43 protein-coding genes (2 of these 43 cut by a window edge) are annotated in these 57,671 nt (G+C 30.3%); 31 read left to right on the top strand and 12 right to left on the bottom strand.

All coding sequences use genetic code 11. From position 1 onward, the window contains the following. Positions 1-2,093, top strand: partial view of a beta-glucosidase BglX gene (bglX, locus tag IEW75_RS11185; protein WP_134246516.1) — the 3' portion only. Its footprint begins 187 nt before the window's first position; only the last 2,093 of its 2,280 coding nucleotides appear in the window; its start codon lies off the left edge, out of view; the stop codon is at positions 2,091-2,093. A gap of 134 nt (positions 2,094-2,227) precedes the next feature. Here the strand turns inward: bglX and IEW75_RS11180 are convergent, their stop codons facing one another. The 6 genes from IEW75_RS11180 to IEW75_RS11155 are packed head-to-tail and all read right to left on the bottom strand — an operon-like array spanning position 2,228 to position 10,515. Then, positions 2,228-3,562 carry a glycoside hydrolase 5 family protein gene (locus tag IEW75_RS11180; RefSeq protein WP_134246515.1) on the bottom strand — a complete coding sequence of 445 codons (1,335 nt, stop codon included), beginning with the start codon at positions 3,560-3,562 and terminating at the stop codon, positions 2,228-2,230. An 8-nt stretch (positions 3,563-3,570) separates the two neighbouring features. Beyond that, the gene (locus tag IEW75_RS11175; RefSeq protein ID WP_134246514.1) at positions 3,571-5,133 is read right to left on the bottom strand and encodes a glycosyl hydrolase; all 1,563 of its coding nucleotides are present in this window, start codon (positions 5,131-5,133) and stop codon (positions 3,571-3,573) included. A gap of 3 nt (positions 5,134-5,136) precedes the next feature. Further along, positions 5,137-6,318 carry an AGE family epimerase/isomerase gene (locus tag IEW75_RS11170; protein ID WP_134246513.1) on the bottom strand — a complete coding sequence of 394 codons (1,182 nt, stop codon included), beginning with the start codon at positions 6,316-6,318 and terminating at the stop codon, positions 5,137-5,139. Beyond that, positions 6,318-7,499: a glycoside hydrolase family 130 protein gene (locus tag IEW75_RS11165; RefSeq protein ID WP_134246512.1), complete on the bottom strand. Its 1,182-nt coding sequence runs from the start codon at positions 7,497-7,499 to the stop codon at positions 6,318-6,320. Before IEW75_RS11165 ends, IEW75_RS11170 begins: the two co-directional genes overlap by 1 nt. A gap of 12 nt (positions 7,500-7,511) precedes the next feature. Then, entirely contained in the window at positions 7,512-9,350 is a 1,839-nt protein-coding gene (locus IEW75_RS11160; protein ID WP_134246511.1) for a sodium:solute symporter family protein, read from the bottom strand. Positions 9,351-9,363: 13 nt separating this feature from the next. After that, on the bottom strand, positions 9,364-10,515 hold the full coding sequence (locus IEW75_RS11155) for a glycoside hydrolase family 26 protein (RefSeq protein ID WP_134246510.1): 1,152 nt from the start codon (positions 10,513-10,515) through the stop codon (positions 9,364-9,366). A gap of 427 nt (positions 10,516-10,942) precedes the next feature. Here IEW75_RS11155 and IEW75_RS11150 point away from each other — a divergent pair, with 427 nt between their 5' ends. From IEW75_RS11150 to IEW75_RS15805, 9 genes are all read left to right on the top strand, one after another. Continuing rightward, positions 10,943-14,107 (top strand): SusC/RagA family TonB-linked outer membrane protein, encoded by a 3,165-nt coding sequence (locus IEW75_RS11150; RefSeq protein ID WP_134246509.1) that lies wholly within the window; start codon positions 10,943-10,945, stop codon positions 14,105-14,107. Positions 14,108-14,157: 50 nt separating this feature from the next. Further along, entirely contained in the window at positions 14,158-15,753 is a 1,596-nt protein-coding gene (locus IEW75_RS11145) for a RagB/SusD family nutrient uptake outer membrane protein (protein WP_158283747.1), read from the top strand. A 10-nt stretch (positions 15,754-15,763) separates the two neighbouring features. Beyond that, positions 15,764-16,855 carry a hypothetical protein gene (locus tag IEW75_RS11140; RefSeq protein ID WP_134246507.1) on the top strand — a complete coding sequence of 364 codons (1,092 nt, stop codon included), beginning with the start codon at positions 15,764-15,766 and terminating at the stop codon, positions 16,853-16,855. A 20-nt stretch (positions 16,856-16,875) separates the two neighbouring features. Next, positions 16,876-19,317 (top strand): glycan-binding surface protein, encoded by a 2,442-nt coding sequence (locus tag IEW75_RS11135; RefSeq protein ID WP_188704047.1) that lies wholly within the window; start codon positions 16,876-16,878, stop codon positions 19,315-19,317. A 72-nt stretch (positions 19,318-19,389) separates the two neighbouring features. Next, entirely contained in the window at positions 19,390-20,595 is a 1,206-nt protein-coding gene (locus IEW75_RS11130; protein WP_134246505.1) for a glycoside hydrolase family 27 protein, read from the top strand. A gap of 9 nt (positions 20,596-20,604) precedes the next feature. Continuing rightward, positions 20,605-21,576, top strand: a complete 972-nt coding sequence (locus IEW75_RS11125; protein WP_134246504.1) for a type I phosphomannose isomerase catalytic subunit — start codon at positions 20,605-20,607, stop codon at positions 21,574-21,576. Between the two features lie 16 nt (positions 21,577-21,592). Continuing rightward, positions 21,593-22,633 (top strand): glycoside hydrolase family 5 protein, encoded by a 1,041-nt coding sequence (locus tag IEW75_RS11120; RefSeq protein WP_134246503.1) that lies wholly within the window; start codon positions 21,593-21,595, stop codon positions 22,631-22,633. A gap of 147 nt (positions 22,634-22,780) precedes the next feature. Then, on the top strand, positions 22,781-23,029 hold the full coding sequence (locus IEW75_RS16010; RefSeq protein WP_347707165.1) for a pentapeptide repeat-containing protein: 249 nt from the start codon (positions 22,781-22,783) through the stop codon (positions 23,027-23,029). A 75-nt stretch (positions 23,030-23,104) separates the two neighbouring features. Continuing rightward, positions 23,105-23,335 carry a pentapeptide repeat-containing protein gene (locus IEW75_RS15805; protein WP_229714442.1) on the top strand — a complete coding sequence of 77 codons (231 nt, stop codon included), beginning with the start codon at positions 23,105-23,107 and terminating at the stop codon, positions 23,333-23,335. A gap of 109 nt (positions 23,336-23,444) precedes the next feature. Here IEW75_RS15805 and IEW75_RS11110 read toward each other — a convergent pair whose 3' ends face one another. Beyond that, positions 23,445-25,784 (bottom strand): patatin-like phospholipase family protein, encoded by a 2,340-nt coding sequence (locus tag IEW75_RS11110; RefSeq protein ID WP_134246502.1) that lies wholly within the window; start codon positions 25,782-25,784, stop codon positions 23,445-23,447. Positions 25,785-25,876: 92 nt separating this feature from the next. Here IEW75_RS11110 and IEW75_RS11105 point away from each other — a divergent pair, with 92 nt between their 5' ends. From IEW75_RS11105 to IEW75_RS11080, 6 genes are all read left to right on the top strand, one after another. Further along, a complete protein-coding gene (locus IEW75_RS11105; protein ID WP_134246501.1) occupies positions 25,877-26,767 on the top strand; it encodes a helix-turn-helix domain-containing protein in 891 nt (296 codons plus the stop codon). A 158-nt stretch (positions 26,768-26,925) separates the two neighbouring features. Next, positions 26,926-27,963 carry an efflux RND transporter periplasmic adaptor subunit gene (locus IEW75_RS11100; RefSeq protein WP_134246500.1) on the top strand — a complete coding sequence of 346 codons (1,038 nt, stop codon included), beginning with the start codon at positions 26,926-26,928 and terminating at the stop codon, positions 27,961-27,963. Between the two features lie 37 nt (positions 27,964-28,000). Then, positions 28,001-31,099: an efflux RND transporter permease subunit gene (locus tag IEW75_RS11095; protein ID WP_134246499.1), complete on the top strand. Its 3,099-nt coding sequence runs from the start codon at positions 28,001-28,003 to the stop codon at positions 31,097-31,099. 23 nt (positions 31,100-31,122) lie between these two features. Beyond that, positions 31,123-32,466: a TolC family protein gene (locus IEW75_RS11090; protein ID WP_134246498.1), complete on the top strand. Its 1,344-nt coding sequence runs from the start codon at positions 31,123-31,125 to the stop codon at positions 32,464-32,466. Positions 32,467-32,528: 62 nt separating this feature from the next. Next, positions 32,529-32,783, top strand: a complete 255-nt coding sequence (locus IEW75_RS11085; RefSeq protein ID WP_134246497.1) for a TetR/AcrR family transcriptional regulator — start codon at positions 32,529-32,531, stop codon at positions 32,781-32,783. A 16-nt stretch (positions 32,784-32,799) separates the two neighbouring features. Then, complete coding sequence (locus tag IEW75_RS11080) at positions 32,800-33,135, top strand: hypothetical protein (protein WP_134246496.1); 336 nt, start codon at positions 32,800-32,802, stop codon at positions 33,133-33,135. 1,055 nt (positions 33,136-34,190) lie between these two features. On the opposite strand, the gene IEW75_RS11075 is transcribed toward IEW75_RS11080, so the two are convergent. After that, the gene (locus IEW75_RS11075; protein WP_134246495.1) at positions 34,191-34,403 is read right to left on the bottom strand and encodes a helix-turn-helix domain-containing protein; all 213 of its coding nucleotides are present in this window, start codon (positions 34,401-34,403) and stop codon (positions 34,191-34,193) included. Between the two features lie 401 nt (positions 34,404-34,804). On the opposite strand from IEW75_RS11075, the gene IEW75_RS11070 reads away from it, so the two are divergent. The 5 genes from IEW75_RS11070 (at position 34,805) to IEW75_RS11050 (ending at position 40,176) form a co-directional block, all read left to right on the top strand. Continuing rightward, positions 34,805-35,209, top strand: a complete 405-nt coding sequence (locus IEW75_RS11070) for a DUF6943 family protein (protein ID WP_134246494.1) — start codon at positions 34,805-34,807, stop codon at positions 35,207-35,209. Between the two features lie 185 nt (positions 35,210-35,394). Beyond that, positions 35,395-36,033, top strand: coding sequence for a DUF6266 family protein (locus IEW75_RS11065; RefSeq protein WP_134246493.1), 639 nt, complete (start codon positions 35,395-35,397; stop codon positions 36,031-36,033). A 432-nt stretch (positions 36,034-36,465) separates the two neighbouring features. After that, the gene (locus IEW75_RS11060) at positions 36,466-37,617 is read left to right on the top strand and encodes a hypothetical protein (RefSeq protein WP_134246492.1); all 1,152 of its coding nucleotides are present in this window, start codon (positions 36,466-36,468) and stop codon (positions 37,615-37,617) included. A gap of 67 nt (positions 37,618-37,684) precedes the next feature. Beyond that, a complete protein-coding gene (locus tag IEW75_RS11055) occupies positions 37,685-39,310 on the top strand; it encodes a BCCT family transporter (protein ID WP_134246491.1) in 1,626 nt (541 codons plus the stop codon). Between the two features lie 8 nt (positions 39,311-39,318). Next, positions 39,319-40,176, top strand: a complete 858-nt coding sequence (locus IEW75_RS11050) for a universal stress protein (protein ID WP_134246490.1) — start codon at positions 39,319-39,321, stop codon at positions 40,174-40,176. 211 nt (positions 40,177-40,387) lie between these two features. On the opposite strand, the gene IEW75_RS11045 is transcribed toward IEW75_RS11050, so the two are convergent. After that, positions 40,388-41,584 carry a 6-phosphofructokinase gene (locus IEW75_RS11045; protein ID WP_134246489.1) on the bottom strand — a complete coding sequence of 399 codons (1,197 nt, stop codon included), beginning with the start codon at positions 41,582-41,584 and terminating at the stop codon, positions 40,388-40,390. A 313-nt stretch (positions 41,585-41,897) separates the two neighbouring features. Here IEW75_RS11045 and IEW75_RS11040 point away from each other — a divergent pair, with 313 nt between their 5' ends. The 9 genes from IEW75_RS11040 to IEW75_RS11000 all read left to right on the top strand — a co-directional run bounded on the left by IEW75_RS11040 (position 41,898) and on the right by IEW75_RS11000 (position 52,830). Further along, on the top strand, positions 41,898-42,671 hold the full coding sequence (locus IEW75_RS11040; protein ID WP_134246488.1) for an XRE family transcriptional regulator: 774 nt from the start codon (positions 41,898-41,900) through the stop codon (positions 42,669-42,671). Beyond that, the gene (locus tag IEW75_RS11035; RefSeq protein WP_134246487.1) at positions 42,672-44,072 is read left to right on the top strand and encodes an exonuclease domain-containing protein; all 1,401 of its coding nucleotides are present in this window, start codon (positions 42,672-42,674) and stop codon (positions 44,070-44,072) included. Between the two features lie 110 nt (positions 44,073-44,182). Further along, entirely contained in the window at positions 44,183-45,388 is a 1,206-nt protein-coding gene (lysA, locus tag IEW75_RS11030) for a diaminopimelate decarboxylase (protein ID WP_134246486.1), read from the top strand. Positions 45,389-45,822: 434 nt separating this feature from the next. Next, positions 45,823-48,267 (top strand): bifunctional aspartate kinase/homoserine dehydrogenase I, encoded by a 2,445-nt coding sequence (thrA, locus tag IEW75_RS11025; protein WP_134246485.1) that lies wholly within the window; start codon positions 45,823-45,825, stop codon positions 48,265-48,267. Positions 48,268-48,380: 113 nt separating this feature from the next. Next, positions 48,381-49,307, top strand: a complete 927-nt coding sequence (locus IEW75_RS11020; RefSeq protein ID WP_134246484.1) for a homoserine kinase — start codon at positions 48,381-48,383, stop codon at positions 49,305-49,307. Between the two features lie 145 nt (positions 49,308-49,452). Beyond that, positions 49,453-50,748, top strand: coding sequence for a threonine synthase (gene thrC, locus IEW75_RS11015; protein WP_134246483.1), 1,296 nt, complete (start codon positions 49,453-49,455; stop codon positions 50,746-50,748). A gap of 52 nt (positions 50,749-50,800) precedes the next feature. Continuing rightward, on the top strand, positions 50,801-51,295 hold the full coding sequence (locus tag IEW75_RS11010) for a DUF6265 family protein (protein WP_134246482.1): 495 nt from the start codon (positions 50,801-50,803) through the stop codon (positions 51,293-51,295). A 4-nt stretch (positions 51,296-51,299) separates the two neighbouring features. Continuing rightward, positions 51,300-51,671 carry a hypothetical protein gene (locus tag IEW75_RS11005; protein WP_373286321.1) on the top strand — a complete coding sequence of 124 codons (372 nt, stop codon included), beginning with the start codon at positions 51,300-51,302 and terminating at the stop codon, positions 51,669-51,671. Between the two features lie 34 nt (positions 51,672-51,705). After that, positions 51,706-52,830, top strand: a complete 1,125-nt coding sequence (locus IEW75_RS11000; protein ID WP_134246481.1) for a trans-sulfuration enzyme family protein — start codon at positions 51,706-51,708, stop codon at positions 52,828-52,830. 11 nt (positions 52,831-52,841) lie between these two features. Here IEW75_RS11000 and aroQ read toward each other — a convergent pair whose 3' ends face one another. Both aroQ and IEW75_RS10990 read right to left on the bottom strand, forming a co-directional pair. Beyond that, positions 52,842-53,255, bottom strand: coding sequence for a type II 3-dehydroquinate dehydratase (gene aroQ, locus IEW75_RS10995; RefSeq protein WP_134246480.1), 414 nt, complete (start codon positions 53,253-53,255; stop codon positions 52,842-52,844). An 82-nt stretch (positions 53,256-53,337) separates the two neighbouring features. Then, positions 53,338-53,901 (bottom strand): porin family protein, encoded by a 564-nt coding sequence (locus tag IEW75_RS10990; RefSeq protein ID WP_134246479.1) that lies wholly within the window; start codon positions 53,899-53,901, stop codon positions 53,338-53,340. 99 nt (positions 53,902-54,000) lie between these two features. Between IEW75_RS10990 and xerD the strand changes: the two genes are divergently transcribed. Further along, positions 54,001-54,897, top strand: coding sequence for a site-specific tyrosine recombinase XerD (gene xerD, locus IEW75_RS10985; RefSeq protein WP_134246478.1), 897 nt, complete (start codon positions 54,001-54,003; stop codon positions 54,895-54,897). Positions 54,898-54,956: 59 nt separating this feature from the next. Here xerD and IEW75_RS10980 read toward each other — a convergent pair whose 3' ends face one another. Then, positions 54,957-57,671, bottom strand: the 3' portion of a protein-coding gene (locus tag IEW75_RS10980) for a PPi-type phosphoenolpyruvate carboxykinase family protein (RefSeq protein WP_134246477.1). Its footprint extends 762 nt past the window's final position; the window shows 2,715 of its 3,477 coding nt (coding positions 763-3,477); its start codon lies beyond the right edge, outside the window; it ends in the stop codon at positions 54,957-54,959.

The raw sequence follows: 57,671 nt of genomic DNA, 5'->3' as shown, positions 1-57,671 counted from the left end.
GTCCTTCACCAAAAGGAGGTAGTGCTGAACTTAAATATGAGCACCTTAGAAAAGGGTGGGTTGGATCTATGCTAACTGTTAGAGGCGTTGAGCAGGTAAAAGCAGTTCAAAAAATTATTACAGAAGAATCTAGATTGGGGATTCCGTTAATTATTGGATTTGATGTTATTCACGGTTATAAAACATTAAGTCCTATTCCTTTAGCTGAAGCTGCAAGCTGGGATTTAGAAGCTATAAAAAAATCGGCAAGTATTGCCGCTAATGAGGCTTCAGCATCAGGAATAAATTGGACATTTGGCCCAATGGTTGACATTTCTCGTGATGCACGCTGGGGAAGAGTCATGGAAGGAGCAGGAGAAGATCCATTTTTGGGAAGTAGAGTTGCTGAGGCAAGAGTAAAAGGATTTCAAGGCGATGATTTAGCTGCTGATAATACTATCGCAGCTTGTGCAAAGCATTTTGCAGGATATGGTTTTTCTGAAGCAGGAAAGGAATATAATACTGTTAATATTGGAACATCAACATTACATAATGTTATTTTACCTCCGTTTAAGGCAGCAGTTGACGCAGGTGTTAGAACATTAATGAATTCTTTTAATGAGTTAAACGGTGTGCCTGTCACTGGTAGCTCATACTTGCAAAGAGATATTTTAAAAAATAAGTGGAAATTCAATGGATTTGTAATTTCAGATTGGGCTTCAATTTCTGAAATGATTACTTGGGGGTATGTAAAAGATAAAAGGGAAGCTGCAATAAAAGCAGTTACTGCTGGCTCAGATATGGATATGGAAAGCCATACATATATTCAAGAATTAGCTCAATTAGTTAAAGATGGTGTTGTTTCTGAATCACTTTTGGACGATGCAGTAAAAAGAATTTTACGTGTAAAATTTGAATTAGGTTTATTTGAAAATCCTTATAAGTATTGTGATGAAAATCGTGAAAAAGAAACTATTGGAAATAAAGAAAATAATGATGGTGTCTTAGATATGGCAAAGAAATCTATTGTTCTTTTAAAAAATGAAAATAATTTACTTCCATTAAAAAAAGAAGGTCAAAAAATTGCATTAATTGGAGCCCTAGCTGCAGATAAAGATAGCCCTTTAGGTAGTTGGAGAATTGCATCTGAAAACAACACTGCTGTTTCAGTTCTGGAAGGAATGCAACAATATAAAGGAAATTCTTTAGTTTATAAAAAAGGTACTGATGTAATTATTGGAGAAGCTACTTTTTTAAACGAGGTAAAAATTAATACAACTGATAAAAGTGAATTTGCTGAAGCCATTGATGCGGCTAAAAGCGCAAATGTTGTAGTAATGGTTTTAGGAGAACATGGATTTCAATCTGGAGAAGGAAGAAGTAGAACAGATTTAAACTTACCTGGTTTACAGCAAGAGTTATTACAGGAAGTTTTTAAGGTAAATAAAAATATTGTTTTAGTGTTACAAAATGGTCGTCCACTAACTATTAATTGGGCAGATAAGCATATTCCCGCTATTGTTGAAGCTTGGCAATTAGGAACTCAAACAGGTAATGCAATTGCTCAAGTGTTGTATGGAGACTACAATCCTAGTGGGAAATTACCAATGACATTTCCAAGAAATGTAGGACAAATCCCTATTTATTACAATTATAAAAATACGGGAAGACCTGTAGATAAGGATAAAAATGTATTTTGGTCACATTACAGTGATGTTGAAAATACACCTCTCTATCCATTCGGTCACGGGTTGAGTTATACCACATTTAAATATTCCGATTTAAAAATAAGTAACCCTTCCTTTTTAATAGGTGATGAAGTTAAAATATCCGTAAAAGTTAGTAATACAGGGAATAAAGATGGTAAAGAAGTTGTACAATTATATATTAGAGATTTAGTTGCAAGTATTACAAGACCAGTAAAAGAATTAAAAGGTTTTGAGTTGGTTGAATTAAAAGTAGGAGAAACTAAAACAATAAATTTTACATTAAATAATGAAATTTTAGGGTTTTTTGATAATGAAGGTAATTTTATTGTTGAGCCTGGAGCCTTCATGGTATTTGTTGGGGGAAGTTCTATTACAGAACTTGAAGCAGATTTTGAACTAAAATAAATCTACACTTTACAATAAATTAATAAAAAAATAAGGGAGTTACTCCAAAAGTAAACTCCCTTATTCAAACTTAACTAAATGGTAATTTTATTATAAATCAGTCGAAAGCTACCTGTAAAAATTCAACCTTTAAACTATTCAAACAATTTAATATTAGCCTCTTTTATTATTTCTAATGTTGAAACATCAGAAGTAAATACAGAGTTTAAACCTTGTGGTTCTTGAGGTGGATCTGCCGTAAAATCATCACCATGTAGCCATTTTCCATTTTCCGCATTCGTTTTAGCATAACCTGCAAATCCCCAGAAATTTAAACCTGCTAATTCACCACTATTTATTTTACTCTCATTAATCTTTTCAAAAATAGCTTTATAAAAAGTATTTCTATTTTCAACTGAAGCATCTAGAGATAAACTTTCTTTTTTACGAGGAAACCCAAATTCTGACATTACAATTGGTTTTTGAAGTTTTTTAGAAACCACAATATGTTCATCCATATAAGCAAATGCTTTTTCTATAGATAATAGTGTTGATTCTTTTTCGTTATTAATATCATACCAACCCCAGTTTTTTGGCCACATATGCATTGTTAAATAATCAATATCTTTATTAGCATGCAATCTTTCATACATATTTATATCTTGTAAAAATCCATGTTTTCCTTCGGTTCCAGTTGAAATTAAATGTGTTGAGTCTAATGATTCTATAATTGAAACTGTTTCATTTAACCAAGTACCAAATGCTTCTTCATGCTCTGGAGTCATTAATACTCTTGGCTCATTTGCAACTTGCCAAGACATAATGGTATTATCGTCATTATACTTTTTTCCTGTGTATGTATTTGTTCTTCCAATAATAAATTTTAAATGCTCATAAAATGCTTCTTTACAAGGTTCACAAGAATGAAATTGCTTGGTGTAATTCATATATTGATCCCACGTATGTTCTTCTAAAAATGGGTTAGGAACTGTTCCGTAACCATTCCACTCAAGATATTGAGACATTCCACCAGACCAAATCCAGTTGTTATTTAAATATAATACAGCATACATATTTCTTTTGCGCATTTCTGCCATTAAGAAATCTAAACCATCCAATAAATCTTCGTTGTAAACACCTTGTTTCGGTTGTAAAGCTGGATGCACTCTAGAATCTTCTCCAGCTCCTTCAGCTCCAACTAAAATACGTAGGTTATCAATACCTACTTCTTTCATTAAATCTAATTCTTTTATTAATCGGTCTCTATCGCCAATATTTTTTGCCGCAATTAGAGGTCCATACCAATAATTTGTGCCTACAAAATAATAAGGATTTTCTCCTTTAAAAAATTGAGATCCTTTTACAGATATAAGTTCAATGTTGTCTTTTGAATTTTCACTCTCTTTTTGAGCTGTTTCTTTACTATTATCTTTACAAGAAATAAGTAAAAAAATACTTAAAAATAAAAGGATTGAGTTGTTAATTTTCATTGTATTTGTTAATTAGGTAAATTGTACATGTCAGGTAATTCATTTTGCAATAAAGCACCCTCTTTATTTGTAAATTCAATAAAATCAGCAGCATCTGATGTTCCTGGAGTTGGAGTATAGTAACCATCATTGTTGTTATTCCAATACATAACAAAGCTTATTTCAACATCATTATTTGTTAAAGTGCTATAGTAATATGTTGAAAATAAATTGGCAATTGGATTTGTTCCACTGGTAACTCGGTAACCCGTTTCAGTTAAAGCCGCAATTTTAACTTTATCAATAGCTAGATCAGAAATAATTTTAAGTCTGCTGTTAGCTCTATTTGCACCAGTTTGACCTTGATTATTAAAATCACCGTAATTATCCATACCCAAAATATCTACATATTCATCGCCAGGATAACGTTCTAAATAAACTATTTCTGAATCGTAATGATTGTCTGGTGAAAATGCAAATAGCATATTATTCACTTGTTTTTCATCACGCAAATATTCAACAGTAAATTGATATAATTGAATATATTCAGCGGCAGTACAGTAATTTTTACCCCACCAAAACCAACTTCCATCAAACTCGTGAAATGGTCTAAAAATAATTGGAACTAATTTACCATCTGAACCTACCATTCCTTTTGTTACTTCAGCTACTTTATCTAACTTGCCTTTGTAGTAATCATGATTAGCACCACCAGGTAAAATACTTTTTAAAGCATTCTCTCTTTGAAATTCAGTCATGTCATCTGCATAAAAATGGTCTCCTTCATAAGGTTCTCTTAAATGCCAGCAGAAAGTATTTACCATTCCTTTATTATAAGCTTCAATAGCGTCAGCTGTAATGATTTGTTCTTGTTGGTAAAACCAGTTTGAAGAATTTCCATTATTATTATCATCGGTAATAAACATAAAATCAGAACCTAATAAACCTGGATCACTACCTGTTGTTTTTTTAATATCGGAAGCTCCAGTATTGTCATTATAAAAAGAATTAAAAGCATCTTGTTGCCCAATTATAAAACTAGTTTTAGACACTGTTTTTAAGTTATAAAACAGGGCTACAGTTTCATCCGTTGCATTTGGATTTACCATATATGATCTGGTTTCTTCTGGTAAAAGAATGAATTCTTCTATAACCACAGGCTTATCTTCAATGGTAACAATAGCTTTATTAGAAGCGCTTATAGTTACATTATTATTGTTTGTACTTGATAGTGTAATAATAACAGTTTCATCGCCTTCCTCTTCGTTATCCTCTATAATAACAACTGGAATTGTATAGGTTGTTGTTTCTTTAGGAATTGAAATACTACTCGCAATAGTTTCATAATCTGTTCCATTTATTGCACTTCCAGATATTGAAAATGAAACATTTGTAACCGTGCTAAGAGACTTACTTAAAGTAATTTTAAACTCTCCATTTGTTGCAGGTTCTGATCCTGAAAAACTTGTTGTAATTTTAATAGTTGCAGTTTCAATTTGTGGATCAAGATCTGGAGTATCTGAACTTTCAGAACAACTATTCAAAAAAGTTATAGAAACAATAAATAGTAATAATATTAGATTTTTTTTCATTTTTTAATTGTTTAATACAATGCAGGCTCTGGAATTATGATAAGGAGCTTTCCACATTCCAATTTTGTATTCACTTGTATACGATTTTCCATTTTTATCAACTCTCCAAAACCACTCACCATTTTTATGGTCAATGATTTTTGTTTGAATAAAATTTAAAATTTTAGATAATATTAAAAGGTATTTTTCATCACCAGTTATATTATAAGCATATCGAAGTCCAACCAGCGCTTCGGCTTGTGGCCACCAATGTTTGTCACTGTCTAAAACATTTGTTGCGGGCTCAAATTCATTCATAACACCTCCATCAACATCTATACCATGTTTTATAAAAGTATCAGCAATTAACACAGCAATCCTCTCTGTTTCCGACAGTAATTCTTTATTTTCAATAACCTTTGCAGCCTCTATTAATAACCATGCTGTTTCAATATCGTGACCGAAAGAAATAACACTACTTTTCAAATTCCATTGTTCGTCGAAAAATAAATTTAAGTTATTATTTGAGTTTAAAAATTTGGTTAAAAATAAATTTATAAGTTCTGAAAGATCATTTTTTAATTTTTCGTTTTTATAAACTTTATAAAGATTTGTATAAGCTTCTAAAACATGTAAATGAGTATTCATTGTTTTAGCCTCATTCTCATCTTTATCACTTAATCTCATATCTTCAATTGGAGACCAATCTTTATTAAACGCTTCAATATATCCTTTATATGTAGTGTCTCTGGCATTTTTTTCAATTAAATTATAGAGTTCTATAGCCCAATTGATGGCTTCTTTATTTTTTGAAAACATATAGTATTCAGACAATGCATATATCATAAATGCTTGTGCATAAACTTGTTTTCGGGTATTTATAGGATTTCCTTTGAAGTCTAATTCCCAATAAACACCGCCAAATTCTTCATCGTTAAAGTGAGTTTTTAAATAATTATAAGATTGTTCACAAATCGAATTATAGGCATCGGTTTTTAAATGATTTGAAGCGGCTGAGAACGACCATAAAATACGAGAATTTAAAATTATTCCTTTTGATGCATTAGGTATAAGGTTATTATTATGATCACGTTCTCCTACAAAACCTCCATTTATTTCATCAATAGTATTTGTACTCCAATATGTTAGTATATTTTGAAGCTCCTTACCTAATTCAATGGATACTTTTTCTGCTAATGGATGCATCAATATAATCCTTTATTTTTTTCAATTAAATCTAAAATTGTTTGAACTGAACCTGCTGATGTAAATGTATCTTCAGGACTGTTTGTTACATAATCAACTAATTTTTCAACTGAAGAAACTGCAACGTGCATTCGAGTATCTGATGATGCATAGTAAATATAAACAGAACCATCTTCATTTTCAATCCAACCATTTGTAAATAAAACATTGGAAACATCACCTAATGTTTCTTTATAATTTGGTGCCATAAAATAACCTGCAGGATGATGAATAACTTTAGTAACATTATCTAAAGCAGTCATAAACATATATAAGGTATATCTTAAACCAGCTGCAGTATTACGAACCCCATGAGCTAAATGTAACCAACCTTTTGATGTTTTTATAGGTGCAGGACCTTGTCCGTTTTTTAATTCATAAACAGTATGATATACTTTATTTGTGAATATTTTTTCATCTGTCACAATTGGGTTTGTTATGTCTTTTACATAACCAAAACCAATTCCACCGCCACTTCCAATGTCAATAAATCCATCTTGTGGTCTTGTATATAAACCATATTGTCCGTTTATAAATTCCGGATGTAAAACAACATTACGTTGTTGACCAGTATTTGATACCAAATCAGGTAATCGTTCCCAGGTTAATAAATCTTTTGTACGTACAATTCCTGCATTAGCAATAGCAGAACTTGTATCTCCATCAGGAGCATTTGGGTCTTTTCTTTCTGTACAGAAAATACCATAGATCCAACCATCTTCATGTTTAGTTAAACGCATATCATATACGTTTGTATCTGGGTTTCCTTTAATTTGGGGAATTACACAAGGTTTATCCCAAAACTTAAAATTATCAATACCATTAGGGCTTTCAGCTATTGCAAAAAATGATTTTCTATCATTTCCTTCAACTCTTGCACATAATAAGAATTTACCGTCTATTTTAATTGCACCTGAATTAAAAGCAGCATTAATCCCAATTCTTTCTTGACCAAATGGATTTGTTTCAGAGTTTAAATCATACCTCCAATGTATTGGTGTATGATCTGCAGTTAATACAGGGTTTTTATATCTTTGATAAATTCCGTTTGTTTTTGAAACAGTTTTATTTTTTCTGCTAATTAATTTAGCGTGTCTTTTTATGATATTATCAAGAGTTTTAATCCTCATATTAAGTTCCATCTTTTGTATTTTTTAATCTAATTTTTCATTTAATTTATTCCACCAAAATTTTTTCAATAATAATAAACATACTACCAATACAGCTAGTGAAATATATGCAGGGGTACTTTGTCTAAAAATTATATACATTGGTATAATTACCAATGCAGTTTGTGCAACAATACCAATTGCTACATTAAACATATCTAATTTAAAGTCTTTATTCTTTTTAAAGTTTGGATTTTCTACAACCAAAAGATCATTAATTGGCCCCCAGAAACCCCAAGGTCTCACATTTTTATAAAAATCTTTCAATACAGCTTCTTCAGTTGGAGGTGCAGAATAAGTTCCAATGATACTTCCAATTATTGATACTGCTAATAATACAGGAAATAAGTACAATTCGTTTTCTACATGAATTAACATTGGAGCAAAATAAGCTGCTAATAGTCCGGCAACCATTCCCCAGAAAAATCCTTCACCATTAAATCTCCACCAGTGCCATTTTAAGATATTTGCAGCTACATAACTACCGTATAATACAGATACAATTATGTTTAATACTGAATTTACATCTTCAGCGAAAAAACCTAAAACAATACTAACTACAACAACTACAACACCAGTTAAATAGTTCATGTTTTTAATTTGATTTGTGGTAGCGTTAGGTTTTGCATATTTTAAATAAATATCGTTAACCAAATAAGCTTGAGCAGCATTTAATGTTCCTGCAAAAGTTGACATAAATGCGGCAATAAGTCCAGCCAATAGTAATCCTAATAAACCAACTGGAACAAATTCTTTTATTGCTGTTGGTAGAATTAATTCGAAATCAATATTGCCAGCAGAATTCATTAAATCTAATTTTTCATAATAAATTAATGCTAAAGCGGCAAAACCAGCAATCATTAAATATCTAATTGGCATTAATATTACAGATACAAACCCGCTCATTTTTGAAGCTTCAACTGCATTTTTAGTAGATAATATTTTTTGCATATCGTATGTTGGAGCAGGTCCAGCAATACTTACTAGAATTCCTTTAAATACCATCATTATAAAGAAGTAGGTAAATAAACTATACCCATCAGACCTTATTTTATCATTTACTTCTGGGATAATTTGTGCCCAATCCATATTTAATTCAAAACCAAAGAATGGACTTAACCAGCCATCAGGCACGTTTAAGGTATGTTCTCCAATTGCTTGGAATCCTAAATAACCAATTACTAAAGCAGCAACCGTCATAATTGCAAATTGAACAACATCTGCCCAAACAATACCAGACATACCACCTAATAATGAATAAAATACAGCAAAAAGAGTAAAAATTACACCATAAAAATGAGGAACATATTCTGGAGTAACTGTAAAAGGAACATAGTTACTAACAACCTCCCAAGGAATAAATATTTCAATAAATTTTCCTAAACCTATAAACCCATATGCTAAATAACCCAAACAAACTACAAGAGCAAAAACGACAACAATAATATGAGATAGTTTTGCGCCTTTACCAAATCCGAAACGTGTCCCAATCCATTCAGCACCAGTAGTTGCATTAGATCGCCTCAGCCACTTAGAAAGATAAACCATTAAAAATATTTGATTAAAAACTGGCCAAATCCAAGGTAACCAAGCACTTTTAATTCCGTAAACAAACATTAATGTAACGAGCCAAATGGTACCTGAAATATCAAACATTCCAGAAGCATTAGAAAGACCAAGCATGTACCAAGGAATAGATTTTCCTCCTAGCAAATAGTCGTCTTTACTTCGTTGTGCTCTTTTTCGAAGTATTAGTCCTATTATAACTATTGTAACCAAATACAATAATATAATAAGTATATCTATAGAACTGAGTAGATTCATAAATTTAGTTAAATTAATTTTTTATTTTTTTCACATCTTTTAAAAAGAGTGTTTTAGGAAGCTCTTTAAATGCTTTGAAATCCGATTCACTTGAATGGCCCTTGTAAGGCATATAATGATGAGTTTCTACATGATTTCTCCATATTAAAACCCACGATATTCCAGAGTTTTCAATACTTGGATATAAGACTTTAGTAAACCATTCTTTAGTTGGAATTTTTTCTAGTCCAGTTTCAGTAAATGCAAATAACTTTCCTTTCTCTGTGGCTATTTTTTTAACAAGTTTTAAATCGTGAACAACGGATTTCATATAATCATCAGAGTTATTAAAGTCATAAATATCTATTCCTAAAATATCAACAAACTCATCTCCAGGATAATACCTCATATAGTCGTCATTTGGATTTAATTTGTTTGGAGAATATGCATATAATAGATTGTGTACATTATGTTTATCTCTTAATTGCACAACTGTTTCTCGCCATAATTGAATGTAGTCCTCAGAGCTACAGTTACCTGCACCCCACCAAAACCATGAACCATTCATTTCGTGAAAAGGTCTAAAAATAATTGGAATTAATTCACCATTAACTTCTAAAGATTTAAAAAAAGTTGCAACTCTTGAAATCCATAATTCATATTTATCTCTATGCGTACCTTCCTTAATAATTTCTGATACAGCAGGTGTGCTATCCCAAGAATCTCCGCCAGATACCGGATTATCAACATGCCAACTTACTGTAATTATTCCATCATTTTTATAAGCATCAATAATAAGTTTTTTCATATCATTAAAAGGAACTGCATCTAAATTTTTATCATAAGAATGTTCAATTCTCCCAATATCAAAGCCATAAACTGCAGGAAAATCTCCTACTACTTCATTAACATCGCTCTTAATTATTCTTGAATTGTCTCCATATCTCCAACCTAAACCATAAGAAGTTGCATCTTGATGGCCAATTGCAAACCCATTTTTTGAAATTAAAGATAGTTTTTTGTGTAATTTAATGGTGCTAGTGGAAGCAGATTTATTAACAACGGTAGGTTTTTTAAATTTATGTTTACTTATCGGATCACATGAGTATATGTTAATCAAAACAATTAAAAGTCCTAAAGTTTTAAAAAAGTGGTTTTTAATTTTATATTTAAAAAAAAATATCATTTTTAATAATTTTTTAATTGTTGAATAAAAATATATCAATCTATATTGAATGTGAATTACAATTTTCAAATTTAGTTATATACTTAACTAATTGTTGATATTATTTTATCAAAACGCTAAAGTATAATTTCATTTTGTTAATTTTATTTGAAATACATATTTATATTCTTTGACTTTAATGCATATGATTTATAATGAATTATATTAATCTTGAACTTTATATTATTAGATGATAAAATAATAATGTTTTTAGCAAAAAATGACTAGATGAAATTATTTTATCGATATATGACAAAATAATATTAACATAAACTTAGCAATTGAATTAATTTTGAGTTGTTAATTAAATACACAAACTTGTTAATTATATATACAATAATTTAATGTATTTAAAAATTAAAATTAATTAGCAAAAACATCAAAAAATATGCAAAAATTTAATTTAAAAAACACTTATTTTGACTCGAAAAGATACTTCTTTTTAATGCTGTTTTGTTTTATTGGGCAGCTTATGATTGCTCAAAATCAAGTAAGAGGAGTAGTTTCAGATTCAGGTGGTACAGTACTACCAGGAGTTAATATCCTTGAAAAAGGGACAAGTAATGGAGTTATTACAGATTTTGATGGTAATTTCACAATATCAGTTCAAAGTAATGCCACTTTAGTTTTTAGCTATGTAGGTTTTGAAACTCAGGAAATTTCGGTTTCTGGAAGGTCAATTATTAATGTAGCCTTAAAAGAAAACCTTCAAAGTTTAGAAGAGGTTGTTGTTATTGGTTATGGTTCTCAATTAAAAGAGGATATTAGCGGGTCTGTTGCCACTGTTGACACAAAAGCTTTAGAGAATGTACCACAAGTTGGTATAGACCAATTAATACAAGGGCGTGCAGCTGGTGTATCTGTAACCTTAAATTCTGGACAGCCTGGTGCAGCTGTTTCTGTAAAAATTCGTGGGGTAAATTCAATTCAAGGTTCTAGTGAACCACTTTATGTAATTGATGGTATACCTGTTTCTGGAGATTCAAGAAATATAGGAACAAGTGGTAGAACAGCTTTAGACAGAAGTAGTGAAGGGCAAAATGGTGTAAGTCCACTTGCAGCAATAAACCCAAATGATATAGAGTCTGTTAATATTTTAAAAGATGCGTCTGCAACAGCAATTTATGGATCAAGAGGTTCTAATGGAGTTGTAATTATTACTACAAAAAAAGGTAAAAACCAAAAAGGAAAATTAACGTATAGTACATTTTTTGGAATACAGCAACCAACCAATATTATGGATGTATTGGATTTACCGGGTTATGCTAAATTACAAAATGAAATGGGTGAAATTTTTGGCTTAAATGAAAGTATAGAATTTTTAAGACCAGAACTTTTAGGAAAAGGTACCAATTGGCAAAAAGAAATTTTTGACATAGCTTATATGAAAAGTCATCAATTAGCTTTTTCAGGAGGAAGTGATGGTACAAATTATTACTTATCAGGTAGTTATATGGATCAAGAAGGTACTGTTATTGGTTCTGGATTTAATAGAGCTTCAATAAGATTAAATATTGAATCTAAAATTAATGATAAATTAAGAGTAGGAGCCAATATTACTGCAAGTAGAACAGATGAAGATATTATTATGAATGGTTATAGTAGAGGAATTATTTCTTTAGCGCTACAAAATAATCCAGCATTAGCAGTATACAATCCAGATGGTTCTTATGCAGGACCTGTTACACCAGATGAAATTTCTTTAGCTGTTCAAAATCCTATTGCTACAGTAAATAGTGTTTCAAATACATTAAAAAGAGATAGAATTTTTGCTAATGTTTTTGGTGAATTTAAAATAATAGATGGTTTAACATATAGAGCTGAATTTGGTGGTGATTTTGGAAATAACAGAAACGATAGATTTCAAAAAACATATTCTTATGGAGAAATTTCTGTTGATGCAAATGGTTTAATTAAAAGAAGAGAAAACAATGATTTTTGGGTAATTAAAAACTTGCTAACCTATAATAAGAATTTTAACGAAAAACATGACTTAACAGTTTTAGTTGGTCAAGAGGCACAGGAATCAAAATGGGGTGGTATAATTGCTAGCGCAGTTGGTTTTGTTGATAATGATGTGCCAACATTAGGCTTGTCTAATACAAGTGGAGATACCAACGATGAGTATAAAGGAAGCACATCTTTATTGTCTTATTTAAGTAGAGTAATTTATTCTTTTGATAATAAATATAATATTACAGCATCAATAAGAGCGGATGGTTCTTCTAAATTTGCCGATGGTCAAAAATGGGGATATTTCCCTTCAGTTTCAGCATCTTGGAAATTATCTAATGAAGAGTTTATGAAAGATTTTGATGCTTTGAGAAATATTAAAGTTTATGGTGGTTATGGTGAAGTTGGAAATCAAAATATACCAAACTTTGCATATGGATCAAGGTTAAATGCTGTTTCAACAGGAATTGGTACTGGTTTTGAAATTGCGAATTTTGCAAATCCAGAACTTACTTGGGAATCTTCAAAACAAATAAATTTTGGTGTTGATTTTTCAGTATTTGATTCAAGATTAAATACAACTATTGAAGTTTATAAAAAGATTTCAAGTGATTTCTTATACCAATTGGCATTAACTTCATTTGTTACTGGAGGTATTGGATCTCCAGGATCTATTGCAGCTCCTTGGGTAAATTTAGGTGAAATGGAAAATAAAGGGGTAGATGTTACTTTTAATTATAATACTGCATCGGGTAACGATTTCTCTTGGAATTCTACATTAACATTTTCTCATTATAAAAATACTGTAAACGAATTAGTTGGAGATTATACTATTAACGGTTCTACAAGTTTAGATGATGTTAATCAGATTTTAACAAGAACTAAAGTTGGTGATCCAATTGGAATGTTTTATGGATACAAGGTTGAAGGAATTTTTAGAACAATGAGCGATTTAGAATCGGCGCCTATTCAATTTGGACAAGCAATTGGTGATAATAGCGTAATTAGTAGAACTTGGCTAGGTGATATTAAATTTAAAGATGTAAATGGAGACAATGTTATTGATGAAAATGATAGAACAGTTATTGGAAATCCACATCCAGATTTTACATTTGGTTTTCAAAATACCTTCAGATATAAAAACTTTGATTTAGCAATGTTTCTTCAAGGTTCTTATGGAAATGATGTTTTTAATGCTATTGGACGTACACTTACTGCTACTAATTTAACATACAGAAATCAACTTTCTTCTGTATTAGATTACTGGTCTGTTGAAAATCCAAATGGAACTGCACCACGTTATACAAGTAACTCAACGCCAAACATAAATATTTCAGATAGATACATTGAAGATGGTTCTTATTTAAGAATTCAAAATGTAAGATTGGGGTATTCTTTACCTTCTGATGCTATTGGAAAAATTGGTATGTCTAAATTAAAAATATACGGAAGTATACAAAATTTATACACGTTTACAAACTACTCAGGATACGATCCAGAAGTAGGTTCATTAAATCAAAATGCTTTATTAATGGGCGTAGATAACGGTCGTTATCCTACACCAAGAACCTTTACAATAGGTATTGATGTTGAATTTTAATAATATAAGTATTGATGTTGGATTTTAATAATTTTAAAAAGAAATACACAATGAAAAATATAATGAAAAATATAATTAAAATAAAGTTTCTTGTACTTGCCTTGGTTTTTTTAACTTTTGGTTCTTGTACTGAAGACTTTTTAGATAGACCACCAGAAGATTCATACAATGTGGCAGATTTCTACAAAACAGTAGATCAGGTAAATACAGCAACAAATACACTGTATTCAAAACCTTGGTTTGATTATGTGTCTAATGTATCATGGTGTATTGGAGAATTAAGTTCAGGAAATGGAAGAACTTACGATGCAAGAAATCAAGATTTTATGACATTTGCCATCACTGGTAATCATAATACATTAGGACAAGCTTGGACATCTTTATACGCTGTAGTTGCACAATCAAATGCAATAATTAATACAGTACCAGATGCAGCAGGTGAAGATGTTCCTGAAGATTTGGTTAATAATGTAGTTGGAGAAGCAAAATTTATTAGAGCAACTGCTTATTTTTATTTGGTTAGAATATTTGGAGCAATTCCAATTATTTTAGACAATGTAGAATATGTTGATAAAGCTGAAATTCCAAGAAATACAGTTGAAGATGTTTATGCACTTATAAAAAAGGATTTAGAGTATGCTGTAGCTAATTGTTATACTAAGGTAAGAGGAAGTAATTATGATGCTAATGCTAAAGTTTCTAGTGGTTCAGCTAAAGCTATGTTAGCAAAAATATACTTATACGAAGAAAACTATCAAATGGCCTACAGTTTATCTAATGAAGTTATTTCTTCAGGTGAATTTAAATTATTAGGTGGAACAGAAGAAGATGGATATCCTGGTAGTTATTATGATTTATTTTTAACTAAAAATGACAATAATCCTGAAACTATTTTTTCATTACAATGGGGAACATCAGGTGAATATGCAGAAGGTAATGCTGTGCAATCATTGTATGGAGCTTCTGGAATAACTGGTTTTTCTGATGGTTGGGCTGCAATAGGTCCATCGTTAGATTTACAAGATGCTTATGAAGATAAAGTTAAAGATGAACGTTATTATGCAACTATTATGGATCCGGATTCATACTATCCAGATTTAAATGGAGGATATACAGCATCTAGTAATATTAATTTTCAGGATACAGGTGTAGGTATTAAAAAATATGTTGTAGGTAATCCAGCTAATTTAGGTGGTGGAGCACAACAAAGTTATCCTAATAATACATACGTTTTAAGATATGCTGAATTATTACTAATACATGCAGAAGCAATAATTAAAGGTGGAGGTGGATCTTTGGCTGAAGCTAAAAGATCAATTGATAAAGTGCGTAACAGAGCAGGTTTAGATGATCTTGCATCTGATCCAACTTTTGAAGATGTTTTTCAAGAAAGACGTATTGAATTAGCTTTTGAAATGGAGTTTTGGTTTGATGTTGTAAGACTTGGAACTACAGAAGCTATTAATTATTTAGCCGATAGAGAACGAGGAACTTGGAATACAGATACAGATCCTAGAACTGTAAATAGTTTACAGTACACACCAACAGCAGATAAATTATTGTTTCCTTATCCAACAAGTGAAACAATTAATAATCCAGCATTATTATTACCTCCTGTAAATTTCGACTTTACTAAATATAACTAAAATGAATGTCATGAAAAAATATATAAATTTAAAGAAATTCGGATTTCTTATACTATTTTCAGTAGGATTTTTTATTACATCCTGCGAAAATGAGTTTGCCGATGATAAAGTTTCACATAGTACAAAACCGCCAGTTATAACAAGTGTAAGTGAAGCAAGAGAGGATACACCAGTGCAACAAGGTGTGCTAGAAAATGTATATTATATTAGAGGAGAGGCATTATCTTCTGTAGTATCAATTAAATACAATGGTTACGAAGCTGGTTTTAATCCAGTATTTGTTTCAGATGATTTAATTATTTCTAAAATTCCTGAAGGAGCACCTTATATAAGTGATTCTAACACGCTTACAATTGAAACTCTTTATGGAGTTGTAAATTATGATTTTTCACTTTTATCACTTGAAGAATTTACTGAAGAAATAGTTGATGGCAAAAGTGCTGTTATACTTCACGGAGGTGATTTTACTGATGTAAATAGAGTTATTTTTCAAAGTGGAACTGAAGAAACAGGAGATTTAGTAGAAAAAGAAGCTACCATAATGTCAGTTTCTCAAACTGAAGTTGTTGTTGAGGTTCCTGCAGGAATAGTTCAAGCATTTATTTATGTTTTTACTTCAAGAGGGGCAATTGTACAATCCGCATCTTATGGATTTAATTATCCAATGTTTACAGATGAACTAAGTCCTGGTTGGGAAATTGGTGGATGGGATGGAGACAATGCGCTATCATCTGCAATTGCATTAGGTTCTACATCAATAGAAAGATCAGCAACTGCTAACTGGGGAGGTTTAACATTTACACCTGGAGATGATTCTGAAACTTTATTTTGGGGAGACTACAGAACGGTTTCTTTCCAAATTTATTCGGCTAATTCATCAACCAAAAGAGTTAAGTTGGCATTTAATGATTTTTCTAATGCTGAATTTTATTTAACATTAGTGCCAAATCAATGGACTAAGTTTGTATTGCCATTATCTGGTTTTTATCCAGCAGGTACAGCTCCGGAAACTATAACTAGAATTGACTTTCAAATGGCGGCAGAAGATGGTGATGCAGGGCCTTATTTATATTATTTAGATCAATTCGGATTTATACAATAGTTAAACTTAAAAAAATGATTATGGTTAAAATATCAAAAATTTTATATAAATATATGTTCGCATTTATTGCGTTAACATGTATTACCTCTTGTGATGAAGACGAAGTAAAATATCCTCTTTTAGGAGAAGAACCGAGAAATTTGACAGAAATTCTAACAGAAACTGCAGATTTATCATCTCTTTTAGCAGCATTAAATCAAGTTGGATTAGATGAAACTTTTGAAACAGAAACTACTTTTACAGTTTTTGCTCCTAACAATAATGCTTTTGACGCTATTAATGTTTCTTCTTTAGATTCAACAGCGCTTAGAAATGTATTATTAAATCATGTATTAGAAACTACTACTGCAGATTATACATCAACAATGTCCTCTGGATATTTAACAACAATGGCAACTGGTCCTGATGGTAACAACCTGAGTTTTTATACGAATACTGAAGGAAACTTAAAGTTTAATGGTGTTGCATCATTAGTAGCAGGAATGTACGATAAAGGAGCAACTAATGGTATTTTACACGAAGTTGATGCTGTTTTAGCACCACCAACTATTGTTGATCACACATTGGCAAATCCAGATTATTCTATGTTAGCTGAAGCAATAAATAAAGCTGATTTGGTTGAAGCATTGTCTGGAGCAGGTCCGTTTACTTTATTTGCACCAAATAACGACGCTTTTAATGCATTTATGTTAGAAGTAAATGGTGCTTTTGGATGGTCTACTTTAGATGATATTCCTGTTGATGTTTTAACAGAAGTTTTATTGTATCATGTTGTTTCAGGATCTAATATTGTTTCTGCCGTAATTGATGGTAGAACTCCAACTACAATGCAAGGTGAAACATTTTCAATATCTGGAACAACAATTGAAGATTCAAGTTATTCAAATACAAATATAGTTTTAACAGATGTTCAAGGTGTTAATGGAATTGTACACGGAATAGACAAAGTTTTATTACCTGAAGATGTATTCCAATCAATTTTAAGTGCTACACTTAATATGGCTGATAGATGTGCTGATAAAGGATATACTACATTTTTAGCAGCAATTGATAAAGCTGGAATGACAGATGATTTTAAAACAAATGAATTAACAGGGTTTATACCAACAAATGATGCGTTTACAATTTTCTTTGTAGGGATTGAAAATTATTCAAGTTTAGATGATTTTGTAACAGAAGAAGACATTGCATTATTAAAAAGTTTATTAGAATATCACCTATATGCAGGTAAGTTACTATCAAGTAATTTAACAAATGGAGGAACAATTTCAACTGTATTTGGAGATGACATAACTGTTGATTTAAGTGGAGATAATCCTAAATTAATACCTTCTTTTGCAGATGGACCAAAAGCAACTATTGAAGTTTCAAATATAGGCGCTTCTAATGGCGTTATTCATCAAATTAATAAAATATTAATACCAAGTGATCTTACTCAAGGTTTAGGTGTTGCTGGAGCTGGTGGTTTACAACCAGTTGCGGAAAATGCTTTTGTGTATTTTGATTTTAATGGAACAGGAACGTATGATTCTTGGTGGGGTGATATGGCAGATGTTAATGATGCTGCAGCTAGTTCCGATGGAACAATATTTAAAGACTTTAATGGTGCTCAAGGTGGTGATTGGACTGGAATGTTCTTTAGAAATGGAGGAAATAATTTTACTCCAGCAGCTATTGGAACAGACTTAGATGCTTATGAATTTAAATTTGATATTAATGTTAAAGCTCCGGCTACAGGTGTAATTAAATTTAGATTTCAAGGATCTATTGGGGATGTATTCTATGATTGGGATATTTCTCAAATAGAAGAATCTGGTTGGGTTACAGTGGTTTTACCTGCAAACTTATTAGGAGTATCTGACTTTAGTTTGGTAGATGGTGAATTTGGAGCAGCTTATAGTGGCGATTCAATGTTAAATTTCTCAATTGACAATGTGAGATTTGAAGAAGTTAAAGGCGGAATAGAGCCAGTTGCTGAAGATGCAATGGTATATTTTGATTTTAATGGTACTGGATATGATTCTTGGTGGGGAGATGTTGCTGGAAACCCAGTAACTGATGCTGCGAATAGTGCCGACGGAACACCATTTTTTAAAGCTACTGGAGTACAAGGTGGTGGATGGACTGGATTATTCTTTAGAAATGGAGGAGATAATTTTACACCAGCAACAATAGGTACAGATATTAATAATTATGTGCTTAAATTTGATATTAATGTTGTTGAAGCTTTTGCTGACGGAGTAATTAAGTTTAGGTTTCAAGGTTCAATAGGTGATGTGTTATTTAGTTGGGATCCTACAGAAATTGAAGGTGGTAAAGGTTGGCAAACAATTACTATACCTGCAGCTACAATAGGTGTCTCAGATTTTAGTCAGGTGGATGGTGAGTTTGGTGCGGCTTATAGTGATGGAACTTCTATGTTAAACTTTTCTATGGATAACATTAGATTTGAAAAATTATAATAATTAAATTAATTTTATAATGTAAAAGCCCTGATAAATTATTTTTCAGGGTTTTTATTTAACAGATATAATATGAAAAAATTAGTAGTAGTATTTGTTGTTTTCTTTTCAATAAATACATTTTCACAAAAATTTGAAGGTTTAGCAGAAACTCCTCCATTAGGTTGGAATAGCTGGAACACATTTGCAACTGATATTAATGAAGAATTAGTAAAAGGAATTGCAGATAAATTTATTGAATTAGGTTTAAAGGATGCAGGTTATGAGTATATTGTTTTAGATGATGGATGGATGGCAAAAGAACGTGATGAAAACGGCAATTTAATTGCCGACCCAATAAAGTTTCCAAGTGGAATGAAAGCTTTAGCAGATTATATTCACGCTAAAGGCTTAAAATTTGGTCTATACAATTGTGCAGGATCTAAAACTTGTGCTGGTTATCCAGGTAGTCGTGGGTTTGAATATCAAGATGCTAGATCTTATGCTTCTTGGGATGTAGATTATTTAAAATATGATTGGTGTAATACTGAAAAATTAAAAGCAGAAGGAGCATATATTACTATGAGAGATGCTTTAAAAGCTGCAGGAAGACCAGTTGTGTTTAGTATTTGTGAATGGGGAGATAACGAACCTTGGAAATGGGCAAAAGATGTTGGCCATGCGTGGAGAGTAACAGGCGATATAATTAATTGTTGGGATTGTGAGGTTGGTCATGGATCTTGGTCATCTTGGGGAGTATGGAAAATTATTAATATGCGTAAAAATATACGTAAATATGCTGGTCCAGGACATTGGAACGATTTTGATATGATGGAAGTCGGAAATGGAATGACTGATGCTGAAGATAGAAGTCATTTTGCTATGTGGAGTATGCTATCTTCTCCTTTAATTATGGGAAATGATTTAAGATCTGCAACCAAAGAAACAATTAAAACACTTACAAATAAAGAAGTAATAGCCATAAATCAAGATAAATTAGGAATTCAAGGATTCCGTTTTTCAAATGAAGATAATTTTGAAATTTGGTTAAAACCGCTTGAAAGTAATGCTTGGGCAATGACCTTTGTTAATATGAGTGATGAAACTCAAAGTCTAGATTTTGACTGGGTAAAATACAATATTGGAGATGATGTAAATGGAAAACAAATGGATGTAAAAAACAACACATATAAAATTAGAGATTTATTTAATCAGAAAAATTTAGGAAATACTTCAAATAAATTAAATGCCGAAATTGGATCCCATGATGTTTTAATGATTAAATTAAGTAGACTATAAAAAATGCAAATGGAATTATATCCTTTAAAATTTAAACCATTATTTCATTATAGAATTTGGGGAGGCGATAAACTCAATACACTTCTGAACAAAAATTGTAGTAGAGAAAATATTGGTGAATCTTGGGAAATATCTGATGTTGAAGATAATCAAACCGTTGTTTCTGAAGGACCTTTAAAAGGTAAAACTCTAAAGCAATTAATACAAAAATATAAAAGTAATTTTGTTGGTGAAAAGGTGTACAGTACTTTTGGTAGAGAATTTCCGTTGCTTATAAAATTTATTGATGCTAAAAAAGATTTATCAATACAGGTACACCCTAATGATGAATTAGCAAAGGAAAGACATAATTCGTTTGGTAAAAATGAAATGTGGTATGTAATGGAAGCCAGTGAAAACGCAAAATTAATAGTTGGCTTTAATAAAAAAATCACAAAAGAAGAATACACTACAAGCCTGAAAAAAGCTACAATTACAGATATTTTAAATGTTGAAAATGTAGTAAAAGGCGATGCTTTTTATATCCCAACAGGGAGAGTTCATGCAATAGGAGCAAATGTGCTACTTGCAGAAATTCAACAAACATCAAATATCACTTACCGAATTTATGATTATGAACGTATAGATAATAAAACGGGAAAAAAGAGAGAATTACACGAAAAATTAGCTTTAGAAGCTATTGATTTTAAAAAATATGATAGCTATAAAACAGCATATTCTCTCGAAAAAAATACATCTAATAAATTAGTTCATTCACCATATTTTAAAACTAATATTATAGAAATAGTTGGTGAAATGAGTAAAGATTATTCAAATTTGAATTCTTTTGTCATTTATATATGTGTTGAAGGGAATTCAACAATTAATTACAACAATAAAATATATAATTTAAATAAAGGAGAAACCATTTTACTTCCTGCAACTATCAATAATATAAATATAATAGCTACATCTTCAAAAATACTTGAAGTATCATTATAAAATAAATGTAATAAAAATGAAAAAAACATATTTAATAGTATTCGCATTATTGTTTTCAGTTTTAGCTTGTAATATCAAAGAAGTAAAGAAACCTGCAATAAATCAAACTTCTAAAATCTCAAAAATAAGTGTAAAAGAAAATTCCTTTATAAAGGAAGACGGAACACCTATTGTTTTTAGAGGTGTAAGCACTAGCGACCCAGATAAATTAGAAAAAGAAGGTCACTGGAACCTAAATTATTTTCGTGAAATGAAACAATGGGGAGCTACATTAACAAGGTTTCCTGTTCACCCGAAAGCTTGGAGAGAACGAGGAAAGGAAGCATATTTAAAAATATTGGATGACGGTGTGAAATGGGCAACTGAAGTAGGCTTGTATATTATTATTGACTGGCATAGTATTGGTAATTTACATGAAAACAAATATTTTATGCCAATGTATGAAACCACCTTAGAGGAAACTCAAGATTTTTGGATAACAATGGCAAACCATTACACACACAACAACACTGTTGCTTTTTTTGAATTGTTTAATGAGCCTACACTTTATAATGGAACTTTAGGTACATGTAGTTGGAGTGATTGGAAGCTTATTAATGAAAATTTAATTGCTTTAATTCGAAAAAATGGTTGTGACGCTATCCCCTTGGTTGCTGGATTTAATTGGGCATATGATTTAACACCAATAAAAGAATTTCCAATAAATGCAGAAGGTATTGGTTATGTTAGTCATCCATATCCACAAAAAAGAGAAAAACCTTGGGAAGCGCAATGGACAGAGGATTGGGGATTTGTTGCAGATAAATACCCTTTAATTTTAACTGAAATGGGGTTTTGTGGACCAGACGATAAAGGTGCTCATATACCTGTAATTAGTGATGAATCTTATGGTGATGCTATAACAAAATATGCCGATGAAAAAGGAATATCATATATGGTTTGGGTTTTTGATCCAGATTGGTCACCAATGATGTTTACTGATTGGGATTTCACTCCATCAAGACAAGGAATATATTTTAAAAAAATATTACAAGAATACCATAGCCATAATAATTGAAAGTAAATTCTATAAAAAATGTAGCATTTCTTTTCTGATTGTAATACCATTTTTTATTTTTACGCATTAAAGAATTATTCTCAAATAGAATTACTGCTTTTATTTATGCTAAAATATTTGAGTATTATGCAAAAATAAACTTCATATATTAACAATAAACAAGGAACGGAAGTACTGTCACATTGCAATAAATCTTTTAATAAAATAATTTATGCCGAAAAGGTAACAAAAAATAGAGAAGTTGATAGATGTAATTTTATAAATTGTGATTTTTCAAACGGTTTATTCCTTTCTAATTTATTCACAAATTGCAAATTTATAGGCTGTAATCTTACAATGGCAAAATTTAATAATAGTCAATTGATTACATCACATATAAAGAATGTAAATTATTAGGAGTGAATTTTAGTTATTGTAATGACTTTCTCTTTTCATTAAAATTTGATGGTTGTAATTTAGATTGTTGTTCTTTTGTTAGAAAAAAAAATACATAAAACTCCATTTGTTAATTCATCTATTAAAGATACAGATTTTTCAGAATGTGATTTAACTAATTCTGTATTCAAAAATGTAGATTTAGCTAATTCTATTTTTAGTAACTCTAACCTTAAGGGTGTGAATTTTCTAACAGCAAAAAATTATAATATTGATCCTGAAAGAAATAACATAATGAAAGCTAAATTCTCCCTTATGGTGTGGTAGGATTATTAAACAAATATGATATTAAAATTGAATAAAGCCAATTACCGCAATGGCAAAAGTAATACTTCAATTTGCTTCATTTACCATATTCTTTAAAGTCAATCGTAAATTAATCAGACCTATTTAAATTAAAACCTACACCTATAAATAGTCTTAATTTATTTGTGCTATTAACCCACGATAAATCAATATTTACAGGTCCTAATATAGAATTATAAGACAATGTTGTGCCGGCTGATAAAAATAAACTAGTCTCAATTGCTTCTTCCCATTTTCCTTTTGCTGAAAAAGCGTTTGTTATATAGTTATCAAAATCATTAAAACCTATAGTAGCTATATGTGTATGTGGTGTAACATATAATTTATTTATCGGATTAAATTGCATTCCAATTGAGATTTTCATAAACTGACTTGCTAACAATTCTCCTTCATATAAACCTGGTAAAATGTAATTATCATTTCTTGGCTCCAATAAAACCCCTCCCAAAAAATATTTCCCTCCTACTCCATATTCTGCAAAAGAAATAGAATTGGAGCTTATATCATCTTGAAATATAAATCCACTAGTCGCCCCTAATACAACTGTTGTTTTGTTAGTTAATTCAAATCTTTTTTCATAATCTAAAATAAACTTACTAAAACTATTTGTCTTCCCATTTATATTAGATTGTTCTGAATTAAAAAATTTCAAATCAATCGAATTATTTAATGACCTGCTCAAATATCCCTTAAAATAAGTTCCATTGTTTGCAAAAAAAACTTTATCAAAACTATTATGCACATAATGCATATTTAATTCTAAGTTGTTAAAATCATACAATCGTAGATCGTAAACATTATTGTTATAATTCGGATTTACTTTTGGTTTAAAATGAGTGTTTTGATATTTAATACCAACGCCCATATAACTTTTTAAGGAATTTAAATTTCTATTTACTTGATTGTTAAAATCAATAAATCTATATTTTAAATTTTCAACACTTTCTCCACTTATAAAAATATCTTGCTCCAATTGATGACCATAAACTTCTGTTCGCCACCACCATGCTCTATCTAATCCAAAATTCTTTTGGTGCTGTAGTCTTAATCTTGGTTCTTCAGCAATATCTAGTGTTATAAGTGTCCTAGAAGCTCCTCCTAAAACATTTCTACCTCTAAAATTTGCAATAATTCCAAAACCGTGGTAACTATCATAATGTAGTGAACCATTAACTTGATGTTGTGATCTTTCAAATCCAGTAAGCTGCAATCCCTTTTTTTTATTATCAGTATAACCGTCAAAGGTTAAATGGCTAAAAATGGTTGTTCCCATAGCTCTATTAATCCCGTCAAAAATATCCTTTCTGCTATATTTTTTATATGGTTGAATGTTAGTTCTTGCTTTTACAAGCGCCAAATTACTTTTACTTATATTTTCATATAAAATAGTGTCCAAAACAATTTCATCTCCTACTTTGGGTAAAATAACTTTTTTTTGCTGATATACTTTTAGTTTTTCTGCTATTGCAACTAAAGATGTTAATTTTTCAAATGGGGCAATTTTCCCACTTTCATAAATAGGGATACTTTTATCAAAATCACCAGTACTATACAATATATGCGGTGTATGGTCAATTAAAACATCACATAATAACCTGTTTTCAGGATTTTTAAGATTACTATGGAGCATTCCTGTTTGAAATATTAAGGCACTTATGTTATCCAATTTATCTTTAGGTTTCATTCCTCCACCAACATCACTTCCAATAATAATATCAGCTCCTAAATTTTTTGCGACGTCGACAGGAAAATTATTAAGAACCCCACCATCAACTAAAAGAGTATTTTCATATACAACAGGTGAAAAAGCTCCAGGGATTGACATACTGGCTCTCATCGCAAATCCTAAATTGCCTTTATCAAGTATTACTTCTTTACCATTTACAATATCCGTTGCAATAGCACGAAATGGTATCGGTAAGTTATCGAAATCTGAAATAAAATATACGGGATAAATTAAGTCAGAAAAAAAGGCTCTAATGTTTTGGTCGTTAATTATAAATGAAGTTTGTTTTATTTTTCCTTTCACTATATCCATTCCAATTAAATATTTGTCAAATTCACTTTTTTCTTCAACACTAACATCTCTTAATGCAACCCCTCCACCAATAAGTTTATCCCAATGTGCATTTTTTGCAATACTTGCAATACTATCTCCTGAATATCCCATTGCATATAAACCACCAACAATACTACCCATACTGTTTCCAACTATTAAATCAGGTACAATACCTAAAGAATCTAACTTTTGAAGCAATGGTATATGTGCAATACCTTTTGCGCCTCCTCCACTTAAAACTAAAGCAACCTTTGGTTTTCTATTTGAATCAGTATTCTGAATTATATTCTGTGCTTCAAAACTTTGTGCACTTAAAAACAAACTAAAAAGTATCAATAATATTTTTTTCATACATGAAAAATACTTCAATTTAATTAATTCTCCTAATACTTTAAATACATAAAATATATACTATATTTGAAATTAAATTATTCAATTTTAAAGTGAAAACCGCACACATTAAAAAACATACCATAAGCGACATTATTGAAATTCTTGGAGAAAATCCACAATATGATGGACTATATATACATATCTCAAAAAATAAATTTAAAGAAAGCCCAATTTCTTACCCTTTTAGATCAGATAATTTTACGTTTATCTGTATTAGTAATGGCGAACTTAACATTCAACTAAACCTACTTAAATATTCAGTTAAAAAAAACGAAGCAATAGTAGTTGTACCTAATTCTGTTGTTCAAGTTTTAGAAATTAGTTCGGAGCTAGAAATTATGACAATTAGTTTTTCATTAGATTTTTTGTTGAAAAATGCTTTTAATAAAACAGATCTTGATGCCCTTAATTTTTTAATGACAAAAAACATTTCTAAATTAATATTAGACAGTCAGGAAATAGCTGTTGTAAAAAATATTTCCCACTTAATAAAAACAAAATTAAACGATAAACTTTTATTTAAAAATGAAATAATCTTGCACGGTTTTAATCTTTTAATGTACGAATTGGCATCCATCTATAAAAAACAAATAAACACTTCTGAACAATCTTTTTCCAGACAAGAAGAATTAACACTTCGTTTTTTTAGAATACTTGAAGATAACTTTAAAAGCGAACGATCTGTTAATTTTTATGCCGATATATTATGCGTTACACCTGGTCATTTATCAAAAGTATTAAAAGAAGTTGCTGGTAAAACAGCTTCGCAATTAATTGATGATGTTGTAATTATGGAAGCCTGTATTTTATTAAATAACCCTTCAATAACCATTGCACAAATAGCCAATGAACTCCAGTTTAGTGACCAATCATTTTTTGGAAAATACTTTAAAAATCAAATTGGAATTTCTCCTTCAAAGTATCGCAACCTAAAAAGTTAAATCTTTAAAAAATACCAATATTTTGTAATATTTATACTTATTTTTTAATTACTCCATTTAAAAATAATTGATTTAGACCAATTATAGCCTTTTTTATCCCTTTTACATACCTGTTTTTCTCATCAATTTTGCCAAAAGAAATTTAAATTAATAGGTATATGTATTTTAAACAGATTATTTTATTACTTACAGTAACAGTTTTAGTTAGCTGTAATAATTCAAAAGAAAATAACGCAATAAACGAAAATAAAGGTGCAAAGCATACCGTTGAGGTATTAAAAATTGAAAACACATCTTTTGATGAACAAATTAATTACAGTGGTTTTATTGAGCCCAAAGTAACTATACCATTAAGTTTTTTAGTTCCGGGAACTGTTGTTGCTGTTCATATTGAAGAAGGTGATAAAGTAAATAAAGGACAAATACTAGCTGAATTAAATAAAACTACCGCAAACAATACTTATCAAGGAACATTGGCAACATTAAATCAGGCAACAGACGCCTACAAACGTTTTAAAGAGGTGTATGATAAAGGAAGTTTACCTGAAATTCAAATGCAGGATATAATTTCAAAATTAGAACAAGCCAAAGCTGCCAATAAAGTTGCTTACCAAAACCTTTCAAATTGTACGTTAAAAGCTACAGAATCAGGATTTATTGGAAGCCGAAACATTGAAGTAGGTTCTAATACCATACCCGGAAATCCTATAATTGATTTAGTTACTTTAAATGAAGTGTATGTAAAAATTGCTGTTCCAGAAAATGAAATCAATAAAATTTCTAAAGGCCAAAAAGCAACGATTGTTATTGCCGCACTAGGCAGTAAAGAGTTTGAAGGTGAAATAAAAAAAGTGGGGGTAATTGCCAATAAATTATCTAAAACGTATGAGGTGAAAATCCTTATTCCTAATAATAATCTATTAATAAAATCGGGAATGGCGTGCGATGTTAACTTAAAAATGCAAGCATCTGAAAGCAGGCTAACAATACCGTATAGAGCTGTTATTAAAGATGAAAACGATAAAAATTATGTATTTAAAGTAAACGTTGAATCTAAAACTGTTTCTAAACAATTTGTTGAACTTGGTACTTTTTCAAACAATCAAATTGAAATTAAATCGGGACTATCAAATGGAGATTTAATAGTTACAGAAGGGCATCACCAATTATTAGAAAATGACCAAGTGAAATTTTAAATTTCTAACAATACTTTAATAACATAATCATATTTATATGAAAAAAGGAATGAATTTTATAGAAGCAACTATGAAACATTATCAAATAGTGGTTTCTATTGTGGTTGTATTAATGATATTGGGTGCAATTGGCTTAAAAAATATGCCCAGACAAGAGTTTCCAGAGTTTACAGTGCGACAAGGAATTGTAGTTGGTGTTTACCCTGGTTTTACATCGCAAGAAGTTGAGGAAAGACTTACTCAAAAAGTGGAAGATTATATTTTTGGATATGAAGAAGTAAATAAAACTAAAACTTATTCGCATTCAAAAGAAGGGCAAATGATTATTTATGTTGAATTAAATTCAAATGTAAAAAATGCCGATAAATTTTGGACAAAATTACGCCACGGATTAAATGAATTACAAGTGCCAAATGGGGTTTTAGCACTTATTGGCACAAACGATTTTGGTGATACTTCTGCGCTATTAATTACCATGTCTTCCGATCAAAAAACGTATCGAGAGTTAGGTGAAATTATGAAAAATTTAGAGGCTGAAGTAAGAAAAATCCCCGCTGTTTCAAAAATAAAATCTTTTGGAGAGCAAAAGGAAGAAATCTATGTATACATAAAACCTGAAAAACTAAAACAATTTAACTTAAAACCAACCACAGTTTTAGCCTCATTTCAATTACAAGAATCTATTAATTTTTCTGGAACTTTAGATAATAGCGACTTAGAATTACCGATACATTTACCCCCAAGATTTGAATCTGTAGAAGATTTAGAAGAACAGATAGTGTATTCAGATCCTCTTGGAAATATCATTCGTTTAAAAGATGTTGCCTATATAGAAAAACGCTATGAAAAATCAGAGAACTATATAAGAAATAACGGCGCAAATGCTTTACTACTTTCGTTAGAAATGCAAAAAGGTAATAATATTGTACATTTTGGCGAAGACGTTCAAGAGGTGCTCTCAAAATTTTTAAAAAATACAGATAGTGATGTTAAATTAAACACCATATCAAATTTACCTGAAGTTGTTGATGATTCTATTTCTCATTTTTTAATGGAATTTATGATTGCTATTATTGCGGTAATTATTGTTACAATGCTATTATTACCTTTTAGGGTAGCAGCCGTAGCAGCAGTTTCAATCCCAATTTCTATTTTAATAACTATTGGAATTATGCAAATGGCAGGGCTGCAATTACACATAGTAACTTTGGCAGCTTTAATTGTAGTGCTAGGTATGGTGGTAGATAATGCTATTGTTGTAATAGATAGCCACGTTGAAAAATTAGACCACGGAGACACTCCTTGGAATGCAGCGTGGAAAGCAGCCACAGAATTATTCATACCTGTTTTAACAGCTTCTGCAGCAATATGCGCCGCGTTCTTCCCTCTATTATTTTTCTTAACAGGAATTGCAGATGATTTTGTTGGAAGCTTACCTGTAACTATTGGCATTGCTCTAACTGTATCAATGCTAGTAGCTGTATTATTAGTGCCTTTTATGTGTTTCGTATTTATTAAAAAAGGACTGCATCAAGAATCAAAAAGTGATGAATCTACTCAAAAGAAAAGTTTATTAGATCGTGTCCAAAATGTATTTGATAATGCCCTTTCATTTTGTTTTAGAAATCCAAAATTAACAATATTAGGAGGTGTTTTATCCATAGTTTTTGGAGTACTTTTTTTAATGAATGTTGATCAAAAATTGTTTCCAGAAATGGAAAGAAAACAATTTGCTATAGAAGTGTATTTACCTGAAGGAGCTTCCATAAAAAAAACAGAAAATGTAATTGACAGTTTAGAAACTATATTAAGTAAAGACAAACGTATTACAAATATTGCAAGCTTTATAGGAAATGGATCACCAAGATTTAATGCCTTATATGCACCACATTTACCTGCAAAAAATTATGGACAATTATTGCTAAATACAACCTCAAACGAGGCAACAATTGCTATTATTAATGAATACAGCGCAAAGTATAAAAATGCCTTTCCAACAGCTCATGTGAAATGGAAACAATTAGCAATGGAAGATTTTAAAGCGCCTATTGAAGTTAGAATTGCATCAAATAATAGTAGAGATTTAAAAACAGTTGGAAATCAAGTTACAGCTATTTTAAAAGCAACTAAAAATATAGATTGGGTAAGAAGTGATTGGAACGAAAAAAGACAAGGAATTTCTGTAGAATTATATAAACATAAGGCAAATCAGTTAGGGTATGCAAAATCGTTAGTCGCTTCATCATTATTAATTTCATTAGATGGTATGCCATTAACAACCGTTTGGGAAGAAGATTACCCTATTAGTGTTATGCTTTCAAAAGAAGATTATCAAAAAAATAGTATTGATGATTTAGAAAACCAATATGTTACATCTCCTTTAACACTAGAAACCTTACCATTACGTGCAATAGGTGAATTAAAACCAGAATGGACAGAAGGAACTATTGTTAGAAGAAATGGAGTGCGAACCAATACCATTTTAGGAGATATAGTAAGAGGTGGTGTAGCAAATACCATTTTTAGTGATGTAAGACCTTTAATTGATGCGCTAGAATTACCTGAAGGAACTTCCATTTCTTATGGAGGAGACTATGAAGCAACACTTGATAACTTTATTCCAATGTCATATTCTTTGGGTGTAAGTATCATTATAATATTCTTTATTCTAATGTTTCAATTTAAAACCGTACGCAAATCATTATTAATAATGTCAACAATGCTTTTAAGTATTTTTGGTGCAGGTTTAGGATTGTGGCTAATGAATTATCCTTTTAGTTTAACAGCTTTTATCGGAGTAATGGGGCTAGTTGGTATTGTGGTTAGAAACGGAATTATACTTATAGATTACGCAAGCCATTTGGTTCATTCTCAAAATATGTCGTACAAAGAAGCTGGTTTAGCAGCTGGTAAACGCAGAATGCGTCCTATTTTTCTTACTTCTTTAGCTGCAGCTGTTGGTGTAATACCAATGATTCTAAGTGGTTCGCCATTATGGGGGCCTCTAGGAACAGTAATATGTTTCGGGTTACTAACAGGTATGGTATTAACCTTATTGGTCTTACCAGTATTATATTGGAAATCTGTAGGAGCTGCTGAAGAAAGAAAAGCAGCAAAAGCATTAAACGTTAATTAATAATTTTTTGAAAAAAGAATAAAATGAAAAAATTAAGTATAATAATTACACTGTTGTTTTTTAGTATCGCCTCAATTGGGCAAACAATTACACTAAACACTTGTAAAGAATTGGCGATTGAAAACAATAAGCGTTTAAAAGAATCGCAATTAAAGCTAGACGCTTCAGAAAAAATAAAAAAGAATGCTTTTACCAAATATTTTCCAACAGTAAGTGCCTCTGCAACCGCATTTAAATCGTCCAAAAACTTTTTAGATATAAAAACAGAAGCAATGGATTTACCAGTGTACGATGGGAATCTTGCCAATTTAGGTACAGCTACACAATTTGCTTATGTGCCCCCAATTAGTATTCAAACATTAGATTATGCCAATACAGCTATGGTTACAGCAGTACAGCCATTGTATACAGGTGGTCGTATTAGAACAGGAAAGAAATTGGCTGAATTAAATGGAGAGGTTACCCAATCTAAATACAATTTAACCAAATCTGAAATATTGGTAACTACCGAAGATTATTATTGGAATTTAGTTGCCTTAAATGAAAAAACAATAACTCTTAAAAACTATGAAAAACTCTTAAAAGAACTACTAAAAGAAGTTGGTGATTTTTATGATGCGGGCTTAGTTAAAAAAAGTGATTTGTTAAAAGTGCAATTAGAACTAAATAAAGTGGAGGGAAATAAATTAAAACTTACTAACGGAACCGATATTTTAAAAATGGCGTTTTCTCAACATTTAGGAATACCACATACTGAAAACTTTAATGTACAAGATTCTTTAACAACCATAGTGCCTCCTCAAAACTATTATGCAGAAACTGGTTCAGCATTACAAAATAGAGAAGAATTTAAAATGCTAAACAAAGCTGTTGAAGCTGAAGAATTGCAAAAGAAAATGACAAACGGAGAATTGTTGCCCCAATTAGCTGTGGGTGTTGGTGGAATGTATTTAGATATGATTGATCAGGATAATACCTACGGATTAGCTTTTGCAACGGTATCTATTCCAATTTCAGATTGGTGGGGAGGCACTTACAAAAAACAAGAACATAAAATTAAAATTGATATTGCCAAAAATAATTTAGCCCAAAATTCTGAATTATTACAATTGCAAATGTCTAAAGCTTATAAGGATTTAACGGAAGGTTATAAACAAATTGATATTGCACAAACATCTGTAAATCAAGCTGTAGAATATCAAAAAGAAATGGAAGATAATTACGATGCAGGCTTAACCAGTTTATCAGATTTATTGGAAGCCAGAGCCATAACCCAAGAAGCTAAAGATGCAATTATAGATTCAAAAACAAAATATAAAATAACAATTGCAAAATATATACAGGCTATTGGTGAAACTCAATATTAATTTAATTAAAACCTTTTATAAATAGCAATATAGCTTAATAATGTATTAAACAATCCCTTAAAATGGAAAATAAAAAAGTAGTTCTAATAGAAAAATCCACAGAATTATTTCTCGCATATGGAATACAACATGTATCAATGGATGATATTGCTGATAAATGTGGTATTTCAAAAAAAACTATTTATAAATTTTTTGAGAATAAAAACGATTTATTACTTCACATTATTACAATAATAAATAAAAAAACTAAAGCAAATTTTAAAAATATATCCAAAAAAGCATTCCAATTCAGTAAAAGTGTTATATACACTTTTTGAAGATATTAAGTTTATAATGAATAAAATATCTCCAATTTTATTTATAGAAATAAAAAAGCATTATCCAAATATTTTTATAGAAATATTAAAAATAAAAACCTACACTTTATTGCCTTTTATTTCTGAAAATATTAAACAAGGTAAAGAAGAAAAATTATACAAAAATAACTTAAAAGCTACGGATTTATGTAAATCATATGATACAATGTTTAATATGATTTTCATGAATTATTACAATAATTCTAAAAGTGAACAACAAACATCTATATCTTTTTTAAACAATCTTTTTCTACATCGCTTAGTTACTACAAAAGGCTTAGAAGAATTAAATAAATTATATCATAAAAATTAAAATCTAAACCTTTTTATTTCACTTTTATTTTGTTACTATTATATAATTCAAATAAACATTTACAGCAGTATTTTTCAATCATTATGTCACCCTGCATTTGTTTCAAGGCCTCAACAATTACAGTTTATATCACTTTAGAATGAAACTAAAAATACAGCTTTCAATTCCGCTCAGTAAGAACTTGCTAAAAAAGCAAGCACTTACTCTTTGCCTTTGCGCTCTCTGAAATTCGTTTCCATTAGGATATACAGAACAAATCACAAACATTCGTGCAGGTAATAAGGTCTTCGTCATTTATTCCATTTCGTTCCATAAAATACAATTAAAAACACTCCTTTGTCGCATTTGTACTTGCCGTTCGTTGCACTACAATTTGTGCTCCAGTGGGTGCTCATTGCAGCGCACTCACTTATTTTATTTCACACACTACACGCATTCCTCACCCACAGCTACTTTTGTACCCAAACCCTTTAATGTTTTGCTACGCAAATCTTTTTATTGGGTACAACCGCTGTTTCATAATTTGGCTCGCCTGCTGCTCACTTCGGGCTAAAAAAGGGTGTCACAGTTTTGAAAAGCAGCCATTTTGCATATAAAATAACCGTTGCAAGTAACCACCTAATTTATTTGATTTAATAATCATTCAACAATAAAATAACATTCAACAAATAAGCATACAACGGATTATTACATATTGCAAACGCACACAAGAGCAACGCATTCAATCAGCTATTTCAGCCATCCCTCCTGCAGTTGTAGTAGCCATAGTTATCCTTTCCCTCAAATTCCTTAAACTCCTCAAATTCCTTAGCCTAAATAAGTCAGTACAACTTTAAGCTACACAACCGCAAACCATCCTTCAATAGCTTCAATCAATTGTTGCCCTTGTTTTTCCAATAGCTTCAAAAACTCCGCCACCCTTGCGTGTACCACGTAGTTGTTGCACGCACTTATGCCGAAAAGGCAACGTGCTTTTGCCCCAACACCCTATGTTCGAACTCGCTGGCGGCTCGCCTAAATGCTATCGCATTTGAGCTCTCGATTACCTGTTTAAACTAACATTTTTTCTTTGCAAGATAATTATCTACATCATTTTGAATTTCATCAACAGTTTTGATTTTTTGTTTTAATAACCACTCGTCAATCTCCATTTTACTAAAATATAATCTCTTACCTCTTTTTAAATGTGGTATTTCTCGTGAACTCGTCAATTTATAAATAAGACTTTTAGACATACTTGCATAATCAGCCAATTGCTGTAAAGTCATTATTTCAGCAACACCTAAAGATTCAGGTTGATGAATAATTTTAGATTCTATATTAATTAATCAATCTTCTTTCAATTGCTATTAGTTTTTCAATGATAATTTCAAAAGGATTTTCCATACTATTATAATTTAGGTTCAAATAAAAAATAAAAAAAGATAGCAAAAGTACGCAGTTTCCTTCTCCAGCCTCAAAAGGCTATAAAGGTCAAGCCCTACGGGTTTTGAAAAAAATCTCCACCTCACTAAAGTTCGTCTCCGTTTTTTAATAAAAACACAGGTTGTATTTTTCTCAAAAACCTTGACAGCCTTAGCCACACTGCCTAAAATTACAGCTTTCTTTTTTTATTTTCTTTTAAAATTATGTGCGAAGCGCAGCGAAGCATAACTTTAATTGCGTACCTATGTCAACTTTTGAAATCAAAACCTATCGAAGCGGAAGAACCTATAATTTACCGCACTTTTTTATTTTATCTAAAGGCTTAAACAGTGGAAAACCGATGAACAAACCCTGTCCGAATTGTTTTGTAATTACAACCCATTCAGAAGACGCCCGGGAATCATTATTCTACCTTTGTTTATCCCTTAAAATTGGTAGATTTTTCGGTTATTATTTAAAAGGAAGTGTTATTCCTTTTATCTGCATTTCAGATGCTAAAAAAGTAATTAATGAAGCTTTAAAAAGCAATCAAAAACAACAATGGATTTTAAAAGTTGAGAAACTAAAAAAAATTAATGCTTTTGAAGAAAACTTAAAAATGCAACTTCAAACAATTCAAAAACTAAAATTAGCCCTACTGACAACTTAACAATTTACAAGAGTCTATTATTATACAACTCTAATAAAAGAGCAAAAGAATGCAATACAATGAAACAGAAACAGATATGAAAGTATTGCATACTTATTGCCATATATTACACGGAAACGGAAAGACTTCAGGCCAAAGTCGTACCAAGTCCGAATAAAATTTTGTTTAATTTAATATATAAAAAAATGGGTAAAATAGCTCAAGGTATTTTAGGAGGTTTATCTGGTAAAGTAGGTAATATCATTGGTGGTAGTTGGAAAGGAATTGACTACATCAGAATCAAGCCATCAAGCGTGGCAAATCCAAGAACAGTAGGACAAGTAAATCAAAGAAACAAGTTTTCTGCTACATTAGAATTTTTACAACCAAATAAGGATTTTCTTAATGTTGGTTATAAGAATTTCGCAATTAAGAAAACAGCATTTAATGCTGCAATGTCTGAAATATTGGCAAATGCAATTACAGGGGTAGCTCCTGATTTTACAGTAGATTATGAAAATGCATTATTGAGTAAGGGAACATTACCAGGTGTTTTAGATCCTGCGGCTTCATATACAACTCCTGGTCAAGTAGGGTTTAGTTGGACAGACAATTCAACAGGAATAAATGCCCTAGAAACAGATAAAGCTATGTTATTAGTATATAACCCTGCTAAAAAAGAATCTGTAGCAAATATGGTTGGTTCTACAAGAGTAGATGAAGGTTTTTCATTAGCTGTACCAGCTAATTATGCAGGTGATTTACTTTATACATATATTGCTTTTGTTTCAATAGATGGTAAAGTTTCAAACAGTAGTTATATTAGTTCTGGTGTTGTGTCTTAGTTTTAAAATCTAAAAAACTATTTTTAAAACCGTTGCATTAATTTGTAGCGGTTTTTTATGCGTGAATATTTTAACTATTTACCGTTAAGAAAGTCATCCCTATTAATTATCTTTATTTACCCTCAATTAACACTTGTTAAACTATAATTGTTGCCTATTTGTTGCCAAATACACTACAAGCCTTATTAAATAGGCTAATTACATATTGTATCGGAAAGTAACAAGGTTATTGATATATCTTAAACTTATCGAATAAATTTAGATCCTAAAAAATTGAGGTTCTTTTATATTTGACTTATCTTTGCAAAAATTACTACGTACTAGTACGTTCCTTTTCACATCACAACCTCTTGTTATATAAATTCAATATTAACTTTTATTTGTTAATTTCAGTTTTTTTTGTTTTTATCACTATTTTATTAAAATAATTATATGTTAAAAAAAATTACTTGTTTGCAATTCTCAAAAACTTTTTACCTTACAGTGTTAGCATTGTTAATGGTATTTTCTATAATGGCACAGGAAAAACCAGAAGTCAAAATTGGTGGAGCATTGCGTTTCAATTATAATTTATCTTCCTGGAAAGAAGGCCAAAAAAAACGTGGTGGTGATTTTGGATATGATATGTTTAGAATAAATACCAAAGCTGCTTATAAAGGACTATTTCTAAATGCAGAATACAGAATGTATGCTGATGGGTTTGGAGGTGGTTTTCTAAAGCAGGGTTGGGTAGGTTACAATTTTAATGAACTAGAACAAATTCATATTGGTTTAACTCAGGTTCCTTTTGGTATTCAACAATATAACTCTCATAACTGGTTTTTCAACCTAACCTATTATGTAGGAATGGAGGATGATCACGATATGGGTGTGAAATACTTGCATACAGGAGAAAAATTTGAATATCAATTTGCATTCTTTAAAAATGCTGAAGAATTAAGATTTGGCAACAACACTGAAACTTCTCCAAACCGATATTCTTATGATATCGCTGGAAGAGACAAAGAAATAAATCAATTAAACGGAAAATTTGTTTATAAGTTTGGAAAAGAATCTTTAAGCAGATTGGGTGTTTCTTTAGAATATGGTGGTCTATATAATCTTGACACAGAAGAAATGGGAGATCACGCTGCTTTTGCTGCTCATTACGAAATAACCAAGGGAAAATGGAATGGAAAAGCACAATTTATTACTGCTTCTTATAACCCGAAGAAAACAGAAGGAGAATCAACAGATGTAGTAACTATGGCTGCCTACGGAGCTCCTTATGAAGTTGCAGCCGATTTTAATTTGTACTCTTTGGCGATTTCTAGAAATGTTGCTGTAGAAAAGGGACCTGTATCAAATTTACAATTTTATAATAATTTTGCTTTTATGCAAAAAAAAGCTTCTGGTTTTACAGATTCTTATATGAATGTAACCGGAGTTTTAATCTCTGCAGGAAGTGTATATACGTATATTGATTACGCCGCTGGATACAATCATTCTTGGTTAGGGGGAAATTTTGTAGATGATTTCTCAAAAGGAAATGCAGATGTTGAATGGGAAGCAAGGTTTAACATTAATATTGGTTACTATTTTTAAAATTCATATAATAAGGAGAATTTCAAACTCTCATAAAAATTAATTTACATTAAAAATATCATATTTTATGGCTAAGAAGATAATAAGAAGTGATGAAAAAAAATCCATTTTTGGGTTGAACGTAAATGGTCCTGTATTCTTTACCTCAGCAATTACTATAATCATTATCATTACTTTAACACTGATGTTTAAAGATAGAACAGAACAATATTTTACAACAATTCAGAATTTTGTATCAAACAAAGCGGGTTGGTTTTTTATATTAAGTATAAATGTATTTCTAATATTTATGATTTATCTGGCCTTCAGTAAATTTGGAAATTTAAGAATTGGAGGACAAAGCGCGAAACCCGAATTTAAAACAATTTCATGGTTTGCAATGTTATTTAGTGCGGGAATGGGAATTGGATTGTTGTTTTGGAGTATTTCAGAACCAATTTACCATTTTCTAAGTCCACCAATGGCAAAAGGTGGAACTGCTGAGGCAGCCAAGGAATCTATGAGATTTACCTTTCTACATTGGGGTTTCCACGCTTGGTCAGTGTATGCGTTAGTAGGGTTATCACTGGCATATTTCACTTATTCTCGTGGGCTTCCCCTAACTATCAGATCAATTTTTTATCCTTTTTTAGGAGATAGAATTTACGGAAAAATTGGAGATGCAATAGATATCTTCGCAGTACTAGCCACTTTATTTGGTCTTGCTACATCTTTAGGAATGGGCGTACAACAAATTGGGGCTGGATTAAATCACCTCTTTCAAATAGACGGCAGTGTACAAACTCAAATTATATTAATTATTGGTATAACCTTAGTTGCCACTATTTCAGTAGTTTTAGGAGTAGATAAAGGGGTAAGAGTTTTGAGTGAATGGAATATGAGAATTGCGGTACTATTTCTCTTGGTAGTATTAATATTAGGACCAACTATCTTTATTTTTAAATCATTCATACAAAATACAGGAAGTTATTTCTCTGGTTTTCTAGAAATTGCAACTTGGACAGAAAGTTATACTGGTTCTAATTGGCAAAATGCCTGGACAATTTTTTATTGGGGATGGTGGATTGCCTGGTCTCCTTTTGTAGGGATGTTTATAGCCCGTATCTCTAAAGGACGAACTGTGAGAGAGTTTATTTTAGGCGTTTTAATAGCACCTTCCATTGTAACTTTTTTTTGGATTTCCACTTTTGGAAGCACAGCAATACATGAAGCTCTTCTTGGAAATGAAACAATTGTAGAAGCAGTAAATAATAATATTGCTACTGCTCTATTTGTGTTTTTAGAAGATTATCCTTTTGCATTTATTCTTAATATTATTGCTATAATTTTGATTTCAGGATTCTTTATAACTTCTTCAGATTCTGGATCTTTGGTGGTAGATAACTTAACCTCCGGAGGTAAACTAGATGCGCCAGTAGGTCAAAGAGTTTTTTGGGCCTTTGCAGAAGGTGGTATTGCTGCGGTTCTTTTAATAGGCGGTGGTTTACAAGCGCTTCAAACAGCTACTATTGTTACAGGATTACCCTTTGCCATAATCTTAATAATTATGTGTTTTTCTCTATATAAAGGTTTGAATGAAGACCTTCGAAAACTAAAAAAGCGAGAAACTCAAAAAGAACTAGAAAATTACGAAGAAATTGTTTCTACCATAGTTAAAAAACGAAATATTAATCAGCAAAACAACATTAAATAATCCTTATAATGACAGAAATAAAAAACATTCTAGTTGCCTTAGATCTTTCAGGTATAGACACTACTTTAATTGAGTATGCATCATTTATAGCCGAAACTCTTAAGGTTGAAAAAGTTTATTTTGTACACAATATCAAAAAATATGAGATTTCAGAATTATTTGAAGAACAATTAAGGGATATTAACCTTGATGAAATAATTGGAGATGAGTTAAACGAAAAAGTAGAAGAAAAATTTACTTCTTCAGTAGAATGGGAAGTTCTTATTTCTGAAGATCCTTATTCTGAATCCCTTATTAATTATATTGTAAACAAATATAAAATTCAACTTGCTTTAATTGGAAATAAAAATGGTTTAAAAGGTTCTGGAGCAGTTAGCGGAAAATTACTACGTCTACTTAAATGTAATATTTTGTCTATTCCCAAAAATGCGAAACCAGCTATTAGTAATATTTGGGCCGGAACAGATTTTTCAAATGCTTCAAAGAAGGTTTTTGAAGTTGCTAAAAGTATACAGAAAGCTACTGATGCCCAAGTAAAAGCAGTACACGTTTACAGTGTGCCAATTCAATTCTCACCTTACATTCCAAAAGAACATCTTGATTTGAAGATAGAAAATCATTTAAAAGAAAAATATAACAAATTCATTAAAAAAATTGGATACAAAGGTGAATTATCTTCAGAAATTATTCCGGGAAGAGAGAACGGAGTAGCAAATAAACTAAGTTACAAAGCAGAAATTGCTAAAGCAGACCTTTTGATTGTTGGAGACAAAGGAGGAAATACATTCTCTTCTTTAATTGTAGGAAGCGTTACTGAGGAGCTTTTTAATCAAGACTTGGAATTGCCTTTATGGATTGCAAAATAAAAATCTGAAAAATAAAAATTGAAGATAAAACTATAAACAAAACCCATAACTCCAATATTTTGAGAAATAGGTTTTACATAAAGTATGAACCTTTCTTCGACCTAGTATCTAAGGAAATAAAAATTGATAATCAAATAAAAAACCTTGCAGAATTGATAATTAACAATTTTACAAGGTTTTTTTAAAATTATAAAAACGGAATAATTAAAAATTAATCGCTTGTCATAATAAATAGCGGATTCATTTCAAAACTATTATATGTTGGGCAAAGTCTATCTGTATTATAAAACTTTTCAATATTTACAACTTTAGATTCTCCAGTAACAACATCAATAGGAACATTGTCATAACGTCCATTTTTTAATACTACCAATCTACCATGCACACCTTTTAAAACTAAATCTAAAGCTAAATTTCCATAAGCCATAGGCACAATAGAATCAATAGCGTCTGGATCACCACCTCTAACTAAATATCCTAATTTTTGATTGATTACATTTACTTTTTTACCATTGTTGTATTTTGGCGATAATTCTTTTAAACGCTGAGAAACTAATTCTCCTATACCTCCAAGTTTTGCATGTCCAAACTGATCCTTTTCACCATCTTTAAACACCATTTCTCCTCCTTCAAACATAGCGCCTTCTGAAACTAACACCACAGAATATTTACTTGGATTTTCATTTCTATCTTCCATTAACCTTTCTGTAAGCTTATCTATACTAAACTTAAATTCTGGAATTACACAACGGTTTGCGGCTCCTGCCATTGTTGGTAACATTGCTGTATAACCTGCATACCTACCGAATACTTCTAACACTAAAAATCGCTCATGAGAGCCAGCAGAAGTTCTTAAAGTATTGGTCATATTTATAGTTCTAGTAATACACGTACTAAAACCTATACAATAATCTGTTCCAGGAACATCATTATCCATAGTTTTAGGAATTGCAACAACTTTTACACCTTCCTTATACAATCTAACAGCATAACTTAAAGTATCATCGCCTCCAATTGGAATTAAATAATCTACACCCAAATAGTTTAAATTGTCTAAAACAACTTTCGTTAAATCATTATATTCTTCTTTATAGGTATCTTGTAAATGCTTAGGAACGTTTGCTTTTGGTAAATGACTTGGACGTGTTCTTGAACTATGTAAAAAAGTACCACCTGTACGTCCTGCTCTATTTACAATAATTTGTGTAAGTTCTACAAAATTATTGCTGTTATCAACTTTTTTATCTTGTATAAGTTCTACAATTCCTGCCCATCCCCTTCGTAAACCAATAACTCTATAACCTTCACGTATTGCACGAATTGTTATTGCTCTAATTGCAGGATTTAAACCAGGAACATCTCCGCCTCCAGTTAATATCGCAATTGTACCTTTAATTGTTTTTGCCATAGTATTTTATATTTAAGTAAATTTTTTATGAATTATTTTTATGAATTATTTTTCAATCTAATTTTTTTTACAATACTTAAAAATCACAACATCAAAAAGTATTACCTTTAATAGATACACTTCCAAATTTACATTTTTTATTCAAAAATATCATACTAATATATCCTAAATTTTTTATATAAGACTTTACCAAATAACTGGTAACATGGTTTAATTTTAAAATTTCAACATTTTTTAAATTCATTAAAAATTTTATATATTTTTAGTATATTAGCTAAAAATATTAGCAAATTAAGCTTACAAATTTAGCAACATGAATTTTTTATCAAAAAACATAAAACATCTCAGAACCTTAAAAGGGTTAACCCAAGAACAATTTGCAGAAAAATTAAATGTTTCACGTTCAAGAATAAGTTCTTATGAAGAAAATAGGGCAATGCCTTCCATAGATTTTTTAATGGAACTATCAGATTTTTTTGATATTTCTATTGACTTATTGGCTAAAAATGATTTAACAAAAGCTACGGATTTAAATTTTCTAAAAATTGGAACTAAAAGAGTATTATTTCCAATATCTGTTGATGGTCAAAACGAAGATTTAATAGAAATTATTCCTGTCGAAGCTTCTGCAGGTTATTTAAGAGGTTATTCAGATCCAGAATATATTGAACATTTAAATAAAATTAAATTGCCATTTTTACCAACTGGAACTCATAGAGCCTTCCCTATTAAAGGAGATTCTATGCTACCTGTTAAAAGTGGTTCTTATGTGGTTGCGCGGTTTGTTGAAAATATTCGGGAATTAAAAAATGGTAAAACATACATTATTATTACCTTAAATGATGGTATTGTGTACAAACGCGTTTTCGATAAAATAGACGAGCATAATATGCTGCTTTTAGCTTCAGACAACAAAAAATACGATCCTTATTATGTGCACATTGATGAGGTTTTAGAATTATGGGAATTTACTTGCAGCATTAACACCCAAGAATACGATGAGCACGAATTAAAAATCAGCAGCATTGCAAATATGTTAACCCAATTGGGCGTTGAATTAAAAGAACTTAAAAAATCAATAAATTAAATGTACGCAATTGTTGATATAGAAACTACGGGGCATAGTTCAAAAATAACAGAAATTTCTATTTTTATTTTCAACGGTAAAAAAATTATTGATGAATATACAACACTCGTAAACCCTGAATGTGTTATTCCGCCTTTTATTACAAATTTAACTGGTATTACAAATGCTATGGTTGGTGGTGCTCCAAAGTTTTATGAAATTGCAAAAAAAGTACAAGAAATAACTGAAGATTGCATTTTTGTGGCGCACAATGTAAATTTTGATTATAATATTATTAACAAAGAATTTAAGGATCTTGGTTTCGAATTTAAACGAAAAAAACTATGTACAATTCGCTTATCTCGTAAATTAATTCCAGGATTGAAATCGTATAGTTTGGGTGCCCTCTGCAATTCTCAAAATATTGTAATAAAAGACAGGCATAGGGCAAAGGGAGATGCGGAAGCTACCACAATTTTATTTGAAAAACTTTTAAAATTAGACACTTCACTACTTACAATTAATTCGTTTTTAAAACCGCGTTCACGCCAGGCAACATTGCCGCCAATGCTTCCTAAAGAAAATATTGATAATCTTTCAGAAAAAGCCGGTGTTTATTATTTTAAAAACATAAAAAATGAAATTATTTATGTTGGTAAAGCAAACAATATAAAACAACGTGTTGTCAGTCATTTTTACGATAAATCAAAAAAAGAAGTAAAAATGTGTTTAGAAATAGCAACTATTACTTTTAAAGAAACTGGAAGCGAGTTAGTTGCCTTATTACTAGAATCTTCTGAAATAAAAAAAATATATCCCAAATATAACAGAGCCCAACGCCGGTCAAATGAAATTATAGGATTATTTAGCTATGAAGACAGAAATGGCGTACTCCACTTAGCATACAACCGATTAAAATTGATTTCCAATCCATTACTAAAATTTTACAACCTTACGGAATGCAGGTTATTTTTAGAAAAATTATGTGAAACATATAAATTATGTCCTAAATATTGCCATTTACAAACCAATGTTGCTACTTGTTTTCATTACCAGATAAAGCAATGTAAGGGTATTTGTAAAGATGAGGAAGCTGCTAAAAGCTATAATAAGAGAGTATTAGAAGCAATTGAATCAGTTAAATATAAAACTGAAAACTTTATAATAAAGGTGGCTGGAAGAACAGAAAATGAAAATGCTTATATACTAATTTTAAATGGAATTTATAAAGGATATGGTTATGCAGATAAAACGGAACAACTTGAAAATGTTGACGATTATAATAAGATTATAACATCGCAAAAAGATAATAATGATATTAAGCGAATTTTAAATTATTACATTAAAAATAATACTGACACTATTTATAATTTTAAAAAGGAACAATTAGCTGAAACTACGTTCAACTTGTTTGCTAGTTAAGAACAACCTGTAAACTTAATAATTAACAAACTGTTAAATATTGTTATTTTACAAAAATATATTTTAATAATTAAAAGCATTTTCTATTTTTGGCCTTTAAAAAAAAATGAATGGATAATCAATTATTAGTGTCACTTTCAGAAAAATATGGAAGTCCGTTGTATGTTTACAACGCTGAAAAAATTACTTCACAATACGATCGAATTATAAATGCTTTTGAAGGCGTAAAAAATTTAAAATTAAATTATGCCGTAAAAGCAAATACCAATATTAGTATATTAAAATTATTTAAAAAATTAAATTCAGGAATTGATACTGTTTCTATTCAAGAAGTAAAGTTAGGATTAACAGCTGGTTTTGCTCCTGAAGATATCATATTTACACCAAACGGTGTTTCTTTAGAAGAAATTGAAGAAGTTGCTAAACTTGGTGTCCAAATAAATATAGATAATATTTCTATATTAGAACAGTTTGGTCACCACTACCCTAACGTTCCAGTTTGTGTGCGCATCAATCCGCATATTATGGCAGGTGGAAATCATAAAATTTCTGTTGGTCATATCGACTCTAAATTTGGAATTTCAATCCATCAAATTCCGCTTATTAAACGTGTTATAGAAAATACTGGTATGAAAATTAACGGAATTCATACGCACACAGGCTCAGATATTTTAGATATTGATGTATTTTTAGCAGCCACCGAAATTATTTTCAATTCGGCAAAAGATTTTAAAAACCTTGAATTTATAGATTTAGGTAGTGGTTTTAAAGTACCCTATAAAGAAGGTGATATTTCAACAAATATTGAGGAACTAGGAGCACGTTTAACAAAACGATTCAATAAATTCTGTAAAAATTACGGAAAAGATTTAACCCTAATGTTTGAGCCAGGAAAATTTTTAGTAAGTGAAGCTGGTTCGTTTTTAGCAAAAGTTAACGTTGTAAAACAAACAACTTCTACCGTTTTTGCAAGTATAGATTCTGGATTTAATCATCTTATACGACCAATGATGTACGATTCTTATCATCATATTCACAATGTTTCAAATCCAACAGGACGCGAACGCTACTACTCTGTTGTAGGTTATATATGTGAAACTGATACCTTTGGCTCTAACCGAAGAATTAGTGAAATTAGAGAAGGTGATATATTATGTTTTAACAATGCGGGAGCCTATTGTTTTTCAATGGCATCTAATTACAATTCACGTTTTAGACCTGCGGAAGTTCTGGTGTATGAAGGAAAAGATTACCTTATTAGAAAAGAAGAATCTTTTGAAGATTTATTGCAAAATCAAGTAATTATAGATTTATAAAAATAATTAAAACTCCGAACTCAGCTTCGGAGTTTTTCGTTATTCATAAAAAGTCACACAAAATAATGAGAAGTGTATAGAATTTTTAAGTATAAAATAATATTTTATTAAAATTCGTATAAAAGTATTGTTGTTTTAAAAAAATAGTTAATTTTACCCAATGCAACTAGCAAAAACATATAAGTTACTACAAAACGCATTTCAAATGCGCAACTTAATTATTGCTACAACTACTACAACAACCCTTTAGGGGTTTTATTCTGTTATATCATCCGTACACATTCGTTTTCATTATTTTGAAAACAAAAATTACAATTCAAAAAATTCATTATAAAACATTAATATGAAACGAGCATGTTCAAAATTTTATCACCTATGAGAATGATTAATAGCGAACAGCATGTGACCATTAAAAAAACAATAAATATAAACACATGAAAGTATTAAAATTTGGAGGCTCGTCGGTAGCATCTTCAGAAAATATAAACAAAGTAATAAGCATCGTAGAAAAAAGTTCTAAAAAAAATAAGATCGCTGTAGTTGTTTCTGCTCTTGGTGGTATAACAGACTTATTGTTAGAAGCTGGTAATTTAGCCTGTAGCGGCAATAAAGATTATAAAAAAACTTTTGAGACTATAGAAGAAAAACATGTTCAGGTTGTACGAGAATTAATCCCTATAAATAATCAAAGTAATGTTTTAGGGGAAATAAAAAAAATGTTGAATAAATTAGAAAATACACTAGAAGGTGTCTTTTTAGTTAATGAATTATCAAATAAAACTTCTGATAAGATTGTGAGTTTTGGCGAATTATTTTCTTCTTTTATTATTGCAAATGCAATGCAATGCAACAATTTAGATGTTATTCTAAAAAATTCACAAGAATTGATTGTTACCAATAATAATTTTTCAAACGCTGCTGTTTTATTTTCTCAAACAACTTCTAAAATTAAAGAATACTTCAAGCAAAACAATTCTAAAATTGTTGTACTTCCTGGTTTTGTAGCTAAAACAGAAAATGGAGAAGTTTCTACTTTAGGTCGTGGTGGATCAGATTATACTGCAGCAATAATTGCAGCCGCAACCAATGCTTCAATATTAGAGATTTGGACCGATGTAAGTGGCATGTATACTGCCAATCCTAAGTTTGTACGTGAAGCATTTCCGATCCCAAATATTTCGTATCAAGAAGCCATGGAATTATCGCATTTTGGCGCAAAAGTATTATATCCACCAACCATTCAACCAGTACTTAAAAAAGAAATTCCTATCTGTATAAAAAACACGTTTGAACCAGATGCCGCAGGAACTTTAATTACACAAGAATCGTCAAACAAAAATCCAATTAAAGGAATTAGTCATATTGAAAATATGGCATTAATTACTTTGGAAGGTAGTGGAATGATTGGTATTCCTGGAATTTCTAAACGTTTGTTTGAAGCCTTATCTTTAGAAAAAATTAACATCTCGTTAATTACACAAGCATCATCTGAACATTCAATTTGTTTTGCAATTAGTAATAATGATACAATTAAAGCTAAAAATGCAATTGATACAGAGTTCAGTTATGAAATTGAACACGCTAAAATTAAACCTGTAATTGTTGAAGAAAACAATGCAATTATTGCTTTAGTTGGTGATAATATGAAAAGTCATCAAGGTATTAGTGGTAAAATGTTTAGTACTTTAGGGAAAAATAATGTAAATATTAGAGCTATTGCTCAAGGTGCTTCTGAAAAAAATATTTCAGCAGTAATTCTGCATAAAGACATTAAAAAAGCATTAAACACCTTACATTCAGAATTCTTTGAAAACCAAACAAAACAATTAAATTTATTTGTGGTTGGCGTTGGAAATGTTGGTGGAAAATTATTGGAACAAATTAAGCAGCAACAAGCTTATTTACTAAAGAATTTAAGGTTACAAGTTAGAGTTATTGCTTTAACAAACTCTAAAAAAATGATATTCAATGAAGATGGTATCGATTTAAAAGACTGGAAACCAGCTTTAGAAAAAGGAACAGCTTTGAATATGGATTTGTTTCATCAAAAAGTAACCGATTTAAACTACAGAAATAGCATTTTTATAGACAATACTGCAAATGAAAATATTTCTAAATTATATGCTAATTATTTAAAAGAAAGTGTTGCAGTTGTAACGTGTAATAAAATTTCCTGCTCTTCCAATTACACTAACTACCTAAATTTAAAACAATTAGCGCGTGAATACAACGCTCCTTTCTTGTTTGAAACAAATGTAGGTGCCGGGTTGCCAATAATTGACACGTTAAAAAACCTAATTGCATCTGGTGATAAAGTTAATAAAATTCAAGCAGTTTTATCGGGAAGTTTAAACTTCGTATTTAATAATTTTAATGAAGAAAATTCTTTTTACAATGTAGTTGAACAAGCAGGAATTCAAGGTTATACAGAACCTGATCCTCGTATAGATTTAAGCGGTGTAGATGTAATGCGTAAGATTTTAATTTTAGCGCGAGAAAGCGGCACAATATTAGAGTTAAATGATATTGAAAATGATTCTTTTTTACCAAAAGCTTCATTAGCTGCAGATACAGTTCCAGAATTTCTAAAAACTCTAAAATTAGAAGCTGAACATTTCAACAAAATCTATAAAAAAGCTGCCTCAAATAATTGTCGACTTAAATTTGTTGCAGAATTTGATAAAGGAAAAGCCAAAGTAGGTTTACAAGAAATCCCAGCAGATCATCCGTTTTATAATTTAGATGGAAGTGATAATATTGTATTATTTTTTACTGACAGATATCCTATACAACCGCTAATTATTAAAGGTGCTGGCGCTGGTGCAGATGTTACTGCCTCTGGCCTATTTGCCGATATTATTAGAATTGGAAATAACTAATTATTTTAGAATTTAAAATATACTAAATGGTTATTTAACCTAGTTGAAACGACCTAAACTAAAGAATAAATTGTAATTTTAATAGTAGCAAAATAAATAACTCTGCTTCGATAATGAAAAATGAAGAACTAAAAATATTTGCACCTGCCACAATAGCCAATGTATCTTGTGGCTTTGATGTACTTGGCTTGGCATTAGATAATGTTGGCGATGAAATGCTTATCCGTAAAGTTGCAAAAAAAGGTGTGACTATTACAAAAATTATTGGTCAAGATTTACCTTTAGAAACGCATAATAATGTTGCAGGAGTTGCTGCGTTAGCTCTATTAGCTGAAACGGAAAGTGATTTTGGTTTTGAAATTGAAATTGACAAACGTATAAAACCTGGAAGTGGAATTGGAAGCAGTGCTGCAAGTTCTGCCGGGGCTGTTTGGGCAATAAACAAATTATTAGGAAATCCTTTTAACTCTACAGATTTAGTGCGTTTTGCAATGGAAGGTGAGCGCTTGGCAACTGGGGTAGCACACGCAGACAACGTGGCTCCTGCCCTTTTTGGTGGTTTTACATTAGTGAGAAGTTACAATCCATTGGACATTATTAGTATTAATACGCCTTCAAAATTATATGCAACAGTAATTCATCCGCAAATAGAAGTAAAAACTTCTGACGCCCGTGAAATATTAAAAACTAATATTCCTTTAAAAGATGCCATTAAACAATGGGGAAATGTTGGAGGTTTAATTAGTGGTTTATACACAGAAGATTACGAATTAATTGGTCGTTCTTTAGAAGATTATATTATAGAACCTATTCGTTCTATTCTCATTCCAGCTTTTGATCCTGTAAAAAATAAATCTCTAAATGCTGGAGCCTTAGGTTGTGGAATTTCTGGTTCTGGACCTTCTATATTTGCATTAAGCAAAGGCAAAGAAACTGCTTTAAAAGTTGCCGAAGCAATGAAAAGTGTTTATGAAAAAGTTGGAATTGAATATGATGTCCACGTTTCAAAAGTTAATAAACAAGGAATAAAAGAATTATAAAAATCAAACCATCGTCATAATGAAGTTTTTAAAAAAATGGTGTAATCTAACTCATTAACAAGAGGTTACCTCATTAAATTTAAATTTACTTCGCAAAAACAGTAAAAAAATTAAACTATTCAAACAATTAAACAGAAATAAAAAAATGCAGTATTATAGTTTAAATAAAAAAGCACCAAATGTATCGTTTAAGAATGCAGTTGTTAAAGGAATTGCACCAGATAAGGGGTTGTATTTTCCTGAAAGTATTTCACCTTTAGCTAAAGGTTTTTTTAATCATATTGAGTATTTTAATAATACTGAAATTGCATATGAAGTGATTAAACAATTTATAGGTGATGAAATTCCTGAAAAGGAATTAAAAGAAATTATTAATGATACCTTGAACTTTGATTTTCCAGTTGTACAAATCAAAAAAAATATTGCAACATTAGAATTATTTCACGGACCAACAATGGCTTTTAAAGATGTTGGAGCTCGATTTATGGCACGTTGTTTTGGGTATTTCAACAAAGACAAAAAAGCAACAAAAGTAACTGTTTTAGTGGCAACTTCTGGAGATACAGGAGGAGCTGTTGCAAGCGGTTTTTTGGGAGTTGAAGGTGTTGATGTAGTGATTTTATACCCAAGTGGAAAGGTTAGTAATGTGCAAGAAAAACAACTAACTACTTTAGGGCAAAATATTAAAGCATTAGAAGTTAATGGTACTTTCGACGATTGCCAAGCAATGGTGAAAAAAGCTTTTTTAGATGAGGAATTAACTTCAAAAAGAAATTTAACCTCTGCAAATTCTATTAATGTAGCACGTTGGTTACCACAAATGTTTTATTTCTTTTTCGCCTACAAACAATTGAAAAATAAAAAGAAAGATCTTGTATTTTCTGTTCCAAGTGGTAATTTCGGAAATATTTGTGCGGGTCTAATGGCACAACAATTAGGCTTGCCTGTTAAACAATTTATTGCTGCAACCAATGCAAACAATATTGTTCCAAATTATTTTGAAACTGGAGTTTATACTGCAAAACCTTCAAAACAAACTATTTCAAATGCAATGGACGTTGGTGATCCAAGTAATTTTGTTAGAATTCAGGAAATTTATGACACTGATAAAGAGTTAAAAAAACATCTTACCTCGTATTCCTTTTCAGATGATGATACACGAGACGCCATGAAAGAAATAAAAAAGAAGTCTGGTTATATTGCAGATCCTCATGGAGCAGTTGGGTATTTAGGTTTGAAGAAATATTTAAAAAATAAAAAAGGTCAAGGCATATTTTTAGAAACTGCCCACCCAGTTAAGTTTCTAGATGTAGTTGAACCCGTATTAAATGAAACTATTGAATATCCACAACAAATAAAGAATGTAATTGATAAGGAAAAAATTTCAATTAAAATTTCAACATATCAAGAATTAAAAGATTATTTAGTAACAACTATGTAATTGTTTTTCTTAATAAATAGCATTAGTTTAGTAAGGTAATTTATATTTTAAAATGAAAAACTTTTTAGCCTCGTTATTATTTCTAGTTTCCACTATATTATTATCTCAAAATACGGTAAAACTAGAAGGTAAAGATAGTCCAGATGCTGGTATAGAAGATGTGGCTTGGATTACCGGTCATTGGCAAGGAGAAGCCTTAGGTGGAATTACCGAAGAAGTTTGGACCGCTCCATTAGGTAAATCTATGATGGGATCATTTAAATTAGTGGTAGATGAAGTTGTTCAGTTTTATGAGTTATGTACAATTACCGAAGAAAACAGAAGCCTATTACTTCGTATTAAACATTTTGACAAAGATTTAAAAGGTTGGGAGGAAAAAAATGAATCTATTGAGTTTCCACTTGTTAAAATAGAAAAGAATAAAGTCTATTTTGATGGACTTACTTTTGAAAAACTAAATGAAGATGCATTAAATATTTATGTTATATTTAAATATGAAGACAAAAAAGAAGTTGAAATGAAATTTAACTACAAATCAGCAAAATAATAAAATGTCCAAACTTATTTCTGTAACCAATTTAGTTGGTAATTATACTATAATTGGTAGTAATCAAGATGAAACAAATAATACTTATAAAGGCACTTTAACATTATCAGTAGACGATAATAACAGAATTATCGGTAAATGGCTGATTAATAACTCACAAAAACAATTTGGAACAGGATTTTTTAAGGATGGTATTTTAGTTATTAACTTTAATTACCAAGGTGAAGATTTAAACACCTATAAAGGTGTAGTTTTTTATCGTTGTATTTCAAACGATATTTTAGATGGGTTTTGGTCCGAAGAACATGGAAATCCAGCATATTTAGGTAAAGAACGTTGTTTTAAAGTTAAAGACACTTCCTTTAATATAAATTAGAATTTTATAAAAAATCACATAAAAATACTATTCAATGAAACCAAAATTTGAAACTTTAGCTATAAAAAGTACAGAGAATACGTTTTCAGATGTTAATCCTGTTAGTATCCCTATATACTTATCAAGTACTTATAAAAGAAATGCCAATGGTACTTATAATAACGATTTTGTATATTCTAGAAATGACAATCCAAATAGACAAGTTATTGAGAAAAGTATTGCTAAATTAGAAAACGGTAGATATGCTTTTGCATTTTCTTCTGGAATGTCAGCGGTTAGCGCTATTTTACAAAGTTTAAAAACAGGAGACCACGTTATATTACCTGATGATATTTACTTTACTATTAAAAAATTATTTAATGAAGTTTTAAAACCTTGGGGATTAAGTTATAGTCAAGTTGATATGACTGATTTACAAGCTCTTGAAAACGCCATAAAACCAAATACCGCAATGATTTGGGTTGAAACACCTTCAAATCCTCAATTAAAATTAAGTGACATCAAAGCAGTTTCTAAATTAGCACATAAAAACAATGCATTATGCGTTGTTGATAATACTTGGTTAACTCCTGTTTTTCAAAATCCTTTAAATTTTGGTGCAGATATTGTAATTCATTCTACAACAAAATATTTTGGAGGACATAGTGATGTTTTAGGAGGCGCTGTAGTTTTAGATGATGAAAAAATTGCATCTAAAATAAAATCTATTCAACAATTAAATGGTGCTGTACCTGCTCCTTTTGATTGTTGGCTTATTGGTAGAGGAATTCAAACCTTACATTTGCGGGTTTCTAAACAAAGCGAGAATGCTTTTAAATTGGCTAAATATTTAGAAAAACACCCAAAAGTTAAACAAGTGAATTATCCTGGGTTAAAAAGTCATCCACAACATAATTTAGCAATTAACCAACAAGATAATGGTTTTGGTGCAATGCTATCTATATTAATTGATGGCACCAAAGAAGAAGCATTTAAAATTTCAACAAAATTAGCATATTTTACAACTGCTACTAGTTTAGGTGGTGTTGAAAGTCTTGTAGAACATAGGCAATCCGTTGAAGGTCCTGATAGTTTAACTCCAAATAATTTACTTAGAATTTCAGTTGGAATTGAGCATATAGAAGATTTAATAGCTGATTGGGAACAAGCATTAAATTAACAAAATTATTTCTACAAAAAACTTTGTATAGCTAAATCGTAACTTTTTAAACCAAAACCTGCTATTACACCCTTTACATTAGGAGCAATAAATGAAATATGTCTAAAATCTTCTCTAGAATGTACGTTTGAAATATGAACTTCAATTACAGGAGTTTCAATACCTTTTATAGCATCTCCAATTGCAACAGAGGTGTGAGTATAAGCTCCAGCATTTAAAACAACTCCATCAAAATTAAAGCCTACTTCATGTAATTTATTAATAATCTCTCCTTCAATGTTGCTTTGAAAATAATGCAATTCTATAGTCGCAAACTTCTTTTCTAAGGATTTAAAATAAGCTTCAAAAGTTAAACTTCCATAAATTTTAGGTTCACGTTTTCCTAACAAATTTAGGTTTGGACCATTTAAAATTAATATTTTCATAAAATTGTTGTAAATAATTTAGAAGTTTATCCTTCTGACTTCAAAATTAAAAATTATTATTAAATACAGATGTTTCATTAAGTTAATTATCAAATTTATATGCCAAACCTACTTGAATAAAATTAAGCTTTTTATTGGTACGATTACCAAAATCCATATAATTAGAAATTGCCATATTGTAACGTGCATCAATACTAAATTCATCTGAAACTAAAAAACCAACACCAGCACTAGCGGATAAAATAAATTTCTTGTAATTTTTATCTTTACTAATATCCTGCCCTTCAACAGAAAGTAAAAATTGAGATTCTGGACCTGCATAAAGTTCTAATCTGTTCCCTAATTTATATTTTAACAGTACTGGAATATGCAACAATCCAACGTTTTCATCAACTTTATTATTATTTGCAGAATAATACACTTCTGGCTGAATAGAAAAATTTACACTTCTTCTAAACTCAATAAAAGCACCTAAATAAAACCCTGTTTTATTTAAATGTATAATTCCATTGTCACTTATTTTATCTCTAATATCAACTGAATTAACTCCAACTTTCACACCAAATTTATTTAAACTTTGTGCTTTTAATGCATTAAAATTTAATATAAAAATTAAAACTAGGATACTTAAACTATAATTTTTCATAAAAAATAAATTTAATGCAACTAAGATACTTATTTATACGTAAACACTAAATTAAAAAATGTTTTAATAATCAACTTTGTAAATGATTATATTTACAAAATGAAATGGAATAGTGCATTCATAGATTATATTACTTATTTAAAAATTGAAAAAGGGTTGGCAAAAAACTCTATAGATAGTTATGGTCGTGATGTGAAAAAATTAATTTTTTACCTAGAAGATAACAACATTGTTATTTCACCAATTGATATAAATGAAACCACAATTCAAGAATTTATTTACAGCATTTCAAAAACTATAAATGCACGCTCACAAGCAAGATTAATTTCTGGAATTCGAAATTTTTTTGATTATTTAATTTTTGAAGAATATAGAAAAGACAATCCTACTGATTTAATTGAAACACCTAAAATTGGATTAAAATTACCCGACACATTAGCTCTTGAGGATATTGACAAATTAATAAATGCAATTGATTTAAGTGAGCCTCAAGGTGAGCGAAATAGAACTATTATTGAAACACTATACAGCTGTGGTTTACGTGTTTCTGAATTGGTTAGTTTACAACTTTCAGATTTGTTTTTTGAAGAAGGTTTTATTCGGGTTTTAGGGAAAGGAAACAAACAGCGTTTTGTACCAATAAACACACAAACTCAACAATACATTATAAATTATATAAATGATATTAGAGTTCATATAAACGTTAAAAAAGGATTCGAGGACACTGTTTTTTTAAATAGAAGAGGGAAAAATTTAACACGTGTAATGATTTTTACCATTGTAAAAAATTTAGCTATTAAGGTAGATTTAAAAAAGAAAATAAGTCCGCATACATTTAGACATTCATTTGCTACTCATTTATTAGAACGTGGGGCAGATTTAAGAGCTATACAACAAATGCTAGGACACGAAAGTATTACAACCACAGAAATTTATATGCATTTAGATAGAAGCTTTTTAAAAGAGGTGGTGAATACTTTTCATCCTAGAAAATAAAAACTGTAGAAAAAGTTTAACCTTAACTACAGTTTTTAATAAATGAAAAACCAAATTAATTATTTTCTATACAACGGATCTGCTCCAATGGTACCTATTAAATTTTTCAAATAATTTTCTGATTTCGCTTGTTTATAAAGTTCTTTAACATTTTTAAGTTTTCTCAACAAATCTAATTCTATAACAATATCTGCATTGTTAGAATTTGAAATAAATGTCTCTAAATACAAAATATGTTTTTTATAAAAGGCTACATCTTTTTGTTGCTTAATAATTAAACGTTCTCTATACCAATTTCTATTTAAAGTATACTCTCTTTCAAAAAATGCTCTTAAATCAGGGTCACTAATATCTTTACCTTCATAATGTCCATAAGCCATAATGTGTAACAATATTTTTAAAGGAGGAATGGCAGCTTCAATACTTCCATCTTCAAAATACCTTAGTGCTACTTTTTGCTGAGCTTCAACAATGTTATTTATTCCATCAACATAGTCTTCGAAACCTTGTAACTCGGGTTTTAACATTTTTTCATTGAATACCGCGTTTGGCTCATCAAATAAACGGTTTAAACATCTGTATGAAAAAGTACTTGTAATTCTATATCCTAATCGGCTTGCCAACACTTTTTTACCTTCATACTCAAAATCGTTTAATTTTTCGAGAGATCCATTTTTAATTAATGCTTTTGGATCTTTATCTTCAGGTTCTAAACGTGCCCATATTTCAGGAATTAATAAACTAATATCGTGATCTACCTGGTTTTCAGCTCCAACATAACCTGCAGCAGTACTAAAACCATTAGATTCTGTTAAAATATGAGATAGTAAAGCATTGTTTAAATCGGTGGTAGGTGTTAGCATATTAAAAGGACCTTTTGTTAATGCGCCTTCAGAACCCGCTCCAGTTGTTGATGGCGATTTACCTGTTAAACTACAAATAAAGTCCATAAATAATTCTGGCGTTTCTTGGTAGTGAATTGGGTTATAAACAGCTAAAGGACGAATTCCTGCTTCCTTATCAACAGGGTTGTTTCTTCTTCCAGGTAATACTGCGTTAACAACATTAATAACAGGATCTTCCGATTTTATTTTTCTGTGCAAACGAACTCCTATTTCAGCTAAATAGCTATCTTCAGTTTCGTTATGGAAAATATTCTTTTCTAAATAACGAGGGTTTTTTGTTGGAACACCGTCTACAATTCTTGGGTGTGATGGCAAACAAAACAATTCATCTTCATTTGGACTATTAATTACACTTAAAATTAAATCTTTTACAGGTTGTGTATACTTATCAAAATTTATGGTGTCTTCATAAATATCAATAGCATCTTGCTTTGTTAATTTCTCATAATTTGTTAAAAATACTTTGTCCGATACTAAATCTCGTTCTGCTCCTTCGTCGTATCCTCTAATAATTGCTTCATCAGGTCGTTGGAATAAATGTGCTTCACAATTTGCAACTACTTTTAAACTCTTATTTGTATACTCAGGATTTAAATTTTTAAGTTGATTTCTTGGAATTGTTATGGAAGCGGAAATATCATCTTCCATTTGAATTTTTGCTGAAGCTGCAAAATCCGATCTTAATTTATTTAGCATCCATCTTCCTTCTTGGTTAAATCCAATTCTTACATAACTTCCAATTACCGGATTATCGAAGTACCAAAGAGCTGTTCCTTTTTGACCGTTAATAATTTGAACCGACATACAATCTTTCCAATTTAAATTCCCGGGATCTTGACGGTACAACCTTTTTACAAAAAGCACTAATGTTCTAATATGATTTGGTATGCTTTTTAAGAATTCATTAAACTCGTCAGTATTTCTATCGTTTGGGGTTAACAACATAACCGCTGAACCTAAGGTTCTTTCTGGGCTTAAAAATGGTTTCGATTGCGGTAAAGTGGAATCATAATTTTTCCAACGTTTTGAATAATCGTATTCAATAATTTCATCAGCTTTTTTGAAATCTTCATCAATATCTACAATATTAAATGTATTATACATTATTGCGTTTAACATTGATTTTGAAATTTCAGATTTTCCTCCACCTGAAACCGTACAAGGTTTATGACAAAATATTCCTTCGGCAGCAGTTTTAACAATTCTCCAAAGCGAAACAGCCTTATGTCTTTCAAGCTTAAATTTAGTTCCTGTAGGGTGAATATATGTTTTATAAGGTGATAAAATTAATTTGTGCTCTTTACCTTTAAAAGTCCAAATAACATCATTGGTATTTGCATTAATAAGTGCATTTTCTGGAAGATACACTAAATTCGGATACTTTTTATCGATGGCATAATTAGACTTTTTTACATCAATTCTATCGCCCAATAGTTGTTCTACATCTTTAAATGTATACTTTTTATCAAATTTAGAAGAAAAAACTTCACCATCAAATAAATCACCCATTACACCTCTTGGAAACGCCATTGCACCACCTGAATGTTCTTCTTCAACTAAACCGTATAGGTTTGCAGAATAACTAATTTGTGTTTTAATTTCTTTTTTTGAATATCCATAATAGTTATCAGCAATCAATGTAACAACAACTCCTTTTTCATTTCTGCAAGATATTTTAAAAGCACTTCCATCATTGTAAAGTTCTTTTTCATCTTTCCAACACATTCCATCATTTTTTTGACGTTCAGTTGCATCATCAAAATGTGGTAAGCCCACTTCTTTTTTAGTTAATGTTTTTAAATGTGGTGCTAAAACAATACAACCGGTATGACCTGTCCAATGTTCAATATCTAAAGCGGCGTCGTTCTG

Source organism: Lutibacter litoralis (genome assembly GCF_014646675.1).
GTDB lineage: Bacteria > Bacteroidota > Bacteroidia > Flavobacteriales > Flavobacteriaceae > Lutibacter > Lutibacter litoralis.
The sequence above is the reverse complement of the archived record's forward strand: the minus strand, read 5'-3'. Positions and strand labels throughout refer to the sequence as shown.

Bases quoted from the DNA above. Each gene is read 5' to 3' on its own strand.
- IEW75_RS11070 (WP_134246494.1), top strand. From the start codon at position 34,805: ATGTCAACTTTTGAAATCAAAACCTATCGAAGCGGAAGAACCTATAAT.
- IEW75_RS11065 (WP_134246493.1), top strand. From the start codon at position 35,395: ATGGGTAAAATAGCTCAAGGTATTTTAGGAGGTTTATCTGGTAAAGTA.
- IEW75_RS11130 (WP_134246505.1), top strand. From the start codon at position 19,390: ATGAAAAAATTAGTAGTAGTATTTGTTGTTTTCTTTTCAATAAATACA.
- IEW75_RS11035 (WP_134246487.1), top strand. From the start codon at position 42,672: ATGTACGCAATTGTTGATATAGAAACTACGGGGCATAGTTCAAAAATA.
- IEW75_RS11175 (WP_134246514.1), bottom strand. From the start codon at position 5,133: ATGAAAAAAAATCTAATATTATTACTATTTATTGTTTCTATAACTTTT.
- IEW75_RS11010 (WP_134246482.1), top strand. From the start codon at position 50,801: ATGAAAAACTTTTTAGCCTCGTTATTATTTCTAGTTTCCACTATATTA.
- IEW75_RS11020 (WP_134246484.1), top strand. From the start codon at position 48,381: ATGAAAAATGAAGAACTAAAAATATTTGCACCTGCCACAATAGCCAAT.
- IEW75_RS11135 (WP_188704047.1), top strand. From the start codon at position 16,876: ATGGTTAAAATATCAAAAATTTTATATAAATATATGTTCGCATTTATT.
- IEW75_RS11170 (WP_134246513.1), bottom strand. From the start codon at position 6,318: ATGCATCCATTAGCAGAAAAAGTATCCATTGAATTAGGTAAGGAGCTT.
- IEW75_RS11110 (WP_134246502.1), bottom strand. From the start codon at position 25,784: ATGAAAAAAATATTATTGATACTTTTTAGTTTGTTTTTAAGTGCACAA.
- IEW75_RS11080 (WP_134246496.1), top strand. From the start codon at position 32,800: ATGAATAAAATATCTCCAATTTTATTTATAGAAATAAAAAAGCATTAT.
- IEW75_RS11125 (WP_134246504.1), top strand. From the start codon at position 20,605: ATGGAATTATATCCTTTAAAATTTAAACCATTATTTCATTATAGAATT.
- IEW75_RS11120 (WP_134246503.1), top strand. From the start codon at position 21,593: ATGAAAAAAACATATTTAATAGTATTCGCATTATTGTTTTCAGTTTTA.
- IEW75_RS11060 (WP_134246492.1), top strand. From the start codon at position 36,466: ATGTTAAAAAAAATTACTTGTTTGCAATTCTCAAAAACTTTTTACCTT.
- aroQ (WP_134246480.1), bottom strand. From the start codon at position 53,255: ATGAAAATATTAATTTTAAATGGTCCAAACCTAAATTTGTTAGGAAAA.
- IEW75_RS11075 (WP_134246495.1), bottom strand. From the start codon at position 34,403: ATGACTTTACAGCAATTGGCTGATTATGCAAGTATGTCTAAAAGTCTT.
- thrA (WP_134246485.1), top strand. From the start codon at position 45,823: ATGAAAGTATTAAAATTTGGAGGCTCGTCGGTAGCATCTTCAGAAAAT.
- IEW75_RS10990 (WP_134246479.1), bottom strand. From the start codon at position 53,901: ATGAAAAATTATAGTTTAAGTATCCTAGTTTTAATTTTTATATTAAAT.
- IEW75_RS11150 (WP_134246509.1), top strand. From the start codon at position 10,943: ATGCAAAAATTTAATTTAAAAAACACTTATTTTGACTCGAAAAGATAC.
- lysA (WP_134246486.1), top strand. From the start codon at position 44,183: ATGGATAATCAATTATTAGTGTCACTTTCAGAAAAATATGGAAGTCCG.
- IEW75_RS11155 (WP_134246510.1), bottom strand. From the start codon at position 10,515: ATGATATTTTTTTTTAAATATAAAATTAAAAACCACTTTTTTAAAACT.
- IEW75_RS11050 (WP_134246490.1), top strand. From the start codon at position 39,319: ATGACAGAAATAAAAAACATTCTAGTTGCCTTAGATCTTTCAGGTATA.
- IEW75_RS11180 (WP_134246515.1), bottom strand. From the start codon at position 3,562: ATGAAAATTAACAACTCAATCCTTTTATTTTTAAGTATTTTTTTACTT.
- IEW75_RS11100 (WP_134246500.1), top strand. From the start codon at position 26,926: ATGTATTTTAAACAGATTATTTTATTACTTACAGTAACAGTTTTAGTT.
- IEW75_RS11045 (WP_134246489.1), bottom strand. From the start codon at position 41,584: ATGGCAAAAACAATTAAAGGTACAATTGCGATATTAACTGGAGGCGGA.
- xerD (WP_134246478.1), top strand. From the start codon at position 54,001: ATGAAATGGAATAGTGCATTCATAGATTATATTACTTATTTAAAAATT.
- IEW75_RS11055 (WP_134246491.1), top strand. From the start codon at position 37,685: ATGGCTAAGAAGATAATAAGAAGTGATGAAAAAAAATCCATTTTTGGG.
- IEW75_RS11040 (WP_134246488.1), top strand. From the start codon at position 41,898: ATGAATTTTTTATCAAAAAACATAAAACATCTCAGAACCTTAAAAGGG.
- IEW75_RS11145 (WP_158283747.1), top strand. From the start codon at position 14,158: ATGAAAAATATAATGAAAAATATAATTAAAATAAAGTTTCTTGTACTT.
- IEW75_RS11160 (WP_134246511.1), bottom strand. From the start codon at position 9,350: ATGAATCTACTCAGTTCTATAGATATACTTATTATATTATTGTATTTG.
- IEW75_RS11140 (WP_134246507.1), top strand. From the start codon at position 15,764: ATGAAAAAATATATAAATTTAAAGAAATTCGGATTTCTTATACTATTT.
- thrC (WP_134246483.1), top strand. From the start codon at position 49,453: ATGCAGTATTATAGTTTAAATAAAAAAGCACCAAATGTATCGTTTAAG.
- IEW75_RS11165 (WP_134246512.1), bottom strand. From the start codon at position 7,499: ATGGAACTTAATATGAGGATTAAAACTCTTGATAATATCATAAAAAGA.
- IEW75_RS11095 (WP_134246499.1), top strand. From the start codon at position 28,001: ATGAAAAAAGGAATGAATTTTATAGAAGCAACTATGAAACATTATCAA.
- IEW75_RS11090 (WP_134246498.1), top strand. From the start codon at position 31,123: ATGAAAAAATTAAGTATAATAATTACACTGTTGTTTTTTAGTATCGCC.
- IEW75_RS11000 (WP_134246481.1), top strand. From the start codon at position 51,706: ATGAAACCAAAATTTGAAACTTTAGCTATAAAAAGTACAGAGAATACG.
- IEW75_RS11085 (WP_134246497.1), top strand. From the start codon at position 32,529: ATGGAAAATAAAAAAGTAGTTCTAATAGAAAAATCCACAGAATTATTT.
- IEW75_RS11005 (WP_373286321.1), top strand. From the start codon at position 51,300: ATGTCCAAACTTATTTCTGTAACCAATTTAGTTGGTAATTATACTATA.